General features: G+C 70.4%; 50 protein-coding genes and 3 pseudogenes (1 of these 53 only partly in view). 26 read left to right on the top strand and 27 right to left on the bottom strand.

Features of this window, described 5'->3' with window-relative positions:
* Positions 1-92: 92 nt before the first annotated feature.
* The 4 genes from ACZ7L7_RS32270 to ACZ7L7_RS32255 all read right to left on the bottom strand — a co-directional run bounded on the left by ACZ7L7_RS32270 (position 93) and on the right by ACZ7L7_RS32255 (position 2,909).
* Positions 93-437: a RacP protein gene (locus ACZ7L7_RS32270; protein WP_472077774.1), complete on the bottom strand. Its 345-nt coding sequence runs from the start codon at positions 435-437 to the stop codon at positions 93-95.
* Between the two features lie 2 nt (positions 438-439).
* The gene (locus tag ACZ7L7_RS32265) at positions 440-1,201 is read right to left on the bottom strand and encodes a DUF6192 family protein (RefSeq protein WP_472077773.1); all 762 of its coding nucleotides are present in this window, start codon (positions 1,199-1,201) and stop codon (positions 440-442) included.
* A 475-nt stretch (positions 1,202-1,676) separates the two neighbouring features.
* Complete coding sequence (locus ACZ7L7_RS32260) at positions 1,677-2,405, bottom strand: DsbA family protein (protein ID WP_472077772.1); 729 nt, start codon at positions 2,403-2,405, stop codon at positions 1,677-1,679.
* Between the two features lie 99 nt (positions 2,406-2,504).
* Positions 2,505-2,909 (bottom strand): hypothetical protein, encoded by a 405-nt coding sequence (locus ACZ7L7_RS32255; protein WP_472077771.1) that lies wholly within the window; start codon positions 2,907-2,909, stop codon positions 2,505-2,507.
* A gap of 46 nt (positions 2,910-2,955) precedes the next feature.
* On the opposite strand from ACZ7L7_RS32255, the gene ACZ7L7_RS32250 reads away from it, so the two are divergent.
* A protein-coding gene (locus tag ACZ7L7_RS32250; RefSeq protein WP_472077770.1) for an IS3 family transposase occupies positions 2,956-4,190 on the top strand; the annotation gives its coding sequence in 2 pieces (ribosomal slippage) (positions 2,956-3,286 and positions 3,286-4,190; 1,236 coding nt in all).
* Positions 4,191-4,314: 124 nt separating this feature from the next.
* Here ACZ7L7_RS32250 and ACZ7L7_RS32245 read toward each other — a convergent pair.
* Complete coding sequence (locus ACZ7L7_RS32245; RefSeq protein WP_472077769.1) at positions 4,315-5,025, bottom strand: N-acyl homoserine lactonase family protein; 711 nt, start codon at positions 5,023-5,025, stop codon at positions 4,315-4,317.
* 207 nt (positions 5,026-5,232) lie between these two features.
* Between ACZ7L7_RS32245 and ACZ7L7_RS32240 the strand changes: the two genes are divergently transcribed.
* The 4 genes from ACZ7L7_RS32240 (at position 5,233) to ACZ7L7_RS32225 (ending at position 8,130) form a co-directional block, all read left to right on the top strand.
* Complete coding sequence (locus ACZ7L7_RS32240) at positions 5,233-5,796, top strand: tellurite resistance TerB family protein (protein WP_472077768.1); 564 nt, start codon at positions 5,233-5,235, stop codon at positions 5,794-5,796.
* A gap of 232 nt (positions 5,797-6,028) precedes the next feature.
* Positions 6,029-6,520, top strand: coding sequence for an SRPBCC family protein (locus ACZ7L7_RS32235; RefSeq protein WP_471431639.1), 492 nt, complete (start codon positions 6,029-6,031; stop codon positions 6,518-6,520).
* A gap of 49 nt (positions 6,521-6,569) precedes the next feature.
* Positions 6,570-7,037 (top strand): hypothetical protein, encoded by a 468-nt coding sequence (locus ACZ7L7_RS32230; RefSeq protein WP_471431641.1) that lies wholly within the window; start codon positions 6,570-6,572, stop codon positions 7,035-7,037.
* Positions 7,038-7,212: 175 nt separating this feature from the next.
* Positions 7,213-8,130: an NADP-dependent oxidoreductase gene (locus ACZ7L7_RS32225; protein ID WP_471593288.1), complete on the top strand. Its 918-nt coding sequence runs from the start codon at positions 7,213-7,215 to the stop codon at positions 8,128-8,130.
* Positions 8,131-8,188: 58 nt separating this feature from the next.
* Here ACZ7L7_RS32225 and ACZ7L7_RS32220 read toward each other — a convergent pair whose 3' ends face one another.
* Positions 8,189-8,863 (bottom strand): NAD(P)H oxidoreductase, encoded by a 675-nt coding sequence (locus ACZ7L7_RS32220; RefSeq protein ID WP_453600708.1) that lies wholly within the window; start codon positions 8,861-8,863, stop codon positions 8,189-8,191.
* 112 nt (positions 8,864-8,975) lie between these two features.
* Here ACZ7L7_RS32220 and ACZ7L7_RS32215 point away from each other — a divergent pair, with 112 nt between their 5' ends.
* From ACZ7L7_RS32215 to ACZ7L7_RS32205, 3 genes are all read left to right on the top strand, one after another.
* Positions 8,976-9,905, top strand: coding sequence for an AraC family transcriptional regulator (locus tag ACZ7L7_RS32215; RefSeq protein ID WP_472077767.1), 930 nt, complete (start codon positions 8,976-8,978; stop codon positions 9,903-9,905).
* Positions 9,906-10,008: 103 nt separating this feature from the next.
* A complete protein-coding gene (locus tag ACZ7L7_RS32210; RefSeq protein ID WP_453600703.1) occupies positions 10,009-10,686 on the top strand; it encodes an adenosylcobinamide amidohydrolase in 678 nt (225 codons plus the stop codon).
* Between the two features lie 16 nt (positions 10,687-10,702).
* Positions 10,703-11,245, top strand: coding sequence for a hypothetical protein (locus tag ACZ7L7_RS32205; RefSeq protein WP_472077766.1), 543 nt, complete (start codon positions 10,703-10,705; stop codon positions 11,243-11,245).
* An 11-nt stretch (positions 11,246-11,256) separates the two neighbouring features.
* Here ACZ7L7_RS32205 and ACZ7L7_RS32200 read toward each other — a convergent pair whose 3' ends face one another.
* From ACZ7L7_RS32200 to ACZ7L7_RS32190, 3 genes are read right to left on the bottom strand one after another with little or no spacing between them, the layout of a single operon-like run.
* Entirely contained in the window at positions 11,257-11,814 is a 558-nt protein-coding gene (locus ACZ7L7_RS32200; protein WP_453600697.1) for a 2OG-Fe(II) oxygenase, read from the bottom strand.
* Positions 11,792-12,553: a hypothetical protein gene (locus ACZ7L7_RS32195; RefSeq protein ID WP_471431646.1), complete on the bottom strand. Its 762-nt coding sequence runs from the start codon at positions 12,551-12,553 to the stop codon at positions 11,792-11,794. The genes ACZ7L7_RS32200 and ACZ7L7_RS32195 overlap by 23 nt, the downstream gene beginning before the upstream one ends.
* A gap of 6 nt (positions 12,554-12,559) precedes the next feature.
* Complete coding sequence (locus ACZ7L7_RS32190; RefSeq protein WP_471431648.1) at positions 12,560-13,288, bottom strand: hypothetical protein; 729 nt, start codon at positions 13,286-13,288, stop codon at positions 12,560-12,562.
* A 341-nt stretch (positions 13,289-13,629) separates the two neighbouring features.
* On the opposite strand from ACZ7L7_RS32190, the gene ACZ7L7_RS32185 reads away from it, so the two are divergent.
* Complete coding sequence (locus ACZ7L7_RS32185; protein ID WP_453600685.1) at positions 13,630-13,779, top strand: hypothetical protein; 150 nt, start codon at positions 13,630-13,632, stop codon at positions 13,777-13,779.
* Positions 13,780-14,083: 304 nt separating this feature from the next.
* Entirely contained in the window at positions 14,084-14,218 is a 135-nt protein-coding gene (locus ACZ7L7_RS32180) for a hypothetical protein (protein WP_471431650.1), read from the top strand.
* Between the two features lie 39 nt (positions 14,219-14,257).
* Here ACZ7L7_RS32180 and ACZ7L7_RS32175 read toward each other — a convergent pair whose 3' ends face one another.
* On the bottom strand, positions 14,258-14,674 hold the full coding sequence (locus ACZ7L7_RS32175; RefSeq protein ID WP_471431652.1) for a VOC family protein: 417 nt from the start codon (positions 14,672-14,674) through the stop codon (positions 14,258-14,260).
* Positions 14,675-14,764: 90 nt separating this feature from the next.
* Here ACZ7L7_RS32175 and ACZ7L7_RS32170 point away from each other — a divergent pair, with 90 nt between their 5' ends.
* Entirely contained in the window at positions 14,765-15,361 is a 597-nt protein-coding gene (locus tag ACZ7L7_RS32170) for a TetR/AcrR family transcriptional regulator (RefSeq protein ID WP_472077765.1), read from the top strand.
* A 14-nt stretch (positions 15,362-15,375) separates the two neighbouring features.
* Here the strand turns inward: ACZ7L7_RS32170 and ACZ7L7_RS32165 are convergent, their stop codons facing one another.
* From ACZ7L7_RS32165 to ACZ7L7_RS32155, 3 genes are all read right to left on the bottom strand, one after another.
* Positions 15,376-16,203, bottom strand: a complete 828-nt coding sequence (locus tag ACZ7L7_RS32165) for a class I SAM-dependent methyltransferase (protein ID WP_453600670.1) — start codon at positions 16,201-16,203, stop codon at positions 15,376-15,378.
* Positions 16,204-16,346: 143 nt separating this feature from the next.
* Positions 16,347-17,564 carry an MFS transporter gene (locus ACZ7L7_RS32160; RefSeq protein ID WP_472077764.1) on the bottom strand — a complete coding sequence of 406 codons (1,218 nt, stop codon included), beginning with the start codon at positions 17,562-17,564 and terminating at the stop codon, positions 16,347-16,349.
* 433 nt (positions 17,565-17,997) lie between these two features.
* Positions 17,998-18,603, bottom strand: coding sequence for an SMI1/KNR4 family protein (locus tag ACZ7L7_RS32155; protein WP_472077763.1), 606 nt, complete (start codon positions 18,601-18,603; stop codon positions 17,998-18,000).
* A 118-nt stretch (positions 18,604-18,721) separates the two neighbouring features.
* On the opposite strand from ACZ7L7_RS32155, the pseudogene ACZ7L7_RS32150 reads away from it, so the two are divergent.
* Positions 18,722-19,280: pseudogene (locus ACZ7L7_RS32150) on the top strand (GNAT family N-acetyltransferase).
* 70 nt (positions 19,281-19,350) lie between these two features.
* Here the strand turns inward: ACZ7L7_RS32150 and ACZ7L7_RS32145 are convergent.
* Positions 19,351-20,013 (bottom strand): TetR/AcrR family transcriptional regulator, encoded by a 663-nt coding sequence (locus tag ACZ7L7_RS32145; RefSeq protein ID WP_472077762.1) that lies wholly within the window; start codon positions 20,011-20,013, stop codon positions 19,351-19,353.
* Positions 20,014-20,071: 58 nt separating this feature from the next.
* Between ACZ7L7_RS32145 and ACZ7L7_RS32140 the strand changes: the two genes are divergently transcribed.
* Positions 20,072-21,055 (top strand): threonine/serine dehydratase, encoded by a 984-nt coding sequence (locus tag ACZ7L7_RS32140; RefSeq protein ID WP_472077761.1) that lies wholly within the window; start codon positions 20,072-20,074, stop codon positions 21,053-21,055.
* Positions 21,056-21,071: 16 nt separating this feature from the next.
* On the opposite strand, the gene ACZ7L7_RS32135 is transcribed toward ACZ7L7_RS32140, so the two are convergent.
* Genes ACZ7L7_RS32135 through ACZ7L7_RS32125 form a run of 3 tightly spaced genes read right to left on the bottom strand, consistent with a single transcriptional unit; the run spans position 21,072 to position 22,672 of the window.
* Positions 21,072-21,359: a hypothetical protein gene (locus ACZ7L7_RS32135; protein WP_285516238.1), complete on the bottom strand. Its 288-nt coding sequence runs from the start codon at positions 21,357-21,359 to the stop codon at positions 21,072-21,074.
* Positions 21,356-22,108: a MerR family transcriptional regulator gene (locus ACZ7L7_RS32130; RefSeq protein ID WP_285516239.1), complete on the bottom strand. Its 753-nt coding sequence runs from the start codon at positions 22,106-22,108 to the stop codon at positions 21,356-21,358. The genes ACZ7L7_RS32135 and ACZ7L7_RS32130 overlap by 4 nt, the downstream gene beginning before the upstream one ends.
* 54 nt (positions 22,109-22,162) lie before the next feature.
* On the bottom strand, positions 22,163-22,672 hold the full coding sequence (locus tag ACZ7L7_RS32125; RefSeq protein WP_285516240.1) for a GNAT family N-acetyltransferase: 510 nt from the start codon (positions 22,670-22,672) through the stop codon (positions 22,163-22,165).
* 267 nt (positions 22,673-22,939) lie between these two features.
* Here ACZ7L7_RS32125 and ACZ7L7_RS32120 point away from each other — a divergent pair, with 267 nt between their 5' ends.
* The 5 genes and pseudogenes from ACZ7L7_RS32120 (at position 22,940) to ACZ7L7_RS32100 (ending at position 30,449) form a co-directional block, all read left to right on the top strand.
* Complete coding sequence (locus tag ACZ7L7_RS32120; RefSeq protein WP_471431660.1) at positions 22,940-23,581, top strand: ATP-binding protein; 642 nt, start codon at positions 22,940-22,942, stop codon at positions 23,579-23,581.
* 712 nt (positions 23,582-24,293) lie between these two features.
* Positions 24,294-25,121 (top strand): molybdate ABC transporter substrate-binding protein, encoded by an 828-nt coding sequence (gene modA / locus ACZ7L7_RS32115; protein ID WP_471431662.1) that lies wholly within the window; start codon positions 24,294-24,296, stop codon positions 25,119-25,121.
* 29 nt (positions 25,122-25,150) lie between these two features.
* Positions 25,151-25,452: pseudogene (locus ACZ7L7_RS32110) on the top strand (molybdate ABC transporter permease subunit); the annotation flags it as partial.
* A 2-nt stretch (positions 25,453-25,454) separates the two neighbouring features.
* A pseudogene (locus ACZ7L7_RS32105) lies at positions 25,455-26,099 on the top strand (phosphopyruvate hydratase family protein); the annotation flags it as partial.
* Positions 26,100-26,288: 189 nt separating this feature from the next.
* Positions 26,289-30,449, top strand: a complete 4,161-nt coding sequence (locus ACZ7L7_RS32100; RefSeq protein WP_472077760.1) for a molybdopterin-dependent oxidoreductase — start codon at positions 26,289-26,291, stop codon at positions 30,447-30,449.
* Here the strand turns inward: ACZ7L7_RS32100 and ACZ7L7_RS32095 are convergent.
* The 6 genes from ACZ7L7_RS32095 to ACZ7L7_RS32070 all read right to left on the bottom strand — a co-directional run bounded on the left by ACZ7L7_RS32095 (position 30,428) and on the right by ACZ7L7_RS32070 (position 35,692).
* Positions 30,428-30,646, bottom strand: coding sequence for a hypothetical protein (locus ACZ7L7_RS32095; RefSeq protein ID WP_285516244.1), 219 nt, complete (start codon positions 30,644-30,646; stop codon positions 30,428-30,430). The two genes, ACZ7L7_RS32100 and ACZ7L7_RS32095, sit on opposite strands and share 22 nt — an antisense overlap.
* Before the next feature lie 308 nt (positions 30,647-30,954).
* Positions 30,955-31,611 carry a class I SAM-dependent methyltransferase gene (locus tag ACZ7L7_RS32090; protein WP_453600644.1) on the bottom strand — a complete coding sequence of 219 codons (657 nt, stop codon included), beginning with the start codon at positions 31,609-31,611 and terminating at the stop codon, positions 30,955-30,957.
* A gap of 6 nt (positions 31,612-31,617) precedes the next feature.
* Positions 31,618-32,286 carry a hypothetical protein gene (locus tag ACZ7L7_RS32085; RefSeq protein ID WP_453600641.1) on the bottom strand — a complete coding sequence of 223 codons (669 nt, stop codon included), beginning with the start codon at positions 32,284-32,286 and terminating at the stop codon, positions 31,618-31,620.
* An 85-nt stretch (positions 32,287-32,371) separates the two neighbouring features.
* Positions 32,372-32,776: a DUF779 domain-containing protein gene (locus tag ACZ7L7_RS32080; protein ID WP_285516247.1), complete on the bottom strand. Its 405-nt coding sequence runs from the start codon at positions 32,774-32,776 to the stop codon at positions 32,372-32,374.
* Positions 32,776-34,293, bottom strand: coding sequence for an aldehyde dehydrogenase (gene adh / locus ACZ7L7_RS32075; protein ID WP_453600638.1), 1,518 nt, complete (start codon positions 34,291-34,293; stop codon positions 32,776-32,778). Before adh ends, ACZ7L7_RS32080 begins: the two co-directional genes overlap by 1 nt.
* 160 nt (positions 34,294-34,453) lie before the next feature.
* Entirely contained in the window at positions 34,454-35,692 is a 1,239-nt protein-coding gene (locus tag ACZ7L7_RS32070; protein ID WP_285516249.1) for a transcriptional regulator, read from the bottom strand.
* Between the two features lie 224 nt (positions 35,693-35,916).
* On the opposite strand from ACZ7L7_RS32070, the gene ACZ7L7_RS32065 reads away from it, so the two are divergent.
* Genes ACZ7L7_RS32065 through ACZ7L7_RS32055 form a run of 3 tightly spaced genes read left to right on the top strand, consistent with a single transcriptional unit; the run spans position 35,917 to position 39,231 of the window.
* On the top strand, positions 35,917-37,188 hold the full coding sequence (locus ACZ7L7_RS32065) for an iron-containing alcohol dehydrogenase (protein WP_285516250.1): 1,272 nt from the start codon (positions 35,917-35,919) through the stop codon (positions 37,186-37,188).
* Positions 37,189-37,198: 10 nt separating this feature from the next.
* Positions 37,199-38,569, top strand: a complete 1,371-nt coding sequence (locus ACZ7L7_RS32060; protein ID WP_285516251.1) for a MadS family sensor histidine kinase — start codon at positions 37,199-37,201, stop codon at positions 38,567-38,569.
* Positions 38,566-39,231, top strand: a complete 666-nt coding sequence (locus ACZ7L7_RS32055) for a MadR family response regulator transcription factor (protein WP_285516252.1) — start codon at positions 38,566-38,568, stop codon at positions 39,229-39,231. The genes ACZ7L7_RS32060 and ACZ7L7_RS32055 overlap by 4 nt, the downstream gene beginning before the upstream one ends.
* Positions 39,232-39,243: 12 nt before the next feature.
* Here the strand turns inward: ACZ7L7_RS32055 and mftM are convergent, their stop codons facing one another.
* The 4 genes from mftM to mdo form a co-directional block, all read right to left on the bottom strand.
* The gene (gene mftM / locus ACZ7L7_RS32050; RefSeq protein ID WP_472077759.1) at positions 39,244-40,191 is read right to left on the bottom strand and encodes a mycofactocin oligosaccharide methyltransferase MftM; all 948 of its coding nucleotides are present in this window, start codon (positions 40,189-40,191) and stop codon (positions 39,244-39,246) included.
* Positions 40,192-40,204: 13 nt separating this feature from the next.
* Positions 40,205-41,734: a VWA domain-containing protein gene (locus tag ACZ7L7_RS32045; RefSeq protein ID WP_472077758.1), complete on the bottom strand. Its 1,530-nt coding sequence runs from the start codon at positions 41,732-41,734 to the stop codon at positions 40,205-40,207.
* A gap of 13 nt (positions 41,735-41,747) precedes the next feature.
* Entirely contained in the window at positions 41,748-42,905 is a 1,158-nt protein-coding gene (locus ACZ7L7_RS32040) for an AAA family ATPase (protein ID WP_472077757.1), read from the bottom strand.
* A gap of 76 nt (positions 42,906-42,981) precedes the next feature.
* Positions 42,982-44,274 carry an NDMA-dependent methanol dehydrogenase gene (mdo, locus tag ACZ7L7_RS32035; RefSeq protein ID WP_285516256.1) on the bottom strand — a complete coding sequence of 431 codons (1,293 nt, stop codon included), beginning with the start codon at positions 44,272-44,274 and terminating at the stop codon, positions 42,982-42,984.
* Positions 44,275-44,630: 356 nt separating this feature from the next.
* On the opposite strand from mdo, the gene mftA reads away from it, so the two are divergent.
* The 5 genes in view from mftA to mftE are tightly spaced (at most 9 nt apart) and all read left to right on the top strand, a layout consistent with a single transcriptional unit that may run on beyond the window.
* The gene (mftA, locus tag ACZ7L7_RS32030) at positions 44,631-44,744 is read left to right on the top strand and encodes a mycofactocin precursor MftA (RefSeq protein ID WP_472077756.1); all 114 of its coding nucleotides are present in this window, start codon (positions 44,631-44,633) and stop codon (positions 44,742-44,744) included.
* 9 nt (positions 44,745-44,753) lie between these two features.
* Positions 44,754-45,047, top strand: a complete 294-nt coding sequence (gene mftB, locus ACZ7L7_RS32025) for a mycofactocin biosynthesis chaperone MftB (RefSeq protein ID WP_285516257.1) — start codon at positions 44,754-44,756, stop codon at positions 45,045-45,047.
* Complete coding sequence (gene mftC / locus ACZ7L7_RS32020; RefSeq protein ID WP_285516258.1) at positions 45,044-46,279, top strand: mycofactocin radical SAM maturase; 1,236 nt, start codon at positions 45,044-45,046, stop codon at positions 46,277-46,279. Before mftB ends, mftC begins: the two co-directional genes overlap by 4 nt.
* A complete protein-coding gene (gene mftD, locus ACZ7L7_RS32015) occupies positions 46,276-47,448 on the top strand; it encodes a pre-mycofactocin synthase MftD (RefSeq protein ID WP_285516259.1) in 1,173 nt (390 codons plus the stop codon). Before mftC ends, mftD begins: the two co-directional genes overlap by 4 nt.
* A 1-nt stretch (position 47,449) precedes the next feature.
* A protein-coding gene (mftE, locus tag ACZ7L7_RS32010; RefSeq protein ID WP_285516260.1) for a mycofactocin biosynthesis peptidyl-dipeptidase MftE crosses the window boundary here: on the top strand, positions 47,450-47,713 show its beginning. 483 nt of this gene lie beyond the right edge of the window; the window shows 264 of its 747 coding nt (coding positions 1-264); the start codon lies at positions 47,450-47,452; its stop codon lies off the right edge, out of view.

The raw sequence follows: 47,713 nt of genomic DNA, 5'->3' as shown, positions 1-47,713 counted from the left end.
CCCTCCGCGCGAAGTCCACGCCGAGTACGAGAAGTTGCGAATCGCCGCATGAAATAGACGGTCAGAAGCCTGTCCGGAAAACGTGAGGCCCCTCAGATCCATTCGTCGTCCGGGGCCTTCTTGGCGTGCGGGGCGATGATCCCGGTGATGAAGTTGGTGACCCGGTGCAGTTCCGCCTGGAAGATGGCCCGCTCGTAGGATATCCAGACCTCGCTCTCCTCCGACATCTGAAAGCCGTCCCGTCTGCTGTAGGTCACCGGCGGCAGCCCCTCCTTGACCGCGACCTTCCGCAGGAACCTCAAGCCCGCCCAGACCTGCGACGGCGTGCGCTTGGTCGCCCGGCACAGCTGCGCGAGCGTCAGTCCCGCCGGCCGTGCCTCCTGCAGAGCCTTGCGTACCGCCTGGCCGTGGACGTGGGCGGGCAGACCCGCCCCCATGGCTACTGGCCCCGCAGCAGCTGGGCGAGCTGTTCATCGAGGTCAACCTGACCGGTTGCGGCCGCGGTCTCGATCCAGTCGGCCGTCGCGCGGATCTTCTCCAAATGGTTTTCCAACACCTTCGTCTGGGTGTCGGTGAACTCGTGCCCGCGCAGCTTCGGGACCAGCCGCGCGGCCCCTGCGATGAACCCCTGGCAGACGGCGATCAGGTCGTTGAACTCCATCGACTTCCGCCAGCTGTGGACGATGCGGGCCGGGTCGTCGAACGGCTCGCCCTCCTCACCGAAGGCTTCCTCGTACTCCTCGTCGAACTCGTCTTCATCCAATCCGGCCTGCACGAACTGGGCCTCGTTCACGTTCTCCCGTGCCTCGACATCCCGCATCGCCCTGAACGCCACCTCCGGGCGGCGCAGGAGGTCGGTGGCCACCTGCGCCGCCACCGCCTCGTCATCCCGCGCCAGCTCACGGATCGCCTTGACCTTCTCCTCGGTGGTGATCGGGACCTGGACCTCTTCGGTCTTCCAGCCCACCACCTTCTTGGCCACCTCCGCACTCCACCGGCGCCGGCCGGTGCGCTCGCTCAGCGGCGGGTTCCGGATCAGCTCGAACCGGTCAGGCACGGACGCCAGAATCCGGTGCACCTCCCAGGAGACCCCCGCCTGCCGGTGCTCGGCGGGCCACTGCGCGGCCACCCACCGCTGCGTACGGACCGTGTAGAAGGACAGCCCGATCTCGTCGGCGAATAACCGCAGCGACTCCTCCACACCCTGGTCACCCTCGTCGAGCGGCAGGTGACCGCCGTGCCCGCGAAGCGGCTCCAGCTCCAGCGCCGCATCCCCGAGCCCGAACTGGCAGGGTGTCCTCCTCCACCATGTCCACAGACTCGGCCACCAGCTCGTCGTAACGGCTCCGCGTGACCTTCCCGACCATCTCCACCATTGGGGCCATGGCGCACCACCCGGCGCGGGCCGAAGCGTCGGCGTCCTGCGTCGGCTGCGGAACCCCGGCCCGGCAATGAGCCCAGATTCCACCTGCCACCATCAACATCACCAGATACGGAGCCAACATGGCCGAATCTAGACCCTATTGAGATTCCTCAACATCTACCCGGCCAGCCTCACCGACCAGCCCGTCAGCTACGGAACGTCACAGATCACTGGATCTGAAACAGCTTCTCAGGGCACGGCGTCCACGCCCTTTCCAGCGGGTCCGGGCCATCCCTTGCGTGCCGGTCGGCGGCTAGAGGTGGGTCTCCTCCCACTCCCAGGGCCTTTGGTGGATCTCCCGGAGCAGATCGGCGAAGGTGTCGCCCTGCAGGAGCAGGGCGGTGTACTCGCTAGGGATCCGCTTGTCGTTGATCACGGCGGCGGGTGTACCAGGGCCCTTGGGTTCCTCCGCTCCCCCGGCGCGCTCGTACGCCTTTTCGGAGGCCGTCACGAAGGCGCGGTACTTCATGGTTTTGACCGCCGCGTCGAAACGCGGGCCGCGCAGGCCCTCGACGTTGCTCGCCAGTTTCAGCAGGTACGCGTCGGTGTAACCGTCGACGCTCTCCTCAGGCTGGTTGGCATAGAGCACCTCGTGGTACTCCACGAACTTGCCCTCCTCCAGTGCGGCGCGCAGCGCGTTGACCGCCTTCTTCGACCCGCTGCCGCCCATGCGGTCGTCCAGGAAGGAGGCGAGGGTGTACTCGGTTCTGACCTGGCGTTCGAGCATGGCCTCGCGCAGGGGCGGGCCGCCGCCGATGGACTCGAACTCTTCGCAGACCGGGCAGCGGGGGTCCTCGTACAGCTCGACCTTCACCTCCGCCTCGGGGTCGCCGACCGTGATGGTGGTGCCGTCCGCGGCGAGCTTCTCCGGCAGTTCCTCCACACTCTCGAATGCAAGCTTCAGCTCGGTCGGCTGTTGCCCGCATCCCGTCAGCATCAGCACCACGGCAGCGCTCGCCGCAGCCCAACGACCCCACCGCATGTGTCATCCCCTCCTCAGGCAAGAACAGCGCGACCCTAGATCATTCGTGGGACCGCCTCGGCAGTGGGGTCATGGGAAGCGCGGCGTCGTACTGCTCCCTCACCGGTCAAAGGTCGCCGAAGACGCGCACGATCCATCGGTCCAGCCGGGCTGCGAAGTCCCTGCCGATGCGATGTCCGGGGCGGGGAGGGAACCGGCGTCGTCGAGTCCGTCGAAGAAGTCCACGTCGGCCCAGCCGCCACGGAACAGGACCACTGACAGCTCGGCCCCTGCCTGGCTGCGGATGACCACGCCGAGCGCATCGAGGTCGTCCACCCGAGTCCTGTCGGTCTCCAACGGCTGAGGCCACCCGGCCTTTCCGCCCCTCCAGGTGAGCTCTCCCACCACAAGGCCGGCCTGCCCCCATCGCACGGCTCGCTCCAGCAGCGCGGCCGCGGCCTCGTCGAGTTCAATGACTCTGTCCACGGCGGGATCATGCGGGGCCTCCCCCTGAGTGGTGGACACGCTGATACTGGATCTGCTTGATCCGGAGGAAGCGAGAAGACCGCCGATGGCGATGAAGGACTACTCGGACGAGTTCAAGGCCGATGCCGTGGCCCTGTACGAGTCCACACCCGGGGCGACCTACAAGAGCATCGCCGCCGACCTGGGCGTCAACCGGGCCACCCTGCGTGAGTGGGTGCTGCGGGACCGCGAACGCCGTGGCGTCACCGCCGCAGCTGCGAAGCCGGGCGGCCCGCCTCGGGAGGCGGCATCGTCCGCCGATCCGGACGAGCGGATCCGGCAGCTGGAGGCCCGGGTGGCCGAGCTCGAGGCGAGCGAGCGGAAGCTGGCGACCGAGCGGGACATACTCCGCAAGGCGGCCAAGTATTTCGCCGGGGAGACCAACTGGTGAGTCGCTTCCAGTTCGTCGACGACCACCGGGACGCCTACGGCGTGAAGCGGCTCTGCGAGGTCTTGGACCTGAACCGGTCCAGCTACTACAAGTGGCTCTCCGGCAGGATGGCGAGGGCGTCCCGGCAGAGCGAGGACCGGCTCCTGGCCGAGCGGATCCGCGAAGTCCACGGCGAGTCCGGCGGCGCCTACGGTTCCCCGCGGGTGACCGCCGAGCTCCGTGCGAAGGGCCTGCGGATCAACGAGAAGCGGGTCGCCCGCATCATGCGGACGTTCTCCATCACCGGCATCCGCCTGCGCAGACGCGTCCGCACCACCGTCGCGGACCCGGCAGCCTCACAGGTTCCGGACCTGTTCCAGCGGGACTTCACCGCCACCGAGCCGGGGCGGAAATACATGGGCGACATCACGTATCTCCCGCTCGCAGAGGGGGAGTTCCTCTATCTCGCGACCGTGCTGGACTGCTTCAGCCGCAAGGTCGTCGGCTGGTCCATCGCCGGCCACATGCGCACCGGCCTGGTCGCCGACGCGCTGCGGATGGCGGCCTCGACCCTCGGCGGCCTGGAAGGCGCCGTGTTCCACTCCGACCACGGGGCCCAGTACGGTTCCAGGGCCTTCGCCGATCTCTGCGACCAACTCGGGGTCACCCGCTCGATGGGCGCGGTCGGCACGAGTGCGGACAACGCGGCCTGCGAAAGCTTCCACGCGTCCCTGAAACGCGAGACCCTCCAGGGCGCCCGCGACTATGGAGACACCGCCACCTGCAGAAGGACGGTCTTCGCCTGGCTGGCCCGCTACAACACCCGCCGCCGGCACTCCGCCAACGGCCACCTCAGCCCCAACGAATACGAACGCCGACACCACACGGCTAAGCTCACGCTCGCCGCGTGATCAACGAAGCGTGTCCACCATCACGGGGGAAGGCCCTGCCTCATCGGCAATCGTTCACCTTCTTCGGGGGATTCGAACGGCCGAGGTTCGACTACGAACTGGGCTGTGCTTATGTCCAATTGGCCTACCAAGTGCTCTGTGGCGGTTCCCAGACCGAGTTGTCGTGGGCGAAGAGAACGCGGCGCGGATCGAAGTCGGCGAGTCGGTCCAGCCAGGGCTGATAGCCGGGAAGCGGCTGTTCCGCGCCGTGCAGTGCCGCGTGGCGGAGTAACTGGTCGGATGCGAAGTGGGACGCGAAGTCGTGTGCCTGGCCGGCGAGGACCAGCGTGCCGTCGGTTCGCCGCAGAACCAGTGACTGGTGCCCCTGGGTATGTCCTGGTGTCGGGATGATCCAGACGTCCGGCAGGACTTCGGCCTCGCCGCTGACCTCCTCATACGCCGCGCCGCGGAAGTCGATCAGCTCGTCGAAGGTGTAGCCGCCCTTGCGCGCGCACGCCAGCTCCGTGTCCTGTACCAGGATGGGAGTGCCGGCGAGGAGGGGGTTTCCACCGCAGTGGTCGAAGTGGAGGTGGCAGTTGGCGACCAGGGTGAGGTCGTCCAGTGTCACTCCGGCCGCGGACAGAGCGGCCTGGAGGTTCCGTCGGTGCGGTCGGTAGTGGGCTTCTGTCTCCGGGTCTCCCCTGCCGATGCCGGTGTCGAAGAGGATCAGCCCCTGATCGTGCCGCACCAGGTAGGCGAGCACCGGTTCGACCCGCGGCTGTGTGCCGTCGGTCTCCGTGGCGGGCCGGATGAAGTACCCCAGGTCGAGTCGACGCACTGTGGTGTTCGTCCCCATGCGGTCAGCCTGACAGATGCGGATGCTCCGGTCGGCCCCCGTCTGCCGACAGCAGAGCGCGGCAGTCCTGTACTCGCCGGTCCGTGACGATCATGGAGTCTCGGCGCGCCCGGGCCGACTGCGTGGCCCGTGGTGCCGTGGAACCATTCGCGGCAGCGAGGCGTTCTTGGAGAGAGATCACACAGTTCGAGCACCGAGGTGGCATCGATGGCACTGTTCGACCGGCTCAAGGACCAGGCCAGAACCCTGCAGCAGCAGGTGCAGGGCGGGCATGGCGGTGCCGCGCACGGCGGCTCGCACGGAGGCTCGCACGGCAGTTCACGCGGTGGTTCCCGCGCGCCGCTGGTGGGGCTGCTGAAGACCCAGCTCGGCTCGCTCAAGGCCGAGCTGAAGAGTGGCGCCTACCGGGACGCCAGCATGGCGATGTGCGCGCTGGTCGCGGCTGCCGACGGGCACGTGGACGCCAGCGAGATCCAGCAGATGGAATCGATGATCCTCAGCAACGAGGTGCTCCAGAACTTCCCACCGGAGCAGCTGCGCCAGCGCTTCCACAAGCACGTCAGCCAGCTCACCCGGGACTTCTCACTGGGCAAGAACGAGGCACTGCAGGACATCGCCAAGGCCGCCAAGAAGCCGACCGAGGCCCGTGCTGTCATCCAGACCGGCATGGTCATCGCCGGCGCGGACGGGCATTTCTCGCAGGCCGAGCAGATGGTCCTCCGGGAGGCGTGCGCGACTCTGGGGCTGAATCCTGCGGAGTTCCAGCTCTGACTCTGGTGGGGGTCGGCGGGGCCTCCATCGGACCTCCAGCCCGACTTCGGCGTTCCGACTGGTCAGGGGCGTGGTGATGGTGGTGCGGGTGCGCCGCCAGGACCGACCTTTGTCATGGCCGCGGCGCGTCACCGCGTCCCTGCCTCATCATCATGATTCGCACGTGATGCCCCGGCGTCAGCGGGGCACTCGGGAGTGGCTGCCGAGAAACCGCTGACACCTGGAGGCATCCATGGCCGTTCGCCATCGTCTGATCCGAGTGAGCCCCGACGAGGTGTGGGATGTCCTCGCCGACGGAAACCGGTACGCGGAGTGGGTCGTCGGCACCTCAGAGTCACACCCCGTCGAGGGGCAGTGGCCGCGTACCGGCGCCGCGATCCGATTCGAGGTCCCGCTGGGCCCCCTCCGCCTGTCCAACGAAACGGTCGTCCGTCGCTGCGAAGAAGGCGTCGCTCTGGAGCTGGAGGCCCACGCCGGTGCGCTCGGCACGGCGCGCATCGCCATCGACCTGCGGCCCTGGGGCGAGCACTGCCTCGTGATCGTCGACGAGCACCCTCTGCGCGGAGCGGGCGGCATGCTGCACAACGTCGGCTTCGAGGCGCTGATCCAGCTGCGCCACCGCGCGATGCTGGCCCGCCTCGCCCGATTGGTCGAGTCGGAGGTCCGCCCCGCGGCCCGGAGCCTGTCCGCGGTACCGAGCACGGACGGTGCGGGCAGCGCCTGACGCCGTGCCCCTTTCGGCCGGCACCGCGCCCCTTCGGCAAGGAGAAACCGTGACCGCCTCCCCCAGCGGCCCCGACCGCGAGCACCGCCGCCCCGCCCACGTCGACGACAAGACCGTCGAGGCCCTCGGAGCCCTGTCCAAAGCACTGGAGACGACCGAGCGCGCCAGAGGCCGGTTGTACGACTTCCACCAGCTGACCGGGACAGCCGACCTCCAACTGGACCGCGCAGTGCGGTTGTTGGAGGAATCGGGACACTCCGAATGGGCCGAGAAGGTCCGCGCGGAGATCGTCGGGCGCAATGTCATTCCCGGGCACTGGACGTTCCAGATCGTCGAGGCGTACAACGCCACGTACTACGAGCCGTTCCGGCGGCTTGAGGAAAGTGCGGTGCAGGAACTCGCCCAGGGGCGTGACCACTTGTTCGAGGCGGAGATGAAGGAGAGCCGCCGTACGCGGGGGCACTCCGACCACACCGCGCGTCCGCCACAGGCAACGGATGAGCTGAGCGAGGACTGACAGCGCCAGATCCGGAACCCTGGGTGCAGTCTGGTCGGGGGGCCAATAGCCAAATGGCCCACCCAAAGAGGCAGGGAATGTCCCACATGCTTGGGCTACCTGCATCCTAGGGTCGAACGTGACCCCAGCACCGCACGTCGGCGCCCCGCCTCCCCGTAGCCCGGAGGAACCCCTGATGCACGCGATCATCGCCCAGGACCGCACCGCCGGTGCCGACGGCCTTGCCCTTACCGAGCTGCCCCACCCGCACGCCGCGGAGAACGATGTCATCGTGAAGGTCCACGCCGCCGGATTCACCCCGGGCGAGCTGGACTGGCCCGGCACCTGGACCGACCGGGCCGGACACGACCGGACGCCGAGTGTGCCCGGGCACGAGCTGTCCGGTGTCGTCGTCGAGCTCGGATACGGCACGACCGGGCTGACCGTCGGGCAGCGTGTGTACGGTCTCACCGACTGGGCCCGCAACGGCACCCTGGCCGAGTACACCGCGGTCGAGGCCCGCAATCTCGCCCCGCTCCCCGCCGACGTCGACCATGTCACGGCCGCCGCGCTGCCCATTTCCGGGCTCACCGCCTGGCAGGCCCTGTTCGATCACGCCCGTCTCCAGAGCGGGCAGAGTGTCGTCGTCCACGGTGCGGCGGGCGCCGTCGGCTCGATTGCCGTGCAGCTCGCCCGTGAGGCAGGGGCCTACGTGATCGGGACCGGGCGTGCCGGTCACCGCGACACCGTGCTCGGCCTCGGCGCCCACGCCTATGTCGACCTCGAAGCCGAGAAGCTGGAGGATATCGGTGACGTCGACGTGGTGTTCGACGTGATCGGCGGCGAGATCCTCGAACGCTCCGCCGCCCTGGTCCGGCCCGGCGGCACCCTCGTGACCATTGCCGAGCCGGTCACGGTCCGTCCCCGCGAGGCACGCGCCGTCTTCTTCGTCGTCGAACCCGATCGCGCCCGCCTCAGCGACCTCGCCCGACGCGTGCGGGAGGGGAGGCTCAAGCCCACCGTGGGGGACGTGGTGCCCCTTGCCGAAGCGGCTGCCGCGTTCGCGCGCAAGCCGGTTGGCGGCAAGACCATCGTCCGCGTCGCCGAGGACTGAGTCCGCTCGGCCGCTGAGCCACAGCCCGGTCAGGGGCTGCGGCTCAACCCGGGCTTCTTCAGGCCGCGACCGGTTCCGCCGCGAGGAAGTCGTCCACGAAGCGCAGGGCCCGACGGTCGAAGTCGGCGTACTTGGCTTCCCGTTCGGCGCCGATGGCGGCGTCTCCGATGAGCAGGTTGCCCTCGGCGTCGACGCGCTGCGGTCGTTCCTCCGCGTCGAGGAGCAGGCCCACGGTGGAGTGGGAGAAGCCGCAGTAGGCGGCGATGCCGTCGCTCAGGCCCGCTTCAAGGACAGCCTGCATCCCCTGGGCGACGGGGTCGGCGGCGGTGGCGCCGGCCAGGCCGAGCCAGAGCATCCGCTTGCCGGCCAGGCGCGGCTTGCTGCGGCCGTAGGCGAACCCGTAGTTCCACACCCGGTCGATCCATCCCTTGAGGATGGCGGGCACGCTCTGCCAGTACACGGGGAAGACGGCGACCACGACGTCCGCGTCGAGGATGCGCTGCATATGAGCGCGCACTTCCTTCGAGTACGCCTTGTCCCGGTTACCCCAGTCGGGCTGGTCCTCGACGTTCATGCGCGGGTCGAATCCCTCGGCGTGCAGGTCGAGCAGGTCGATGCGGTATCCGGCGGACCGGAGCCGGGCGGCCGCACGGCGCGCGGTGTGGGCGGTGAGGGAATCGCTGCGGTGGTGCGCGACGACCACGAGGGCGGTTTTGGTGCTGTGCTGCGGCACGGTGTCTCCCGACAGGGCTGCTTGGCTTCGGTGACTCCAGTACAACCGTGGCCGCGTAGATGATCCATGGGAGAAAGTCTTCAACTCATAGGAGATCGTCTACAGTTGGCGGATGGATCCATTGAGTTCCCTGCTGGGCGGCATCCGGGCCGAGGGCTCGGTCGTCAGCCACGCGCTTCTCTGCCCGCCGTGGGCCGTCCGCTTCAGTGACGGCGCGCCGCTGACCATGGTCACCGTGCTGCGCGGGGGCGGCACCCTGCTGTTGGCCGACGGTACGGAGCGAGTGGTCATCGCGGGTAACACGGCGGTCGTACGCGGCCCGGCGCCGTTCCGGCTCGTGGACCAGCCGTCCACCGTGCGACGCCCCCACGCGGAGTACGAGATCCACTGCTTCGGTCCTGGAGACCCGTGCTCGGACGAGGAACTCGCGGGAATCCACTGGGGCACCGACCCGGGTGGCGCGACGGCGCTCGTCGTGGGTGCCTACCGTGCCACCGGTCACCGCCATGAACGACTCCTGCGCGCCCTGCCGCCCGCCCTTGTCGTCTCCGAGGACGCCGACGTCTGCGCCTGGCTGGAGAGTGTCGCCGCCGACGCCGCCCGTACCTCCGCCGGTTCGCAGGCGCTGATGGACCGGCTCCTGGACTGGGCGCTGGTGTGTACGCTGCGCACCTGGTTCGAGCGGGCCGGAACCGACGCTCCGAGCTGGTACCGGGGCCTTGCCGACCCGGTGCTCGGGCCCGCCCTGCGCGCCTTCCACGACCGGCCCGCCGGGGCCTGGACGGTCGCGTCGCTGGCCGCGCAAGCAGGCGTCTCCCGGGCACTGTTCGCCAGACGCTTCACCGAACTGATGGGCCGTCCACCGCTCGCCTATCTCACCGAATGCCGCATGGACGAGGCCGAGGCGCTGCTCGCCGACACAGACCTGAGCATCGCCCAGATCGCCAAGTCCGTCGGCTACGCCGACGCCTTCGGCTTCAGCGCCGCCTTCAAACGCCACAAGGGACAGAGCCCGAGCAAGTGCCGTAGCGCGGCGGCGTGACTCCCGCGGCGGTCGGGGGCGTCGGCCTGTGTGTAGGTGCGTCCGCACCGTGCGACGTACGATCACTCGGTTCCCCGCCCGGCCATCAACAGGAGTCCGCCCGGTGACCGCCCTCGATCCCACGACCCGTCGGCACGTCGGCCTGCCCGGCCTGCGGCTTCTCCCCCGCGTCGAGGACGGAGAGCTCCTGCACAGCCTGCTGTGGCAGGTGGGCGACGGCTGGCGGATGATCAGCAGCGCCGTACTCGGCGGCGGGATCGGCGAACGCGGCTGGATCCTGAACGCTCAGGTCGCTCACGGTTACCGGCGCGTCGATCCGGACCGCCACCTCGCCGACCTGGCGCGTCAGGCTGGTGTCCACGGTCCGGGTGTGGGGCTGATGACAGCCGCAGACGTACGTGCGTACGGGTCCGCCCACGACGGTGGGGTGGAGGCCGTGGCCACCGCGGGTCTCGGGGTACGCGGGTGGGCGGCCTCTCCGGCCGAGGGCACGGTCGCGGCGCTGCGGGCGGGCACGATCAACATCGTCGCGGCAATTCCCGTGCCCCTGACCGACGCCGCCCTGGTCAACGCCGTGGCCACCGCCACGGAGGCCAAGGTCCAGGCACTGCTCGACGCGGGGCTCGACTGCTCCGGCACCCCCACGGACGCCGTCTGCATCGCCACCCCTTCCCCACGTGCCGACGAGGAGGTCCACGCATTCGCGGGCCCGCGCTCGGTGTGGGGTGCCCGCCTCGCCCGCGCCGTCCACAACGCGGTGCGCTGCGCCGCCGACAGGTGAACCGGGAGGACGAATGATGAGCGGTGACGCAGACGGGCGGGAGGTCCTTGGGCGCGATCCGAGTACCTGGGACATGGACCAACTGCGGAGGTTCGTCGAGGGCGCCCGCAGTGAGGAGCTTGAGACACCGCGGGTTGCGGCACAGACACATGCCTACAACCCGAACCTGCCAGAAGAGTCCCGGCGCCAGTGGGCGAAACTCTCGTTGCTCGCCAACCGGCTCGTCACGGCCGAGGGCGAGGGACCTCTGACTCGGGTCAAGCAGCAGGACTTCATGCTCCGGATGTGGGTGATTGACCGTCTTGGGCCGGACGACACCGACCCCGACTGGTGCCCCGAGGCGCTGGCGGCCGACACGCTGCGCGCGCTACGGCTCACGCCCGCGCAGGCGGCCGCGCTCTCCGACGGGTGGCGCGACCTGCCCCTCGACCAGATCCGCCGACTGCGGTGGCACAAGAACCTGACGGCCCATGCGAGGTGCCTGCTCGCCTACTTGCCACCGGGGCGCACCCGCGAACAACTCCAGACCTGGGTCTCCATTCGGCGATCACTGCCCTGAGCCGCGCCCCGTCAGCCGTTCCAGAACCAGGTGACCACCGTCAGGCGGGGACCGACCCGAACCGGTGGCACTTCGTGGACGAGGTCGGCAGGGAAGGCGATCACGGAGCCCGGCGGGAAGGAGATCTTCTTGCGACAGGTCTGCCACGTGACGGTCGGTGACGGAGCGAAGAAGGTCAGGTTGCCCCGGGCCGCGCCCGCCTGTGCGATGTGCAGGACTACTGTGACCCTTCGCCCCGCGGAGACGTCGGAGTGCGGCACGAAACGGTCGCCACGCTCGTACCGGAGGAACTGCGGTGGTTCGCAGCCGCCCAGTCGCACACCGAAGTGCTGTTCCAGCCGGTCGTGCAGACCTTCGAAGCAGCGGCGGGTCCTGTCCGCCAGTGGCTGTGGCACCTCAACTCGGCTGGTGCGCCTGATGCGTTGATCGACCAGGCGGCCCGTGGGCGCGAAGACGTCGGCCGGGCGCCCTTCGGCGGTCCGCATGCTGCGGGTCAGGGCATCCAGGTGTGCCGGGGCGAGTACGGACTCCCAGACGACAACGTCGTCATGGGTCGGCGGCGAGAGCATCCTTCTCCTCAGTTCCGGGCGATTCGAGGCCGAGTGCTCGGAGTTCGCGTGCGACGGCCGGGGTGATGCCGGCCCAGCTCCAGAAGACCCGCGTCCATGTCTCGTCGTAGGCCGGGCTCGGGTGCAGGTGCCAGGAGAAGGCGTCGTGGTGGTGTTCGTGGGCGTACGCGCCGAGCGCGTTGAACTCGGAGAATCCCAGGGGTGGTTGGGCCACGATGTACTCCGCCAGCCGCATGCCGTGCCGACGCACGGCGTGCTCGCGCAGTTCCGGGTAGATCCACCTTGGGTATAGCAGGGGCTGGCGGCGCATGTAGTCGCAGGTGACGGGTCGGGCCAGGAAGCGTTCGGTGGCCGCCTGCCACGGGGCGCCGCGGCGGAAGTAGCCGGCGGGGGTGTAGAGCAGGTGTGGGCGTCCCGCGTCGTCCATCAGGTCGGTGGGGGTGAGGGGGCGGCGTACGACGCTGTCCGAGTCGAGGTGGGCGATGTAGTCGGCGTCCGTGAAGGTGTCGGCCAGTGTCTTGGTCACTTGCTGGCCCAGGTAGTCGTCGGTGTAGTCGGGGCACACGACGATGCGGTCGGCCTCGATGCCGTATCGGGCGAGTCGGTGCTCGGACTTGCGCGGGACCACCACGACCACGTGGCGGAAGCCGGTGCACCAGCGCCGTACGCCGGCCAGGCAGTGCCGCAGCCAGGCGAAGTCCTTCGCGTGGCTGCGGATCACGATGTCGACGCTGCTCATGGACCCCTACTGCCGCAGGGCGGGAGGTCCGCCCGGTGGAAGGCATGCGGCGACCATGCCGGGGCCCGTGTTGGCGATGATCTCGCCTGCGATGAGCTGCTCGTCCCACGAGGGGCCGAGCGCCTGGGTGACGCCGAGCAGGTACAGGGCGGCGGAGGCGTAGGCGTCCTCCTTCAGGGCGCCGCCGGTCACCAGGTCGTCGACGTCGGCGCCCTCGATGCCGATGGCCCGTCGGTGCTCCTCGATCGGGGCGTCGTGCAGCCAGTACCGGGAGTGCTCGGTGAGCACGAGGCTGTCGCTCCGCTCGAATCCCGCGCGGGCGGCCAGCCACTCGCCGAACGCGGCTCCCTCCCGGACGGTCAGGTGGACGCGGTCGACACCGCGCTCGGCCAAGCCGTCGAGAAGGGTCGCGTGCACGGCGGCGAGGAGGCCGATCTCGGTGCCTTCCTCCGGGACGGCCAGGACGCTGGTGAGGCCGGCTGTTCCCTCGGCCCGGGGTACGGCGATCTCCATCGCCGAGATGGTGCGGGCTCCGATACCCCAGGGCGGCCAGGGGCGGGTCCGCTGAGCCACGGCGACGAGTGCGGACCCTTCGTCCAGGGCCGGGCGGATCAGCTCGTCGAAGAGGCGCGACCGGCCGATCCGGCGCAGGAACGCACGCGCCGGGACTTCGAAGGACGGGTCGACTTCGCTGACGCAGTCGAGCTCGAACTCTTCCAGGCGGTTTGTCGTCACGTGTGAGCCTCCGTCGCCGCGTGCTGCGGTTGAGCGTGCCGGTGGGGGGTGTGGTGATGCTTCCCGCCCGTCGGGCGGTGCGTCTCTTCCTTGCGGCGTATGTACGCACAACGGCCTACGTAGGGGTGCTGTGCGGGGCATGAGGGTGCCCTTCCGGGGTCCTCACAGGGCCTGCCCGGCGTGATCGTTCTCGGCTCGCGCGCAGGAGTACAACCCGTTACCACTGCGGGATCACCGGGGCAATGCGACAGTGAAACCATGAACCGGCACCGACGCCCGTCACGGCGGGCCCCGTGGATAGCGGGCGGCGCCGCCGTTCTCGTCCTCGGCGGCACCGGAACATGGCTGCTGCTGGACTCGGACGGGAAGAAGCCCGACTCGGCGGCGACCGCGAGCGCCTCGCCGTCGGCGACGGAGCCGTCGGAGACGGCCGGGACACCCGAGTCGCCCACCCCCACCTCGACGCCTCTGACACCGTCGGGGACACCTGAACCGACCGCGTCCACGACTTCCCGCTCCCCTACGCCGGCGCCGACCACCAACCGCCCGACGGTCCGCCCGACGGCGGTTCCCCCGACTGTCACCAAGCCGCCGCCCGCGACGCGCACGTCCGTGACGCCCACGCCCGCACGGCCTCAGCCCGAGACGCGGCCCTCCGAGACCACGACGCGGCCCGCGTCGACCTCTTCGGCGCCGGTCCCCAGCCCGACGCCCTCGACGCCTCCGCCTTCGAGCAGTGGGGCGGCGACCACCACGTGGTACACCTCCCCCACCGCCGTCGCCGCCGCTCAGCGCATGGCGCAGGCCGAAACCGTCGGTGACCCCGCGTGCACCCTGTCCTCGACGGGCCAGCCCGACCCCGGCCTGGTGCCTGCCGTGGACCGGATCGGCATCGGCAACGTGGGCATCTACTGGTGCCTGATCTGGTGAAGGGGCAGGCACCGCGCCGCAGCGGCGGCGGCAGCCGGGTCAATCCTGGAAGTACTGCTCCACGTACTCGGCGCTCGGCGGGATGGGCGTGATGACGTCGATGAGGACGCCGTTGGGGTCGGCGACGATGAAGTGGCGCTGCCCGAAGTCCTCACTGCGCAGACCCAGGACGGGCTCCAGCTTCTCGTGCAGGACGAGGCGCTCCCATTCCGCGTCGACGTCCTCGACCTCGAAGTTGAGCAGGAGGCCCTGGGCGGGTGTGCGGTAGCCCTCCGGGAGGGTGGGGTGTGTGTGGTCGAGGAGGGCGAGTTCGTAGCCCGTCTCTCCCGGGTGGCGCAGGCTGACGTACCAGTCGGCCTCGAAGGTCGTGTCGAATCCCAGCAGGCGGATGTAGAAGTCGCGGGATTCCGCCAGCCGGGTCGTGCAGATCACCGGGTAGAAGCTGGTCAGCTTCATCAGGTTCCCCCTGTTCGTTTCGCGTACCATCGGTATGCCAAGAACAGTATTTCGCGTACCGTCGGTATGTCAATGAGGGGAGTGCGTGCGGTGGCACAGCAGGGTGTGCGGGCGCGGCAGCGGGAGCAGACCAGGCTTGCGCTGGTTCGGGAGAGCAGGCGGCTGTTCTCCGAGCGCGGGTATGCCGCGGTGGGGCTCGCGGAGCTCGTGGAGGCGGCGGGGGTGACCAAGGGCGCGCTCTACCACCACTTCCCCGGCGGCAAGACGGACCTCTTCCGGGCCGTGCTGGCCGAAGCGCAGGAGGAGATCGGCCGCCGGGTCGCCGCCGCGGCCGATGCCGAGGACGATCCGTGGGCACAGTTGATGGCCGGGTGCCGTGAGTTCCTCGTCGCGGCCACGGCGCCGGAGATCCAGCGGATCGTGCTGGTGGACGGGCCCGCGGTGCTGGGCTGGAGCGAGTGGCGGGCGATGGACGAGGCCGCTTCGGCCCGCCACCTCGCCGAGGCCCTGACCTCGCTGGTGGAGGCGGGGATCATCGCCCCGCAGCCCGTGCAGCCCCTGGTGCATCTGCTGTCGGGTGCAATGAACGAGGCGGCGCTGTGGCTGGCCTCGTCCTCCCGTCCCGAGGACCTCGCCGACACCGTGGCGGCGCTGCAGCGCATGCTCCGGGCACTGCGCGCGGACTGAGTCCTGTGGCCCGCTCAGCCCTTACGGGCGGTGAGCAGCAGGTACTCCCACTCCATGGCGCCGTCCCTCAGCGCGCCCTGCGCCAGGTCGGCGAGGGCGGCGTCCAGGGCGGCGGTGCGCTCAGGGTCGTCGGCGATGTTGCGGTAGACCGCGATGGTCGGGCCGTAGGCGTTCTTGAAGAAGTCGCGGAACTCCTCCGGCTCCTGGAACAGGTCCACGCGGATCGTCCGGCGCCGGCCCTCGACATCGGTGACGCGGTCGCCGAGCAGCGCGCGCACGTGCTCCTCCTTCCCCCACAGCGGGGGTGGCTGGGCGCCGGGAGGGGGCGGTGGGGCGTACGGCTTCATGGTGGCGAACATCTGCCCGATGAACCCCTCGGGGGTCCAGTTGAGCAGCCCGATGGTGCCGCCGGGGCGGCAGACCCGTACGAGTTCGTCGGCGGTGGCCTGGTGGTGCGGGGCGAACATGACGCCGACGCAGGACGTGACCGTGTCGAAGGCGCCGTCCTCGAAGGGCAGCGCCTCGGCGTCCGCCTCCTGCCAGGTCAGCGTGGCGCCCCGCGCCTCGGCCTCCTTCTGCCCCGCCGCCAGCAGTTCGGGCGTGAGGTCGGAGGCGACCACGTCCCCGCCCGCCAGTGCGGCCGGGATCGCGGCGTTCCCGGATCCGGCGGCCACGTCCAGCACCCGGTCGCCGTTCTTGACCCCACAGGCCTCCACCAGCACTGGGCCCAGTCCCGCCACGACCTGCCTGGCCACCGCCGGGTAGTCACCCAATGCCCACATCGTCCGGTGCTTCGCCTTCAGCGCACGGTCCGCCTCACGTGCGTCCGCCGTCTCCGCCATGCCGGTTGCCTCCCTCGCCCCCTGAAGTGCTGACGGCCGTTCTCCATCGAGCCTAGGGCGCGGCGACGCACCTCGCCTCCGAGAGGCGGGTCATCGGCCGGGCGGAATACGCATGCGGTACGGCAGACGGCCCTGCACCTGTCCTAGCCGCTGTGGGGCCCGGCGGCAGCGACCTCTTCGGTCCGGGCCCCCGAGGAGGCGATGATCTCCGAGTGTCGCTCGCCTCGGTCCATGCGGCCGCCCATGAACGCCAGGCCCAGGCCCGCCACGCCCAGGGCCGCGCCGACCAGGGCCGGTGAGGCCCAGCCCCAGCCCGCGGAGATGGCCAGGCCGCCGAGCCAGGCGCCGCCCGCGTTGGCCAGGTTGAACGCGGAGTGGTTGGAGGCCGCCGCCATGGTCGGGGCGTTCTTCGCCTTGGCCATCAGCAGCATCTGGACGGGCGTCGTGATGAGGGCGCCCATCGCGCCGACGAAGGTGATCGTGATCAGGGCGGGCACCGTGCTGTGCACGGCGAAGTAGAACACCACCAGGGCCGAGGACAGCAGGGCGAGGCCCGCGTACAGCGTGGGGCGCAGGGCGCGGTCCGTGAGCGGGCCCGCGGCCAGGGTGCCGAGGGTCATGCCGACGCCGTAGAGCGCGAGGACGAGCGTGGTCGAGGAGTCGGACAGGCCCGTGAGGTTCGTCAGCATGGGGACGAGGTAGCTGTAGAGCGCGAAGAAGCCGCCGAAGCCCACGACCGCCGTGGCCAGGCCGATGAACACCTGCCGGTTGCCCATGGCGCGCAGCTCGTGCCGGATGCCCGACTGCTCCCCGCGTGGCTGGTGCGGGACGAACACCGCCAGGGCGGCGAGGGCGACCAGGCCTGTGACGGCGACCGCGACATAGGCGGAGCGCCAGCCCAGCTGCTGTCCGAGGGCCGTGCCGGCCGGGACGCCGACGATGTTGGCGACGGTCAGTCCGAGGAACATCCGCGACACCGCGCGGGCGGCCCGGTCGGGGGCGACCAGACGGGAGGCGACGACCGCGCCGACCCCGAAGAGCGCTCCGTGCGGCAGGCCGGCCAGGAAGCGCGCGGCGAAGAGCAGGCCGAAGTTGGGGGCGAGCGCGGACGCGACGTTGCCGATGACGAACAGCCCGGAGAGCAGGAGCAGCAGCCGCTTGTGGGGGACGCGCGCGCAGATGCCGGTCAGCACCGGGGCGCCGACGACGACTCCCAGGGCATAGGCGGAGACAACGTTGCCCGCCTGGGGGACGGACACCCCGACCCCGTCGGCGATCTGGGGCAGCAGCCCCATCGTGGCGAACTCGGTCGTGCCGATGCCGAAAGCGACAACAGCCAGGGCCAGGAGAGCCAGCGGCATGGCGCAGGACAACCTTTCAGAGCGGGTGGTGCGGGAGCAGCGGGGAGACGGGGGGGGTGGGTGCGGCGACCCGGGGACTGTCGTGCGGTGCCTCATTGCCCGGCGCCCCCCTGGGCATGGAAACCCGTATCAGTGCAGCAGCCGGGCGGAGGTTGGCATTCCAAGATCCGGGGACGTTCTGCGTGATCGTCGTCACACGCATGGGTCGCGCTGCGGCGTCAGGGGTCACTCCCGTACGCCCGCCACCTCCACCGCCCTCCGGCGGAGCGCTACGGCGGACGCGGCGACCGCCGACGTCACCGCGCGTACCGCGCAGATGCCCCGGCGTGTTCGGTGACTGGTCGAGGGCCAGGAGGCGGCGCCACCTGGGTGCGGCCGTCGGCGGCCGGCCCACCCGTACTCCGGGATCTCGTCCTCCCCGACGTGCTGGATCTCATTGCCAGACAACCCGTCCGTCCTGGACGGTCGTCTCATATCCGCGTGTGAGCAGGCCGTCTCCGTCCCCGTGCTCCAGCATGTCGGCCACGCCGGTCAACACTTCTTCCAGCGACGCGGCGTGCGGCTTCGGATAGTCGGTCTCGTGGTAGGCCAGCACCGGGTCGGCCCCTCTTCCCTGACCCGTGTCGAGAACCAGTCCGTGGTGGGAGTCCGGCTGGGCCACGATCGGAATCCACGACGGCGCCCACCAGTCCGTATCGCCGATCTCATCGGCGATACGGATGTTGTTCCGATACAGGGTGGTGATGCTCCGGCAGTCGAGGAACACCTCGCCGCCGGGGAAGAGTGCGGAGTCGGGATGGGGCGCGGGTCGAGTCCCTCCCGGAACCGGGGTGCTGGAATCCTTGGCGGTACTGCCGTTGTTGAGCCGCAGCCACGCCTCCAGGTCCCCGGGAATGTCGTACCCCAGGCCATCGCGCAACTCCCGGAGGTCGGCGGCAGTGGCCGGGGCATTGAGCGCCTGCGCACTGGCTGGCGCATGCGCCTCCAGCCAGCGAACAATTCTGGTCCACGACGACCTGACAGCATGCCCCTCAGGCATGAGGGCTCCCTCCCTCCGCTCGGTCCCGCGCGCTCCCGCTGCGCCGGGCCTCTCAACGGCCCGTGAGAGTCCCGGCTGTCGCCTCGACACCGGCCGTTACCGATCTTAGGTTCATGCCATGACGACCAGTAACGGCGTGGACTACGAGTTCCGCGCGGCCCGGCCCGAGGACAGCCGAGTCATCGCGGCTCTCGACGGATCCTTCACCACGCGCTCCATCTTCCAAGTGGCCGTCACCGAGGATGGGTTCGGAATCAAGGAGATCCCGGTGGACCCGCCGCTGCGCAAGGTGTTCCCGGCCGAGGACGAGTCCGCTGCGGCCGAAGAGGATCCCGACAGCCGTACTTTCGTCGCCGTGTGCCCCGACGGGTCCCTGGCCGGATTCGCATCGGTCAGTCATTCCTCCTGGAACCGGCGGCTGACCGTCGACGACATCGAGGTCGCTCCGGGCCATCGGGGTCGCGGGGTCGGCCGTACCCTGATGGACCATGCCGTCGGGTTTGCCCGTGAGTGCGGTGCCGGGCACATCCGGCTGGAGGTCACCCATGTCAACGCCCCCGCGATCCACGCCTATCGGCGGATGGGGGTTCTCGTTCTGCGGGCTGGACACGACGCTGTACAAGGACACTCCGTCGACCGGCGAATACGCCCTCTACATGAGCAAGGAATGCCCATGAGGTCTTGGCCGGTTCGGCTGCCTGAAACCCCGGGGCATGGCACTGACTCGGCGCACGTGGGGTGTCGGTGTCAACTGCCCGGTTGTGGCCGGGTTACCGCCGCCGCGGCCGCGTCGATGAGCTGGCGCAGGGCGCCGTAGTACACCTCGTGGTCGACCACGGCGGACACGATCGTCGACAGGTGGCCTGTCAGGTGGGGGAAGTCCTCGGGGTCGAGGGCGGCCAGGGCCTGGCGCGTCGTTCTCTCGGTGCTCTTCGGGTCCCGGTGGTCGACGAAGCTCGCGCTGCCGAGGGTGAGCAGGTACAGCCTGCGGTAGGTGAGGATCGCCTCCTGCGGGGTCATCCCGGCCTTGATGGAGTCGGCCAACTGCGGCTCGGCCAGCCGTTTGAGGAGCTGTGGGCCGAGCCAGGGCCGTGCGCCGCGCAGGGTGACCAGGCCCGGGTGGGCCGTGAGGAGTTCGTACAGCGCCCGGAAGCGTTGCTCGGTGGCGCTCGCCCAGTCCGTGTCAGCGGGGATGCTCGGCAGGCGCGCGGCGAGGTGGTCCGTGACCAGGTCCAGCAGGCCCGCCAGGTCCGTGCAGCGGCGCTGGAGCGCGGCGACGGAGATGTCCAGCGCGGCGGCCAGGGTGCGGAAGCTGAGGGCGGTGGGTCCGTCCTCGTCCACGATGCGCAGGGCGGTCTCGGCGATGCGCTCAGGGGTGGCCTGGGTCAGGGATGCGGATTGCCTGGGCATACGAGTCAGCGTACGGTACACCGTATCGGTACGCTACTCCGACCCGACTGGAGTCCCCTTGCGCCCCCTCACTCACGGCGACATCAAGGCCGCCGCCGACCGGATCGCCGGGCGGATCCGCCCTGTCACCGTCGCCGCCGTCGACCCGGACGCGTTCCCCGGTGACGACCGGTCCGCAGCGCCCTCCCCCGTGTGGCTCGCTCTGGAGTTCATGCAGCACACCGGCAGTTTCAAGGCCCGCGGCGCGCAGAACTTCATCCAGGCCCACCGCGAGGAGGGCACTCTCCCCGACGCCGGAGTCACCATCGCCTCCGGCGGCAACGCAGGCCTGGCCTGTGCCTGGGCCGCGCGGCAGCAGGGGGTACGGGCCACCGTCTTCCTTCCCGCCAACGCCCCCGAGGTCAAGGTCGCCAGGCTCCGCGGTTACGGCGCCGACGTACGCCTCGTCGGCTCCGAGTACGCCGAGGCCCTCGCCGCCTGCGAGGAGTTCACGCGCGCCACGGGCGCCCTGGCCAGCCACGCCTACGACCACCCGCTCATCGCGGCCGGCGCCGGCACGCTGCTGGAGGAGATCCGCCACCGCGTTCCCGACCTGGACACCGTGGTCGTGGCCGTCGGCGGGGGCGGGCTGTTCGCCGGAGTGGCCACCGCAGCGCAGCACCACGGCATCCGTACCGTCGCCGTCGAGCCGGAGAACTGCCGCGCCCTCAACGCTGCCCTGGAAGCCGGTGCCGTCACCGACGTCGCCGTCGATTCCGTCGCCGCCGACTCCCTCGGCGCGCCCTGTACGTCCGCCATGGCCCTGCACGCCGCCCGCCACGACCTCGTGCGCTCCGTGCTCGTACCAGACGGCGAGATCATCAGCGCCCGGCAGGCCCTGTGGGACCACCGCAGGATCGCCGTCGAGCACGGCGCCGCGGCCGCGCTCGCCGCCCTCACGGGGCGCGCGTACCGGCCCGAGCCCGGCGAGAAGGTGTGCGTCGTCCTGTGCGGCGCCAATACCGACCCGGGCGACCTCGTGCGTCGGCCAGAAGCGCCCTGATCGGGCACTCACCCGGTCACTGCCCGGCATCAGGGCCGGGACCGATAGTGGGCATCCCGAGGTCGGTCCGGCCCGGTGCGGCGGTTCGGCAGGCCGACGCCCTGCGACGGCGCCTCAGCACCAGCGCCACGGCACCGGCGACCACCGCCGACACCGCTAGAGCGGGCATCCACAGGGAGGCGATGGCCGAGGTGATACTCAGGCCGCCGACGACGGCCAGGAGGGGACCGGCGCAGCACGCCGCACAGGCGGCCATCGCGGCCGCGCCGGTGCCCCATGTGCCCCAACGGGACTGACGGGTCATACGGTCACCCCGAACAGATCGGCCAGCATCCCGGCGGCGCTCTCGGGCGCCCGCACCTCCAGCTGGAGAGCGGACGGGGTCAGGTGCAGGGTGAAGTCGAAGAACGCGCAGCAGCCCTGTTCCGCCGCGGCCAGAGCCGCAATCTCGCCGGCCAGGTCGGCGCCTGCGGGGAACACCAGCCGCATGCCGTCCGGGATCTCCTCGCGCCGGTCGGCCTTGCTGACCAGGTGCCGCCACTGGCCGGTGCGCTCGTCCAGCTCGCTGCCGCCGAGCGTGCACGCGACGGGGACGTCGCGCCACGGCAGGTCCTGGCCGGGAGGTGTGGCGGACAGCTCCACCAGCACGGGGTCCGTCGTACATCCGCAGTCAGGCCCGCACGCGCCTTCCGGGGCCGGTCCCGACAGTTCGGCGCGGGCCGCGGCCAGGCGGGCGGCGAAGGCGCGCAGCTCGGTGATCCGTGCTCCCGTCTCCGTGATCCGCTCGGCGACCAGCGGCAGGAGCCGGGCCCGTACCGACGCGCACACACCTTCCTCCCGCACGTCGAGCAGCTCCCGGATCTCCTCCAGGGTCAGCCCCAGCAGCTTGGCCGAGGAGATGAACGCCAGCCGCTCCACCGCGTCCGGTCCGTACACGCGGTACCCGGCCGGTGTGCGGTCGGCGGGCAGCAGCCCGGCGTCCTCGTAGAAGCGCAGCGTCGTGGCCGGCACACCGGAGCGCTCCGCCAGCTGCGAGATGCGGTAGCTCGTCATGGCATCGACCGTAAACCTTCGACCTGACTCGAAGGTCAAGCCGACGCGGGCGGGTCAGAGCCCGGCACCGGCCGGGGCGTCGAACCTGATCCAGGAGTCGGGCGGCAGGTCCGGGCGGCCCGGCACCGGCCTGCGTTCCTCGGTCCACGCGTCGCCCACCAGCTCGGTCGCGGCACGGCGCCAGAAGGCGACCGCGACGGCATTGCTCTCCTGGAAGGCGATCTCCCAGGATCCCGGATACGCCGCGACGACCTCGCGGACGGCTCGCAGTCCGATCCCCGACCTGCGCGCCGCCCTCACCACGAAGAAGCTGCTCAGCACGCGCACCGGGCCGGTCAGACCGCGGACGCACACGAGGCCGACCGGGGACATGCCGCTGGTCAGGAGGTAGGGAGCCCAGTCGTCCTGTGAGAAGGCGGCTTGGAGTCGATCACTCCGATAGGTGCCGTCAGGGTTGGGCAGAGCACCGCTGAACTCCGACATGTCATGGCGGAACAGCAGCCACAGACGCTCCATCGTCGGCCGGTCCGCGGTTTGGGCGAGGCGCACGGATACGTCGGTCATCGATCTCCCTCGTGGTGGGTGGGGTCGTGCGGGCTGGAGGTTCATGAAGGCGCCCGGGTGAGCCGGACATCAAAACCGGGTGAGCCGGGCATCAAGACCGGGTGAGCCGGGCATCAAAAAAGCCTCCCCGGCGGGAGGCGATGCCCCGGCCCGGAAGGCTTGAAGTACGGACAGGGAAACTACCAGAGTTCCGGCATCAGCGGCCATCCGGCACAGTGGAGAAGTGACCGGCGCCGAGGGGGTGGTGGGGTGGCTCAGGCCGTCAGCATGCAGGAGCTCATCCGGAGGCGGCGGCAGGCCGGTTTCGTGGGGCGGCGCAGTGAAATCAACGAATTCCTCGGGAACTTCGCCGCTGACGACGACCAACGCCTGTTCCTCTTCAGCGTCTACGGCGACTCCGGTGTCGGGAAAACGCTGCTGACGGAGCAGTTCCAGCGCGTGGCACGGCACGAGGCGGGAGCCCTCACGGCACGGGCCGACGAGACATCGGACGGCGCCCTGACCCTGCTGTGGCTCGACCGCCCCGCCGAGGCCCACGCGGCTCTCCGGCGCGCCACGGAGGAGTGGAGCAGACACGCGCCCTACGCACAGGAGTTGGCAGACCGGATCTTCCAGGTCCTCCAGCGGCACTTCCGGCACAACGAAGAGGTGCTGCGCGACGCCTGCTACTACGCGCCCGTCGTCATCCCCCACGTCGACCGCTGGCAGGGAATCCGCCAGTTCGCGATTCCCTTCCTGCGCAGAAGCAGTCCGCTGCTCGTACGGGACGGCCTGCGGCTGCTGCGCTATGCCAGGACCGCCGTACGCGACCACCCCGACACGGGCCCCCTGGAAAGCAGCACCATCACTTCCCTGGCGGACGAAGTGATCGTCCAACTCCCTCAACTCGGCGCGGACGAGTCCGGCTGACGAAGCGCCCGCGCCGGGAATCCGAGCACGGGCGTCTCCGCCTCCAGTCACGCGACTAACACTTGCCGACTCGCACGTAGCCAATCCAGAATTCGCCTCTGGCGTTCACGCTGGCGTTATTCCCAAAGTGCTGCAACGTGTGCCACCCCAGATGCGCCCCACTTCTCCCTGAGACTTGCTGTCGATGGTGAACCCACGGGGCGCCCACGTAGTTCATGTGGAAGGTTGCGGAGGCGTCGCCCGGCGCACGGGTTCCGCTTGCCCAGCAAGCCCGTCCCGCTACTCCCGCGTGAAACACGCGGAGGACGAGGTTCCCGTCTTCCTGCATCGTCACGCGGTACCCAGCGGTGCAGATAGCGTTTCCCGTCTCCAGGGTTCCAGCGAAGGAACTGCCCACGCAAACCCGCATGGGCCGCGATTCCGTCGAGCGTACCCGGCCCCGGCCCCCACCCAGGTGCAGCACCCGGTCGAACGTGGTGGCCGGCTCGGCCGAAGTCGAGGGCGGTCTCCGCCCAGGAGAGCAGGGGCGTGTGGGACTGGCTCATGGACCGCCCCCTCCCGCACGACCGTGCCCGACGTGGAGTCCCGTACAAACGCACATGCCAAGCTATTCGATGAGCTTTACCGCTCATGCGATATGACAGGAGCCTTTCAGCTTGCACTTGCGGCAGTATGATCGCCGTATGCGCACCAACCAGAGGGAGTGCCCGCAATGACCCGTTCCGCGCGCCGGACTCGTCGGATACTGCAGATGGCCGGCGTGAGCACCGCCGCCCTGCTGGCTCTGACCTCCTGCTCCTCCGACAACGACTCCTCGGCGTCGGGATCCGACTCCTCCCCCACCGCGTCCGGCTCGGACGAGCTTTCCGGTGAGGTGATCGTCTTCGCCGCGGCCTCGCTGAAGGAGAGCTTCACGACGCTGGGCAAGGAGTTCGAGAAGGAGCACCCCGGCACCAAGGTCACCTTCAGCTTCGGTGGCAGCGACGCCCTGGCCGCGAGCATCACCGGTGGCGCCCCGGCGGACGTGTTCGCCTCGGCGAGCCCGAAGACGATGAAGATCGTCACCGACGCGGGCGACAGCTCCGGCGCGCCCACCACCTTCGTGCGCAACCAGCTGGAGATCGCCACTCTGCCGGGCAACCCCGACAAGATCGCCTCTCTCAAGGACCTCACGAACTCGGACCTGAAGGTCGTCCTCTGCGACGCGGCGGTGCCGTGCGGTGCCGCCGCGCAGAAGGCCCTGGACGCGAGCAAGCTGAAGCTCACCCCGGCCTCATACGAGGAGGACGTCAAGGCCGCCCTCAACAAGGTGGTGTTGAAGGAGGCCGACGCGGCGGTCGTCTACAAGACCGATGTGAAGGCCGCGGGCGACAAGGTGGAGGGCGTCGAGTTCCCCGAGTCGGCCGACGCCATCAACGACTACCCGATCACCCTGCTCAAGGCGTCGAACAACACCGACGCCGCGACCGCGTTCATCGAGTTGGTGAAGTCCGCCGAGGGCCAGAAGGTCCTCAACGAGGCCGGCTTCCTCAACCCGTGACGACCTGGCCGTCTCCCGACGCCACCGCCGTGGACACCCTCACGGGTGGTCTGCGGCGGCGGACGGGGGTGCCCCGCCGAGGCGCCCCGATTCCCCTCCTCCTGCCCGCGCTCGTCGGGCTGGCCTTCCTCGTCCTGCCGCTCGTCGCCCTCCTGATCCGCGCGCCCTGGCGGAGCATGCCGAGTTGCTGACCAGCGCCGAGGTGTGGGACGCCCGCCGGCTCTCCCTGGTCTGCGCGACGGTGGCGACAGCGGTGTGTCTGGTGATCGGGGTGCCGCTGGCGTGGCTGCTGGCCCGGGTCGAGTTCCCCGGGCGCGGTCTCGTGCGGGCTTCACCGCCGAGGAGGCCCTGGACTTCGTCGTACCCGCCATCGAGCAGACCTCTTACAAGCCCGGCACCGACATCACGCTCGTCATGGACCCGGCCACCTCGGAGTTCTTCCGCGACGGCGTCTGCGACTACGCGGGCGAGGGCGTCCGCCGCACCCCCGAGCAGCACGCCGGCTACCTGGTGTCGCTGGTCGACCGTTACCCCGTGGCCTCCATCGAGGACCCGATGGCCGAGGACGACCACAGCGGCTGGCGGGAGCCGACCGCACGGCTGGGCAAGCGCTGCCAGCTCACCGGTGACGACGTCTTCTGCACCAACGAGACGCTGCTGCGCGCCGGCATCCGGGACGGGATAGCCAACTCGATCCTGGTCAAGGTCAACCAGATCGGCACCCTCACCGAGACCCTGGCCACCGTCGCCACCGCGCACCGCGCCGGATACACCGTCGTCATGTCCCACCGCTCCGGCGAGACCGAGGACACCTCGATCGCCGACCTCGCGGTCGCCACCGGCTGCGGCCGGATCAAGACCGGTTCCCTCTCCCGCGCCGACCGCACCGCCAAGTACAACCAGCTCGTCCGTATCGAGCACGAGCTGGGCGGCCAGGCGCGCTACGCGGGCCGGGAGGCCTTGGGGCTGCGCCGCTGACCTCTTCTTCCTCCCGCACCTGTCTCACATGATCGCCGAGCGGTGTGTGCGGGTGGTGTAACCCCGGGCGTTCCCGATGCGTGACGGGCTGGTAATTCGATCTTCATACGGTGGCGGGCGTGGGGCTGTCCGCACCGGCGCGGCAGCCCCGGTTCATGGCGGGACACGCGTGACGGGGTGGGATTTCCGGTGGCTTCTGACGCGAAGGACGGCAGCGTCCGTACGGTCTGCTCGTACTGCGGGGTCGGCTGTGGAATCGTCCTGGACATCACCCGGGACCCGGCCGACGGGCGGCGCCGCGCGGCCAAGACGTACGGGGACAAGGAGCACCCCGCCAACCAGGGCCGGCTGTGCACCAAGGGTTCGACCAGCGCGGACATGATGGCCGCGCCGGGACGGCTGGGGCAGGCGCTGGTGCGGGCCGAGCGGGGTGCCGAGCCGGTCGGGGCCGATGTGGACGAGGCGATCTCGTCGGTCGCCGCCCGGCTGCGGGCCATCCTGGACGAGCACGGGCCGGACGCGCTGTCCTTCTACGTCTCCGGGCAGATGTCCCTGGAGGCGCAGTACCTGGCGAACAAGCTGGCCAAGGGGTTCGTGCGGACGAATCAGATCGAGTCCAACTCGCGGCTGTGCATGGCGAGCGCCGGGACCGGATACAAGCTGTCACTGGGCGCGGACGGCCCGCCCGGCTCGTACCAGGACTTCGACCACGCGGACGTGTTCTTCGTGATCGGCTCCAACATGGCCGACTGCCACCCGATCCTCTTCCTGCGGATGATGGACCGGGTCAAGTCCTCGGGCGCCAAGCTGATCGTCGTCGACCCGCGTCGCAACGCCACCGCCGACAAGGCGGACCTGTTCCTGCAGATCAAACCCGGTACTGACCTGGCGCTGCTCAATGGTCTGCTGCATCTGCTGGTCGAGAACGGTCAGACGGATCAGGAGTTCATCGCCGAGTTCACCGAGGGCTGGGAGGAGATGCCCGGCTTCCTCGCCGACTATCCGCCCGCGAAGGTCGCGGAGATCACCGGTATCCCGGAGGCCGACATCCGGCAGGCCGCGCGGTGGATCGGTGAGGCCGGTGAGTGGATGAGCTGCTGGACCATGGGGCTGAACCAGTCCACGCACGGCACGTGGAACACGAACGCGCTGGTCAATCTGCACCTCGCTACCGGTGCCATCTGCCGTCCGGGGTCCGGCCCTTTCTCGCTGACCGGTCAGCCCAATGCGATGGGCGGGCGCGAGATGGGTTACATGGGGCCCGGCCTGCCCGGGCAGCGGTCCGTCCTGGTCGAGGAGGAGCGGGCGTTCGTCGAGAAGCTGTGGGACATCCCGGACGGATCCCTGCGGACCGAAGTCGGGCGCGGCACGGTCGAGATGTTCGAGCAGATGGCGGAGGGTGACATCAAGGCATGCTGGATCATCTGCACCAACCCCGTCGCCTCCGTCGCCAACCGCAAGACCGTCATCGCCGGGCTTGAAGCCGCCGAACTCGTCATCACACAGGACGTGTTCGCCGAGACCGAGACGAATGCGTACGCCGATGTCGTGCTGCCCGCCACGCTGTGGGCCGAGTCCGACGGCATCATGGTCAACTCCGAGCGCAACCTCACCCTCGTCCAGGGCGTCGTCGACCCGCCCGGACAGGCCCTGCCCGACTGGCAGTTGATCGCGCGGGTGGCCTGCGAGATGGGCTTCGCGGAGGGCTTCACCTATGCCTCGGCCGAGGAGGTCTTCGAGGAGCTGAAGCAGGCGTGGAACCCGAAGACCGGCTGGGATGTGCGCGGTGTGACGTACGAGCGGTTGCGGGCTACGCCCGTGCAGTGGCCGGTGGCGTCCGTGGACGGGGCGGACCGCAATCCGATCCGGTACCTCAATGACGGCGTCAGTCAGGCCTTGTTGGAGCGGGAGGACGGGACCCGGCCGCGGCTGGCCTTCGCGACGGCGAGTGGGCGCGCGCGGTTCTTCGCCCGACCGCACCTGCCCGCGGCCGAACTCCCGGACGATGACTACCCGTTCGTCCTCAACACGGGCCGTCTTCAGCACCAGTGGCACACGCTGACCAAGACCGGGAAGGTCGCCAAGCTCAACAAGCTCAACCCCGGGTCGTTCGTGGAGGTGCATCCGGAGGACGCGGTGACTCTGGGTGTGGCCGAGGGGGAGCATCTGGAGGTCGCTTCGCGCCGTGGGCGTGCCGTGCTGCCGGTCGTGGTCACGGATCGGGTGCGGCCCGGTACGTGCTTCGCCCCGTTCCACTGGAACGACCTGTTCGGGGAGTACCTCAGCATCAACGCCGTGACCAGCGACGCCATCGACCCGCTGTCCTTCCAGCCCGAGTTCAAGGTCTGCGCGGTGACGCTCGCGAAAGCGCCGGCTCCTGCGGCAAGCGAACACGCGGCCCCCGAGCCGGAGGTGGTGTCCGTCCCTGCGGACTCCCCCGTGTACGCGCTCGCCGCCGCGTTCGGTATCAGCGACCTGTCCCCCGCGCCGCTCGGCGAGCCGCAGCGGCAGTACCTCTCGGGGTTTCTGTCCGGCCTCGCCGCGGCGCCGCCGGCTGACGGTCGGGTGCCTGTGCTGCCGCCGGGGGCGCCTTTCGAGCCGGAGCACGCGCTGTGGGTGGACGGGGTGCTCGCCGGTGCGTTCTCCCGTGCCGCAGTGGCGGCCCCTCCGGCGCAGTCGGGAGCCGTTGGCGCGCCGACCCGCCGTCTGCTCATCCTGTGGGCCTCGCAGACGGGCAACGCCGAGGAGTTCGCCGCGGCGGCTGCCGCACGCCTTGCCGCGGTCGGCCGTACCCCCGAGCTGATCCCTATGGCCGAGATGACTCCGGAGCATCTCACCGCCGACACCGACGTCCTCCTCGTCACCAGCACCTTCGGCGACGGCGACGCCCCGGACAACGGAACCGATTTCTGGAACGCCCTGTCCGCGCCGGACGCCGCCCGCCTGGAGGGCATCCGCTACGCAGTCCTCGCCTTCGGTGACTCCAGTTACGACGACTTCTGCGGTCACGGCCGCCGACTGGACGAGCGCCTCGACGCCCTCGGCGCGACCCGTCTCCTGCCCCGCACCGACTGCGAACCCGACTTCGAGGAGCCCGCCGCACAATGGCTCGAACGGGTGCTTACGGCGCTGGCGACGGCGGACGAACAGCAGCCCCTGCCCGTGCGCGCGGACGAAACGACATCCACCGTTCCGGTCTCCAGAAGGGGCACCGTCGCTGCGCCCTCCACCTACACCAAGGCCTCCCCCTTCGCCACCCTCCTCATCGGCAATCGGCTGCTGAGCCTGCCCGGTTCGCAGAAGGAGGTACGCCAGTTCGCCTTCGACACGCGCGGCGGCGAACTCGCCTACGAGGCCGGAGACGCCCTCGGAGTCTGGCCGGCCAACGACCCCTCACTCGTCGCCGAATGGCTCGCGCTCACCGGGCTCGACCCCGACGAGCCGGTGGATCTCGGCACCGGTACTCGGCTCCCCCTCGAAGAGGCGCTGCGCACCCGCCTGGACATCTCCCGCATCACGACGGACCTGCTGAAGTTCGTCACCGAGCGCACGGGCAGCCACATGCTGAAGCGGCTGCTGCGGCCGGACAACAAGGACGCGCTGGCGCAGTGGAGTTGGGGCCGTCAGGCCGCCGATGTCATCGCCGAGTTCCCCATCCGCGCCTCCGCCGCGGACTGGACGGGCGTCCTCAAGCGGCTGCAGCCCCGCCTGTACTCCATCTCCTCCAGCCCGCTGGCCCATCCCAGCGAGGTCCGCCTCACGGTCTCCGTCGTGCGCTACACGAACGACCTCGGCCGCGACCGGAAGGGCGTGTGCTCGACCTACCTCGCCGACCACGCGGACGACGGTCCGGTGCAGGTCTTCGTGCAGCGCTCGCCGCACTTCCGCCCGCCGGCCGACCCGGCCACGCCCATGATCATGGTCGGTCCCGGTACCGGCGTGGCCCCCTTCGTCGGCTTCCTCGAAGACCGCCAGGTCCGTGGGCACACCGGCGCCAACTGGCTCTTCTTCGGCGAGCAGCGCGAGGCCACGGACTTCTACTACCGCGAGGACCTGGAGGCGTACCGGGCGTCCGGCCACCTCAACCGCCTCGACCTCGCCTTCTCCCGCGACCAGCGCAACAAGATCTACGTCCAGGACCGCATGCGCGAACACGGTTCCCGCCTGTGGCAGTGGCTCCAGGACGGCGCCCACTTCTATGTCTGCGGCGACGCCGGGCGCATGGCGAAGGACGTCGACCAGGCGCTTCGGGACGTCGTCGTCGCGCACGGTGGCTTGGACCGGGACGAGGCGGACGTGTACGTCAAGCGGTTGGCGGCGGAGAAGCGCTACGTCCGGGACGTGTACTGACCGGGACCGGCGGCACCGCCGTCTCCCTCTTCCGGCGCGGGATCGTGTTCGGGGCGGGAGCGGCGGGCCTCGTCGACCACACGGCGCCAGGAACGGATGACGTCCGGGATCTGGTCGAGCAAGCCTTTCAGGGCGAACAGAAAGGCGGACAGCACGCTGGCCACGCCCAGAATGGCCAGGACGATCTGCAGTTCCACGCTCGGGTCCCTCCCGTGGACGACGGGTGGTCGAACTGAGCGCGATCCGCATGCAGGAGGGCAGGTGTCTCAGGCCGACCACCCTCAAGACGGATGATCAACTGAGGCCCTGCCGACGTACAGGCCGCGTATGAAGTTGTCGCGATTGACGCGGCACCGACTCGGTCGGCGGCCACGCCCGAAAGGGACGTCGGACCCATTCCCGTCGCAGCCAGCCGGAGCTGGCCGTGCCCAACTGGGGACTCTAGCGGCAATTTGACACGCTGTCTGCCCCGCCAGCACCCGGCGTTACCGACATCTCGCTCCCCTCACGGCCGCTTCCACACAAGCGTGTAGCGCCAGAACAGACGTCGTCGCAGCCTGGCGCCCGGGAGGACGGCCCTGGCTTCGCGAGTGATCTCGTCAAAGGTCATGTCCGGCTGGTGAGTTCGGGCCGTCATGGCGATGGGCCGCTGCGCGGGGCGTCCCCTGTTCCTCAGCCAGCCCATGGCGGCGTTGGCCGGGATGGCGAGGGCTCCGAGCAGGTGGTCCAAGGGGCCTTGGGGGTGGGTCAGGCCGACGATCACCAGGGTTCCGCCTGGGGCCAGATCAGCGCGGAACCTCAACAGGGCCTCGGTGAAGGGCAAATGGTGGATCACCGCGACACAGGTGATGACGTCGTACGGTCCGGCGGGCAGTTCGGTCATGGCGTCCGTGACCGTGAAGGTGACGGGCAGTTCGGGAGGGGTCAGCTTGCGGGCCTGGGCCGTGATCCCCGGATCGGAATCGACGGCCTCCACCGCGTCGGCTCGTGCGGCCAGCAGCCTGGCGAGATCGCCGCTGCCGGAACCGGCGTCCAGCGCACGGTCGAAGCGTCTCGGCACCTGTCGCAGGATCCAGCGGTGGTAGTGCGCGTTGTGGTCCCAGGGGTAGGTGGCGTTCCACCGTTCCAGGGCCCGTAGGAGTCGAGCCGACAGGAGCCTCATTTCCCGTTATCCCAGTCCCACAAGGGCAGGAAGCCCTTCGTGGCCGATGCCGGGCTCGGTCAGGGCCAGCCAGCCGCAGCCGCGCACGCGCGTGGACGGGCCGAGGGTGGTGGGGTCGACCGACAGGTGACCGCATGCCTCGGCGGCACTCTCCAAGTTCTCGGCGGGTTCGCCGATCCACTCCGGGTCGCTCTCGGCCGCGTAGCGGCGGCGGATGGTGCCCTTCTCGGCGACCACCCAGACATCCGAACCCGCCGCCGAGTCCTCGTAGAACATTTGCGCCTCCCCGCACGCGGCGCTCAGCCGTTCCGCCGCGCCCATCCAGTCGTCCCAGTCGATGCCGACCACATCGGGCAGGTTCCCGAAGATCAGTCGCCAACCGTCCAGTTCCGGCGTGATGAACGTGGGCAACGCGGGTCGGCGCCACGGCAAGCCCTCGACGTCGGAGCCTTCGTACAGCGTGACCGGGAAGCGGTCGTGCAGGCCGAGCGCGTCGAAGAGGCCCTCGTACGTCGCGCCCGGAACCGCGTACCACCAGCCGCCGGGATCGAGGGAGGAGGGTTCCTCGGCGCAGGCCTTGATGCGGGCTCTGCGTTCCAGCACCGTCCTCTCGCGCACGTCGAGACGGTCTGTCAACCCCGTGGCGATCACGTCGCCCAGCCTGCCGTACGTCATCCGGTGATCCTAAGCGGACGGGGCCGGGCACCTTCTTGGTGTCCGGCCCCTTTCGCACCCACCGCCTGCGCCGGCGCGGTGGTCGTCAGTGCGCGGTGTCCGCTCCGGTCGGGAGCGGGGGTTCCGCGGCGAGGGTTCGCCATTCCTCGTCCGTGAGGACGCGGGAGCGGATCAGGAAGCGGACGCCCTCGGGGGATTCGAGGGAGAAGCCGCTGCCCCGGCCCGGGACCACGTCGACGGTGAGGTGGGTGTGCCGCCAGTACGCGTACTGGTCGGCGCTCATCCAGAAGGGGGTGTCACCGGCGACGTGGCCCAGGAGGACGTCCGCGGCGCCGACCTTGAACTCGCCTCGCGGGTAGCACATGGGTGCGCTGCCGTCGCAGCAGCCGCCCGACTGGTGGAACATCACCGGGCCGTGGGTCGCGGTGAGCCGTCGCACCAGGTCCTCGGCGGCCTCGGTCAGCTCCACGCGCCTGGTGCGGGCGGTCATCAGAAGAACCCGAGCTTCTGGCCGGAGTAGCTGACCAGCAGGTTCTTGGTCTGCTGGTAGTGGTCCAGCATCATCTTGTGGGTCTCGCGGCCGATGCCGGACTTCTTGTAGCCGCCGAACGCGGCGTGCGCCGGGTAGGCGTGGTAGCAGTTGGTCCACACGCGGCCCGCCTTGATGCCGCGGCCGAGGCGGTAGGCGGTGTTGCCGTCCCGGGTCCACACGCCGGCGCCCAGGCCGTACAGGGTGTCGTTGGCGATGCTCAGGGCCTCGTCGACGGAGTCGTAGGTGGTGACGGAGACAACGGGGCCGAAGATCTCCTCCTGGAAGATCCGCATGTCGTTGGTGCCGCGGAAGATGGTGGGCTCGACGTAGTAGCCGCCCTCCAGTCCGGGCACCGACCTCGGGCCGCCGCCGGTGAGGAGTTCGGCGCCCTCCTGCTTGCCGATGTCGATGTAGGAGAGGATCTTCTCGTACTGGTCGTTGCTGGCCTGGGCGCCGATCATGGTGGCCGGGTCGAGCGGGTCGCCGCTGACGATGGCCTTGGTGCGCTCCACGCAGCGGGCCATGAACTCGTCGTAGATGGAGGAGTGGATGAGCGCGCGGGACGGGCAGGTGCACACCTCGCCCTGGTTCAGCGCGAACATCACGAAGCCCTCGACGGCCTTGTCCAGGTAGTCGTCGTCGGCGGCCATCACGTCCGGCAGGAAGATGTTGGGCGACTTGCCGCCGAGTTCGAGGGTGACCGGGATGATGTTCTCGGACGCGTACTGCATGATCAGACGGCCGGTGGTGGTCTCGCCGGTGAAGGCGACCTTGGCGATGCGCGGGCTGGACGCCAGCGGCTTGCCCGCCTCCACGCCGAAGCCGTTGACGACGTTCAGGACACCCGGCGGGAGCAGGTCCGCGATCAGCTCGACCACGTAGAGGAGGCTCGCCGGGGTCTGCTCGGCGGGCTTGATGATGACGCAGTTGCCGGCGGCCAGCGCGGGCGCGAGCTTCCAGGCGGCCATCAGGATGGGGAAGTTCCACGGGATGATCTGGCCGACCACGCCCAGCGGCTCGTGGAAGTGGTAGGCGATCGTGTCCTCGTCGATCTCGGCGATGCTGCCCTCCTGGGCGCGGACCACTCCGGCGAAGTAGCGGAAGTGGTCGATCGCCAGGGGGATGTCGGCGGCCAGCGTCTCGCGCACCGGCTTGCCGTTCTCCCAGCTCTCCGCGACGGCGAGCTTCTCCAGGTTCTCCTCAAGGCGGTCGGCGATCCGGTTCAGGATGTTCGCCCGCTCGGTGGTCGAGGTGGCGCCCCAGCGCGGGGCGGCCGCGTGGGCGGCGTCGAGGGCGAGGTCGATGTCGGCGGCGGAGGAGCGGGCGACCTCGCAGAACGTCTTGCCGGTGACCGGCGTGGTGTTGGCGAAGTAGCGGCCCTCCACGGGGGCGACCCAGTCGCCGCCGATGAAGTTGTCGTATCGCTTGGCGAAGTTGACGATGCTGCCGTCGGTTCCCGGCTGCGCGTACACCATGGCGGCTCTCCTAGGTGAAGGGTGAGTGCGGTGCTGCGCGACGGTCCGTGCCGTCGTGCTGTTCCGCACTGTGCGACCGCCGGGTTGGCGAGAGGTTGGCGCCCCGCGCGAGCCCTCGGCCGCCGGCACCCTCAGCGCCCGACGCCGGTCAGTCCCTGGTTCAGTCCCTGAGCGCCGCCGCCAGGCGTCCGGCCGCGATGGCGCGCCGCGGGTCGCGGGAGTCCAGCAGGTTCAGCGCGTGCTCGTGCACCTCGGCGTCGTAGGGTGCGCGCTCGCCGTAGCGCAGGGCGTCGTCGGGGTTGGTGGACGCCAGTACGGCGGCGCGGACGGACACCTCCAGGTGGGTGCGCCACTCCTGGATGCCGGGCGCCTCGGACCGGGGCAGCAGCGGGCCTCGGTACAGACGCAGCGCGGTCTCGGTGTCGCCCTGTTCCAGCGCGCGCAGTACGTCGGCCGCGTCGCAGGTCACGGGGGTGGTGAGGGCGTAGCGGCGGGTGGCGACGCCGCCGTCGAGGGCGCGGCGCAGGTGGGAGATCTCGGCCTTGAAGGTGGAGGTGGTGACGGCTCGGTCGCCGTAGAGGGCGTCGCGCAGGCGCTCGGGTGAGAAGCCGTCGGGTTCCAGGGCGAGCAGGGTGAGGATCTCGACCTGGCGGGGGCGCAGGGGCACCACGGTGCCGTCGCGGAGTGCTTGTTCGCTGCCGAGGCAGGTGAGGGTGAGGGGGCTGGTGGTGCGCGGGGCGGGGACGGGGGCCTCGGTGCGCAGGCGGGATTCGATGGTGGCGACGAGGGAGCGCACGGTGGCCATGGCCAGCGGGTTGGAGCGGTCCCAGGTGGTGGACATGTCCAGCACGCCGAGGATGCGTCCGTCGGGGCCGTGGACGGGGGCGCAGTAGCAGACCCAGCCGTGCAGGGCGGTGACCAGGTGCTCGGCGGAGAAGACGGAGGTGGGTCGGCCGGTGCGCAGCGAGAGGGAGAGGGCGTTGGTGCCCATGGCCCGCTCGTCCCAGCGGCCGCCGGGGGCGAAGTTGACGCGTTCGGCGCGGCGGCGCATGGTCGGCCCGCCGCAGGTCCACAGGATGGTGCCGGACTCGTCGGTGACGGCGGTGACGAAGCCGGCGTCGTCGGCGATGTCGCGCAGTTCGTCGGCGAGGCCGTCGACGGGGGCGCGCAGCGGCGATCCGCTCCAGCGGTCCTCGACCCGTCCCTCGTCGGTGACGGGGGCGCTGTCCCGGTCGGGGTCCACACTGCTCAGCGACCGCATCCAGGACTCGGTGACATCGCGGCGCACCGTCTCCACGCCGACCGGATACGATCCCGCCGCTTTCATGCGCGGCACCCAGCGGGACCACTCGCTCTCCAGGCTGACCCTGCGGCGCCGCAGGTCACTGCGGTGTGACATGTGCTTTTCCCTGCCGTAGAACGGGGACAAGCGACTATTGTCCACCTTGGCCGGTCCGGCGCACCCCTCCGGTCGGGCCTCGGGTACCTGTCCGATCGGACAGGTGTCGCGTCCGGGAGGGCTCGCCTAGCGTGGTCGTCGGTCGGGCGCCAGTGTTGTCAGCCACCCCGGCGTAAAATCGGCGTTGCGTCTGCGTAGCGGGCCGCGCGCCCTTGGGAGGTCGCATGTCGCTCACGTCCGAGGAGGTAGTGACGGGGAACGACCCGACCGCCGACTGGAGCCGCGACGAGCACCAGGGCGAGCTGCTGGGCCCGCAGCGGACGAGCACGGCCGCTGTCCGGGAGTCCGCGCGGCTGGCCAAGTTCCACGTCCCCGAGATCGTCTTCGGTCCCGGCTCGCTCACCGAGCTGGGCCATTGCGCGCTGCGTCTGGGGGGCCGGCGTCCCTTCCTGGTCACCGACCCCGGGCTGATGGCGGCGGGCTGGGCGGACGAGGCGGTGGCGCATCTGCGGCGGGCGGGTCTGCGGCCCGTGATGTGGTCCGACCTCACGCCCAATCCGAAGGATCACGAGGTCCAGGGCGGCTACGAGCGGTACGTGGAGAGCGGCTGCGATGTGATCGTGGGCGTGGGCGGCGGCTCGGTCATCGACGCGGCCAAGGGTGTGGCGATCCTGTCGGGCAACGGCGGGCGGATCCTCGACTACGAGGGTGTGGACCGGGTCGTACACCCCATCCCGCCGACCGTGATGGTGCCGTCGACATCCGGCACCGGGGCGGATGTGTCGCAGTTCGCGGTGATCACCGACACCACCGCCCACATCAAGATCACCATTGTGAGCCGTACGCTCGTCCCCGACATCTCGGTGATCGATCCGCGGCTGCTGACCACCATGCCGCCCTGGCTGAACGCGGCTACCGGCCTGGACGCGCTGACGCACGCCATCGAGGCGTTCGTCTCCCGGGCGCACAATCCGCTGACGGACATGCATGCCCTGCACGCGGTCGAGCTGATCATGGGAAACCTGCTGCGCACCCAGCTGGAGCCCAAGGACTTCGGCGCCCGCCTGGCGATGGCGCAGGCCGCGCTGCACGCGGGGATGGCGTTCACCAACGCCATCCTGGGCGCCACGCACGCCATGAGCCACCAGGTCGGCGGGCTGCTCGACGCCCCGCACGGCGTGGTCAACGGTGTGCTGCTGCCGCATGTGATCCGGTTCAACGCCGAGGCGTGGCCGGACCGGTTCGTGGCGCTCGGCAAGGCAGCCGGACTGCCGACGGCGGGTGTACCTGCGTACGAGGTGGCGGCCCGGCTCGCGGATCTGGTGCGGGCGCTGGCGGACGACGTCGGTGTGCCGAAGGGGCTGGCCAGCCTCGGCGTGGTCGAGGGCGATGTGCCGGTGCTGGCGCGTACGACGCTGAAGGACGCGTGCATGGCGACCAACCCCCGGATCGTGGAACTGCGGGACGTGGAGACGCTGTTCCGGGAAGCGCTGTGAGGCGGTCCCGGTGAGCGAGCTCGAACCGTCGCACCACACCGCCGACCTGGGCGTGCTGACCGGGCTGCGGTCGGGCAAGCGGTCGTACTACCCGGCGTACGTGCGCTCCACCGAGCGGCTGGAGCGGACGGTGGAGGCCCTCGACGGCATATCCCGCGCCCTGGTACGCACCGCGGAGGGGCCGCGCGCGCTGGTGGAGACGGTCGTACGGACCGCGGCGGAGCATCTGCGGGCCCGCTGGCTGCTGCTGGCGGTCGCGGACGGCGCGCTGCGCGCGGCGCGGCCCCGATTCCTGCTCTACGCGGACGACGTGCTCATCGACGACGAGACGCGGATACCGGCCGAGGCGCGCTACCACCTGGAGCTGCTGCGGACCCGCCCCTGGGAGGCGCAGGGACCGGGTCAGGGCCGGGACTGGGTGCGGGCGCCGATGACGCTGGACGACGAACCGGTCGGCGGGATCGCCGCCCAGCCCGGCGCCGGTGTGGAGGTCGCGGACACCGATCTGGCGATCCTGCGGGTGCTCGCCAACCAGGCCGCCGTGGCGCTGCACCACACCTTCCTGTTCCATGCGGCGACCACGTTGCGCGGCCGGGCCGACGAACTGTCCGAGGCGGCCGAGCAGCAGGCCCGTGATCTGGCCGCGCGCAGCGCCGAGCTGGCCGAGACGCAGGCGCGGCTGCTGGACGCCATGCACCGGCAGGCGCTGGACGACGAACGGCGCCGTATCGCGCGGGAGTTGCACGACAGCGTCTCGCAGTACGTCCTCAGCGCGGGCATGACCCTGGAGGTGTGCCGGGCGGAACTGGAGGCGCTGGGCGGGCCCGCCGCGGACATCGCCGAGCGGCTGGCCGGCGCCAAGGACCTCAACCGGCAGGCCGTGGAGCGGCTGCGCGCCGCGATCTACGCCCTGAACCGGACCTCGAAGGAGCCGGTCGGGCCGCTGCCGGTGATGCTGGAGCGGCTGTCCACGGTGCATCTGCCGACGGACCTGGACGTACGGGTGCAGGTGGCGGGCCGTCCGGTGCCGCTGCCGCCCCAGGCGGAGCAGTCGATCCTGCGGCTGACCGGCGAGGCCCTGTTCAACTCCGCGACCCACGGCAACGCCCGCCGGGCCCTGGTCCGGCTGCGCTACCTGCCCGACGCGATCGTGCTGACCGTCTCCGACGACGGTGACGGCGAACCGGCTCAGCTGCGCCGCGCCCTGCGCATGGCCAGGGCCACCGACCTGGGCGGGCGTCACCGCGGTCTGGCGAACATGGTCGCCCGCGCGGAGGAGCTCGCCGGAAGACTGTCCATCCGCCGGTCGAAGATGGGAGGCGTCCTGTTGCGGGTCGACGTTCCGCTGCCGGTGAAAGACGCCGTAGGAGGCACCGGATGACCATCGAACAGCGGGCCGGGACGGCCACCGAGGCGCTGCGGATCGTGCTGGTCGACGACCACGCCATCGTCCGGCACGGGCTGCGGTCCATCCTGGAGCGCGAGAGCGACCTGGACGTGGTCGGTGAGGCGAGCACGGCCGCCGAGGCCGAGGCCGTCGTGGAGCGGACGCGTCCGGCGATCGTGCTGCTCGACCTGAAGCTGTCCACGGCCGCCGACACCGAGGGCCTGGAGCTGTGCAAGCGGCTGACGCAGCGCCACCCGAACCTGGCGGTGCTGGTGCTGACCACCTTCCTCGACGACTCGCTGGTGGTGCAAGCCATCCACCACGGGGCGCGCGGCTATGTGGTCAAGGACGTCGACACCACGGAACTGCTGCGCTCCATCCGTGCCGTGGCCCGCAACGAGAGCGCCTTCGACTCGCACGCGGCCGCCGCGATGGTGCGCTCCATGCGGGTCCAGCCCGAGCGGCCGAGGTTCACCGAACGGGAGCTGAAGGTGCTCCAGTTGCTGGCGCACGGGCTCAGCAACCGGGAGATCGGCGCGGAGTTGTACATCTCCGAGACGACCGTGAAGTTCCACGTCCGCAACATCATGCGCAAGACGGACGCCGGCAGCCGCGCCGAAGTGGTGTACGAGGCGACCAAGTTGGGCGTGATCTGACAGCGCCGGGCGTCAGAGGTCGACGACGAGCCAGCCGCCGTGGTGGGCGGCGACCCGGAAGGGGCGGCCGGTGCTACGGCCGAGGACGGTCAGCTCCCTCGGGCTGAAGCACCGCACGTGCCCGTACGCGGCGGTCGGCTCGTCCTCGTAGGGCACCGCCACGACCACGCGCCGCCGTGCCAGCCGCAGCGCCTCCCGCAGGACGGCGCCCCCGTGCTCGGTGTCGAGGTGCTCCAGCACATGAATGACAGTGACGGTGTCGACCGCGCGGTCCGGCAGCGGCACCTGGGCCGCGTCGCAGACCAGCACGTCCAGCTTGAGGCCCCGGGCACCGGCCACCGCGCCGAGCAGGCGCATGGTGCCGCCGGAGAGGTCGGAGGCGATGACGGTGCCTGACCCTGCCCCTGCCTCTGCCCCTGCCTCGCGCTCGGCGAGGAGCATGGGCAGGAAGCCGAAGCAGGAGCCCAGGTCCAGCACGGAGTCGGTGCCGACGAGGTCCAGGGCGTACCGGTACACGGGGGCGAACCCGGCGATCGAGGAGTGGTCGGCCTCCTCCGGGTGCTGGAAGGACTGGCGGATGCGGGTCAGGGTGTTGCCGTAGAAGGTGGTCCAGGCGGGCAGGGCGCCGTCCACGCAGGAGCGGACCACGCCGGTGAAGACCCGCTCGAAGATGTCGCTGCCGGAGAGCCAGCCGGGGGCGAAGAGTTCCTCGGCGAGAAGGCCGGCGAGGTCGTTGTCGAGCTGTTCGGGGCGCAGGCGATGACCCAGTTCGACGCGGCGACCCCGGCGCCGCAGGACGAAGTGGTCGGTGCGGACGATCGGCCGCGGTCCGTCCGGCGGCACCCGGCGCGGCTCGCGGACGACCCGGACCAGGTGGTCGGCGTACAGGCCGGGCGCGCCGGGCGCCAGCGGGTCGATGCGGCGCGCGGCGATCGCGTCGCGCAGGCTCGGGACGCTCACGACGACTCCCCCTTCATCGGCCCACGGCCTCGGCGGCCATCCGGTGGGCCGTGCGTTCCAGTCCGGCCAGGTCGGCGACGACCTGCACGCGGTCGCAGTGTTCGGCGTAGGCGGGCAGGTCGCAGCGGCCCAGGTTCCAGGAGTAGCGGGGCTCGGGGGTCAGCCAGATCGCCTGGCGGACCCGGCGGGTGATCTCGGCGAAGGTCTCGGTGCGGGGCGGGTTGCCGTTGCCGCGGCCGTCGCCCAGGACCAGCAGGGTGGTGCGGCGGCCGAGCGCCGAGGCGTGGTCGGCGAGCAGGGTGTCGAAGGTGCGGCCGTAGTCGGAGGTGGCGTCCACGTCCAGCAGGCCGCCGGCCGGGAGCCCGTCGAAGACGAGGCCGAGGGCCCGCTCCAGGGGATGCTCGGCGAACAGCTCGGTGATCTCGGTGGGTTCGTCGACGAAGGCGTACGAGCGGACCTGCCCGAAGAGGGACTGCAGCCCGTGCACCAGGTGCAGGGTGAAGCGGGCGGTGGCCCGCACGGACAGGGAGACGTCGGCGAGGACCAGCAGGCGGGGCCGGTCCTCGGCGCGGGTGACGGTGACGGGCCGGAACGGTACGCCGTCGTAGCGCATGTTGTGCCGCATGGTGCGGCCCGGGTGGACCCGTCCGGCGGGCCTGACCCGGCGGCGGCTGGTGAGGGCGCCGTGCACGGTGCGCCCGATCCTGCGCAGCGCCTCCTCCAGTTGGCCGCGCTCGTCCTCGTCGACGGTCTCCAGGCGGGCGCGTTCGGCGATCCGGGCGGATTCGACGGCCACCGACTGGAGTTCGGCCAGGCGGTCGAGGTGGCGCCGGAGCAGCTCCGGCAGGTCCTCGATGACGCCCGTCAACTGACGGCGCAGTTCACTGACTTCCTCGGGGTCGTCGTCCTGGTCGGCGAGCCAGCCCAGCAGGGCGTCGCGCTGGGCGACGGTCAGGGCGGTGTCGATCGGCTGTCCGGTCGAGGCGGCGAGGCGTCCGGGGACACCGGCGCCGTGCAGCCGCTCGGTCTCCAGTTGCACGGAGGGGGTGTCGTCGCGCCCGCCCGTGGCGCCGTCCTTGGACAGGACGATCTCGTCGGTCATCGACGCCAGGTCGATCTTGTTGGCCTCCTGGTGGAGGTTGTACTGCTGGGCCAGGTCCTGCTGGTCGAAGTAGTCACGGATGTCGGAGGGCTTGCCGTGGCTGTGGCCCTGCTGCGGGGTCTCGGAGGGCTCGTCGGAGACGGTGAACGACTCCAGTTCGCCGGTGTCGGTCAGGTCGTCGTGCTCGTGGCTGTGCCCGTGGCCGTCGGCGCTGCCGCCGACCGGGCGCAGGGAGAAGAACGCCGTGAACAGCTCGTCGAAGAGTTCGTGGTCGCGGCGGTCCTTCACCAGGGTCATGCGCAGGGCCGCGCGCAGTGTCTCGCGGTCCGCGAGTACGCCGGGCTGGGCGGCTCCGCGCATGGCGTCCATCGCCTCCGCGACGGAGACCCGCAGGCCGAACAGCCTCAGTACGCGGACGAATCGGTGCACCCCGGATTCCATGCACGCCTCCCGGTCAGTCGGTGCGGCGCCGCGCCATGGCGGCGAACGAGCGGGCGCCCTGACCCACGCCGGTCGCGGGGCGGTGGGTGGGGCCCTCGCCGGGGGCGCCGTAGTAGCCCTCGTCGTGGCGGCCCTGCCGGTCCATGGCGGCGCGTACGGTGCGGCCGTCGGGCTCGTGGTCGTGGTCATGGTCGTGGTGATGGTGATCGTGAGGGTGGTGCGGCTCGGGCAGGGTGCGGTTGGGGTCGACCAGGCGGGGCAGCACGTCGAGCGCTCGCTTGAGGTCCCGTTCGTACTTCAGGACCACGTTGGCGGTGTCGGCGAGGATCTCCGGGGCGAGTTCGTCGACGCCGAGCACGGCGAGGGTGCGGGCCCAGTCGACGGTTTCGGAGATGCTGGGGCTCTTGCGCAGCGCCAGTTCGCGCAGCCCGCGTACCACGTCCACCAGGTGGCGGGCGGCGGCCTCGGGAAGTCCGGTGTCCTTGGCCCGAAGGATCTCCAACTCCCGTTCCGCGTCCGGATAGTCGAGGAAGAGATGCAGGCAGCGGCGCTTCAACGCGGCTGACAGGTCGCGGGTGTTGTTGGAGGTGAGCACCACGTACGGCGGGACTTTGGCCGTGTAGGTGCCGATCTCCGGTACCGACACCTGGTACTCGCCCAGGCACTCCAGCAGTACGGCCTCCAGCGCCTCGTCGGCCCGGTCGACCTCGTCGATCAGCAGCACCGCCGGCTGCTCGCCGCGCACGGCCTCCAGCAGGGGCCGGGGGGCGAGAAAGCGGTCGGAGAAGAAGACGCTGTCCTGTTCCTCGATGCGGTGGACGGCGGAGGTCAGGTCGGGGGCGTCGGCGGTGAGTTCGCCGATCTTCTCCCGCAGCATCTGGGTGTACAGCAACTGCTTGCCGTAGTCCCACTCGTACAGGGCGCGGCTCTCGTCCTGGCCCTCGTAGCACTGCAGGCGCAGCAGCCGGCGGCCGGTGGCGGCGGCCAGGGTGCGGGCGAGTTCGGTCTTGCCGACGCCTGCCGGGCCCTCCAGCAGGAGCGGCTTGTCGAGGCGGGTCTGGAGGTACACGGTGGTGGCGAGGCGTCGGTCGGCGATGTAGCCCTCGGCGGCGAACCGCTCGGTGACCTCGTCGACCGAACCGAAGGGATGGCTTGCGGGTGTGGCGGGCACGGTTCCTCCGTCCGATGGGGCGGGAGCGGGGGATGACCTCCCACGGTGCGTCCCCCCGCTCCCGAGTGGGCGGTGCTCAGCCGAGCAGGTCGTCCAGGTCGCCGGTCATGCAGTGCTCCACGACGGGCCGGACGGTCTCGAAGGTGCACTCCTTGGCGTTGCCCGGGGTGCAGGCGTCGCCGAGGACGTGGTGGGTGATGCGGTCGATGTCCGCCGCGTCGCCCTTGATCTCCTTGGCCTGCTCGTAGAACTTCGTCGGGCCCTGGCCGAGGCGGTTCTTGGAGTAGGTGTCCTGCTGGACGTCGGTGAACTTCTCCGGAATGCCGACGTCGCGCAGCAGCCGGATGCCCGCGGCGAGGGCGGCCTCGGCGGCCTGCACCTTGGTCATGCCGTGCGTGTCGACGCCCATCGCCTCGGCGATGTCGGCGAACCGCTCGTAGTGGGCGGGCATGTTGAACGCCCAGACGCGGGGCAGCGCGATGGCGTTGTTGAGGCCGTGGTGGGTGTCGTAGAAGGCGCTGACCGCGTGCGAGATGGAGTGGATGATGCCCAGGCCGCCGGAGTTGAAGGCCTGCGCGGCGATGTACTGGGCGTACATCATGCCCTCGCGGCCGGCCAGGTCCTGGCCGTTCCACACCGCCTGGCGCAGGTGGCGGGCGGTGAGGCGGATGGCGTGCAGCGCGTTGCCCAGTGAGGGCTGGAAGTCGAGCCGGGACACGTACGGCTCGCTGGCGTGGGCGAGGACGTCGAAGCCGCACTGGGCGGTGTAGTCCAGCGGGCAGTCGTAGTACAGCGTCGGGTCGTCGATGGCGAGGGTGGCCACCGAGGCGTCGTCGAACGCCACGTACTTGTGCGGGTTGTCGGGGTCGGTGGTGGTGTCGGTGATGACGTACGCCCAGGATGTCTCCGAACCGGTGCCGGCCGTGGTGGAGACGGCGATGTGCGGCGGGTTCTTGGGGTTCTCGGACTTGTTGAAGCCCTCGAAGTCATTGACGCTGCGCCCGTCGTGGGCGACGGAGATCCGGGCGCCCTTGCACGCGTCGTGCGACGAGCCGCCGCCGATCGACACGAAGGAGTCGCACTTGTTCTCCTGGTACAGCGCCACGGCGTCCATGACGTTGTAGTCCTTGGGGTTGGACTCGACCTTGTCGTACACGACGACTTCGAGGCCGTGGTACTTCATCGACTCGACGATCTTGTGCACGGTGTCGCTGCCGCGCAGCCCGGTGGTCATCACCAGGGTGCGCCGGAATCCCAGCTTCTTGGCCTCGGGGCCGATCAGCTCGTGGGCGCCCGGACCCATCAGCGCCCGGGGGAAGGGGTGGAACTCCTTGATCGGGAAGGGCTTGAGAAGTTCTTCGACCTGCATGATCGCGACATTCCTCTCCGCGCAACGATGCGCGTACGGTGTCCGGCTGCTCCCTCGCCGGCGGCGCAGGGTCCGGGTGGAGCGCGGACGTTGCCGGTGTTGGTGGCGTGCCTCACCCTCCGGGAATGCGCCGGGCGGCGACACCGGCCGCTCGGACGGCAGCGGGGCGCGGTCGGAGGGGGTGCGGCCTGACCGATCGGAGGGGGCACCGGTGGTGGCGGGGGCGCACCTGTCCGACCGGTCAGGTCGAGGGGGGCCGGATGCAGGGTGAGCGGCGCGGCGGGCCGCTCGTAGCGTCGACAGCGGCCGGTCGGCGAACCGGCGTTCCCCGCACCCAACTCCCTTGGAGGCTCGCCATGCACGAGGAACAGATCACCGCCGAGAAGGACACCGCCCACCACGCCGACGAGCTCGTCGAGGAGGTCCTCGTCGAAGAGGTCTCCATCGACGGCATGTGCGGCGTCTACTAGCCCGTCGCCATGACCAGCCCCGCGCTCGACCTGGCGGTGCCGTACCGGTTGAACCCGTCCGTCGCGCTGCGCCCCGAGCCGTTCGGGGCGCTCGCCTACCACTTCGGCAACCGCCGGCTGTCCTTCCTGAAGGCGCCGGAACTCGTCGAACTGGTACGGGAACTCGACCGCCATCCCAGCGTCGGGCACGCCCTGGCCGGCGTGCCCGGCTCCCGGCGGGCCGTCTTCCGGCGCGCCCTGGCCTCCCTGGCCGCCGCCGACATGATCATCCCCCAGCGCAGTGGAACCGGAGCGCCGCCATGACCACCCTGCACGATCCCCCGCCCGCCGAGCGCGTGCCCGCTCTCGTGGAGCAGTTCAAGGGCGGCCTGAACGCCCCCATCTGCCTGACCTGGGAGTGGACGTACGCGTGCAACCTGTCCTGCGCGCACTGCCTGTCCTCCTCCGGGCGGCGCGACCCGCTGGAGCTGTCCACGGACGAGATCAAGTCCGTGATCGACGAACTCCAGCGCATGCAGGTCTTCTACGTGAACGTGGGCGGCGGCGAACCCACCGTCCGCCCCGACTTCTGGGAACTGCTCGACTACGCCGTCGGCCACCAGGTCGGCGTCAAGTTCTCCACCAACGGGCTGCGCCTGACTCCTGAGCGGGCGCGCAGGCTGGCCGCGACGGACTACGTCGACATCCAGATCAGCCTCGACGGCGCCACCCGCGAGGTCAACGACGCGGTGCGCGGCCCGGGTTCGTACGACATGGCGATCCGGGCTATGGAGAACCTGGCGGAGGCGGGCTTCGGCGACTTCAAGATCTCCGTGGTGATGACCCGTCAGAATGTGCCGCAGCTCGACGACTTCGCCGCGATCGCCGACTACTACGGCGCCCAGTTGCGCATCACCCGGCTGCGGCCGTCCGGGCGCGGCGCCGATGTGTGGGACGAGCTGCACCCCACCTCCGAGCAGCAGCTCGACATCTACAGCTGGCTGCTGGCGCACGGCGAGCGCGTGCTCACCGGTGACTCCTTCTTCCATCTCAACGCGCTCGGCTCCGATCCGCTGCCCGGCCTGAACCTGTGCGGCGCCGGACGTGTGGTGTGCCTGATCGACCCGGTGGGCGATGTGTACGCCTGCCCGTTCGCCATCCACGACGCGTTCAAGGCGGGCAACGTCCGCTCCCCCGGCGGCTTCGACCGGGTGTGGCGGGAGTCGGCGCTCTTCACCGACCTGCGCCGGCCCTCCACCGCGGGCGCCTGCTCGGGCTGCCCGGCATACGACTCCTGCCAGGGCGGCTGCATGGCCGCCAAGTTCTTCACCGGCCTGCCGCTGGACGGACCCGACCCCGAGTGCGTCAAGGGCCACGGCGCCGCCGCGCTCGCCTCGGTGGACGCCGGCGCGCTGCCGCGCCAGGGCAAGGACCACTCGCACCGGACGGTGCCCCTCGGCATGCCCGCGGTGCGCACCGCGCGGCCCGAACGCCTCTGCGACGAGAGCCCGCTGGCCGGTGCCCCCATCGTGCAGCACGCGAAAGGAACGTCATGAGCAAGTGGTTCGAGACGGTCGCCGAGGCCCAGCGCAGGGCGGGCAAGCGACTGCCGAAGTCGGTGTACGGCGCGCTGCTCGCCGGTTCCGAGAAGGGCACGTCCTACGACGACAACACCAAGGCGTTCGCGGAACTGGGCTTCGCCCCGCACGTCGCCGGGCTGTCGGCCAAGCGCGACCAGTCCACGACCGTGCTGGGCGAGGAGATCTCCCTGCCGGTGATCATCTCCCCGACCGGTGTGCAGGCCGTGCACCCCGACGGCGAGGTGGCCGTCGCCCGCGCGGCCGCGGCACGCGGTACGGCGATGGGCCTCAGCTCATTCGCGAGCAAGCCGCTGACGGAGGTCGTCGCCGCCAATCCGCGGGTCTTCTTCCAGATGTACTGGATGGGCTCCAAGGACGCGATGCTGCGCCGCATGCAGTACGCGCGGGAGGCGGGCGCCAAGGCGCTGATCGTCACCCTCGACTGGTCCTTCTCGCACGGCCGCGACTGGGGCAGTCCCCGGATTCCCGAGCGGCTGACCCTCAAGGAGATGGTGCGCTTCGCCCCCGAGGCGGTCTCCCGTCCGCGCTGGCTGCTGGACTTCGTCAAGTCCGGGAAGCTGCCCGACCTGACCACGCCCAACCTCGCCGAGGACGGCCAGGACCCGCCTACGTTCTTCGGCGCGTACGGCGAGTGGATGGGCACCCCTCCCCCGTCCTGGGAGGACGTGGCCTGGCTGCGCGCCCAGTGGGACGGGCCGTTCCTGCTCAAGGGCGTGTGCCGGGTGGACGACGCCCTGCGCGCGGTCGACGCCGGAGTCAGCGCCATCTCCGTGTCCAACCACGGCGGCAACAACCTCGACAGCACCCCGGCCCCGATTCGCGCGCTGCCCGCGATCGCGGACGCGGTCGGCTCCCAGGTGGAGATCCTGCTGGACAGCGGGGTGCGCCGGGGCAGCGACGTGGTGAAGGCGCTGGCGCTGGGCGCGAGGGCGGTGATGATCGGTCGTGCCTACCTGTGGGGCCTGGCCGCGGGCGGGCAGAGCGGGGTGGAGAACGTGCTGGACATCCTGCGCGGCGGCATCGACTCGGCGCTGCTGGGCCTCGGCCGCTCGTCCGTGCAGGAGCTGACCCGCGACGACGTGGTGATCCCGCCGGGCTTCACCCGCACCCTGGGCGCGGTGTGAGATGACGGCCGGACCGGCTCCGGCGCCCCGGCTCGCCGACCTCACCTGGCCCGACCTGACGGGCCGGGCCCCGCTGGTGCTGCTGCCGCTGGGCTCCTGCGAACAGCACGGCCCGCACCTGCCGCTGGACACCGACTCCACCGTGGCCTGTGTGGTCGCGGCGCGTGCCGCCCAGCGGCTGCACGGCGAGGTGGACGTGCTGGTCGCGCCGTGCCAGCAGTACGGGGCGAGCGGTGAGCACGAGGGGTTCGCGGGCACGGTGTCC

This window comes from Streptomyces sp. NPDC110618 (assembly GCF_055657065.1).
The sequence above is the reverse complement of the archived record's forward strand: the minus strand, read 5'-3'. Positions and strand labels throughout refer to the sequence as shown.

Bases quoted from the DNA above. Each gene is read 5' to 3' on its own strand.
- ACZ7L7_RS32270 (WP_472077774.1), bottom strand. From the start codon at position 437: ATGGGGGCGGGTCTGCCCGCCCACGTCCACGGCCAGGCGGTACGCAAG.
- ACZ7L7_RS32260 (WP_472077772.1), bottom strand. From the start codon at position 2,405: ATGCGGTGGGGTCGTTGGGCTGCGGCGAGCGCTGCCGTGGTGCTGATG.
- ACZ7L7_RS32245 (WP_472077769.1), bottom strand. From the start codon at position 5,025: ATGGGGACGAACACCACAGTGCGTCGACTCGACCTGGGGTACTTCATC.
- ACZ7L7_RS32240 (WP_472077768.1), top strand. From the start codon at position 5,233: ATGGCACTGTTCGACCGGCTCAAGGACCAGGCCAGAACCCTGCAGCAG.
- ACZ7L7_RS32235 (WP_471431639.1), top strand. From the start codon at position 6,029: ATGGCCGTTCGCCATCGTCTGATCCGAGTGAGCCCCGACGAGGTGTGG.
- ACZ7L7_RS32225 (WP_471593288.1), top strand. From the start codon at position 7,213: ATGCACGCGATCATCGCCCAGGACCGCACCGCCGGTGCCGACGGCCTT.
- ACZ7L7_RS32215 (WP_472077767.1), top strand. From the start codon at position 8,976: ATGGATCCATTGAGTTCCCTGCTGGGCGGCATCCGGGCCGAGGGCTCG.
- ACZ7L7_RS32205 (WP_472077766.1), top strand. From the start codon at position 10,703: ATGAGCGGTGACGCAGACGGGCGGGAGGTCCTTGGGCGCGATCCGAGT.
- ACZ7L7_RS32200 (WP_453600697.1), bottom strand. From the start codon at position 11,814: ATGCTCTCGCCGCCGACCCATGACGACGTTGTCGTCTGGGAGTCCGTA.
- ACZ7L7_RS32195 (WP_471431646.1), bottom strand. From the start codon at position 12,553: ATGAGCAGCGTCGACATCGTGATCCGCAGCCACGCGAAGGACTTCGCC.
- ACZ7L7_RS32185 (WP_453600685.1), top strand. From the start codon at position 13,630: ATGGCTGCTGCTGGACTCGGACGGGAAGAAGCCCGACTCGGCGGCGAC.
- ACZ7L7_RS32180 (WP_471431650.1), top strand. From the start codon at position 14,084: ATGGCGCAGGCCGAAACCGTCGGTGACCCCGCGTGCACCCTGTCCTCG.
- ACZ7L7_RS32175 (WP_471431652.1), bottom strand. From the start codon at position 14,674: ATGAAGCTGACCAGCTTCTACCCGGTGATCTGCACGACCCGGCTGGCG.
- ACZ7L7_RS32165 (WP_453600670.1), bottom strand. From the start codon at position 16,203: ATGGCGGAGACGGCGGACGCACGTGAGGCGGACCGTGCGCTGAAGGCG.
- ACZ7L7_RS32160 (WP_472077764.1), bottom strand. From the start codon at position 17,564: ATGCCGCTGGCTCTCCTGGCCCTGGCTGTTGTCGCTTTCGGCATCGGC.
- ACZ7L7_RS32155 (WP_472077763.1), bottom strand. From the start codon at position 18,603: ATGCCTGAGGGGCATGCTGTCAGGTCGTCGTGGACCAGAATTGTTCGC.
- ACZ7L7_RS32145 (WP_472077762.1), bottom strand. From the start codon at position 20,013: ATGCCCAGGCAATCCGCATCCCTGACCCAGGCCACCCCTGAGCGCATC.
- ACZ7L7_RS32135 (WP_285516238.1), bottom strand. From the start codon at position 21,359: ATGACCCGTCAGTCCCGTTGGGGCACATGGGGCACCGGCGCGGCCGCG.
- ACZ7L7_RS32130 (WP_285516239.1), bottom strand. From the start codon at position 22,108: ATGACGAGCTACCGCATCTCGCAGCTGGCGGAGCGCTCCGGTGTGCCG.
- ACZ7L7_RS32125 (WP_285516240.1), bottom strand. From the start codon at position 22,672: ATGACCGACGTATCCGTGCGCCTCGCCCAAACCGCGGACCGGCCGACG.
- ACZ7L7_RS32120 (WP_471431660.1), top strand. From the start codon at position 22,940: ATGCAGGAGCTCATCCGGAGGCGGCGGCAGGCCGGTTTCGTGGGGCGG.
- modA (WP_471431662.1), top strand. From the start codon at position 24,294: ATGACCCGTTCCGCGCGCCGGACTCGTCGGATACTGCAGATGGCCGGC.
- ACZ7L7_RS32090 (WP_453600644.1), bottom strand. From the start codon at position 31,611: ATGAGGCTCCTGTCGGCTCGACTCCTACGGGCCCTGGAACGGTGGAAC.
- ACZ7L7_RS32085 (WP_453600641.1), bottom strand. From the start codon at position 32,286: ATGACGTACGGCAGGCTGGGCGACGTGATCGCCACGGGGTTGACAGAC.
- ACZ7L7_RS32080 (WP_285516247.1), bottom strand. From the start codon at position 32,776: ATGACCGCCCGCACCAGGCGCGTGGAGCTGACCGAGGCCGCCGAGGAC.
- adh (WP_453600638.1), bottom strand. From the start codon at position 34,293: ATGGTGTACGCGCAGCCGGGAACCGACGGCAGCATCGTCAACTTCGCC.
- ACZ7L7_RS32070 (WP_285516249.1), bottom strand. From the start codon at position 35,692: ATGTCACACCGCAGTGACCTGCGGCGCCGCAGGGTCAGCCTGGAGAGC.
- ACZ7L7_RS32065 (WP_285516250.1), top strand. From the start codon at position 35,917: ATGTCGCTCACGTCCGAGGAGGTAGTGACGGGGAACGACCCGACCGCC.
- ACZ7L7_RS32055 (WP_285516252.1), top strand. From the start codon at position 38,566: ATGACCATCGAACAGCGGGCCGGGACGGCCACCGAGGCGCTGCGGATC.
- ACZ7L7_RS32045 (WP_472077758.1), bottom strand. From the start codon at position 41,734: ATGGAATCCGGGGTGCACCGATTCGTCCGCGTACTGAGGCTGTTCGGC.
- mdo (WP_285516256.1), bottom strand. From the start codon at position 44,274: ATGCAGGTCGAAGAACTTCTCAAGCCCTTCCCGATCAAGGAGTTCCAC.
- mftA (WP_472077756.1), top strand. From the start codon at position 44,631: ATGCACGAGGAACAGATCACCGCCGAGAAGGACACCGCCCACCACGCC.
- mftB (WP_285516257.1), top strand. From the start codon at position 44,754: ATGACCAGCCCCGCGCTCGACCTGGCGGTGCCGTACCGGTTGAACCCG.
- mftC (WP_285516258.1), top strand. From the start codon at position 45,044: ATGACCACCCTGCACGATCCCCCGCCCGCCGAGCGCGTGCCCGCTCTC.
- mftD (WP_285516259.1), top strand. From the start codon at position 46,276: ATGAGCAAGTGGTTCGAGACGGTCGCCGAGGCCCAGCGCAGGGCGGGC.